The sequence below is a fragment of the Virgibacillus sp. GM2-2 genome, from assembly GCF_055329585.1.
The window spans coordinates 57672-108886 of record NZ_JBUZWC010000012.1 but is presented as its reverse complement, the minus strand read 5'-3'; the positions used below and the strand labels follow the sequence as shown (position 1 = coordinate 108886).

Below are 51215 nucleotides of genomic sequence, written 5' to 3'. Positions count from 1 at the left end.
TTGGCGTTGATAACCTTGCAGCCATTGCAGATAATACAGGCGGGCAGCCTGTCATTGTTAAGGGCAAGGTGTTGAAATCTATCAACCACCAGTACAACAAAGAAAGGGCGAAGATGATACGAATCTTACGGAACGGACTGCAGGAGAAGGAAGGACAACACATGTCCCGGAAACTGAAAAACCTTGACCGTAAACGTGCATACCGCGTTACCGATTTTATGCACAAAGCAAGCCGTGCGATTGTCAACATTGCGATGGACCGAGGAATCGACACGATTATTATCGGCAGGAACGACAAATGGAAGGTGAAGGTTAACATGCGAAAAGCTGACAAGCAGACATTCATTCAACTTCCGTTTGCGAAGCTGATCGCAATGATTACGTACAAGGCAGAATCGGTTGGCATTCAAGTTGTGACGCGAGAAGAAAGCTATACGTCGAAAGCGTGTTTCTTAAGTGTGGACCCAATTCCCGTCTATAACGGGGAGAAGAACGGAATCATCTTTTCTGGACGCCGTATTTGTCGCGCCTTTTATAGGGTGAAAGGAACGAAGGTTCAAATCAATGCGGATATCAACGCTGCGTTTAATATCCTGCGGAAGCATTGCGGCATTGAAAGACCGTTTGGAACACTAGAGCGAAGAGACTTCCTTCTGTCCCCCAAACGAGTACAAATTCAATAAGCAAAGCTGAAGGCTATATGCCTGATGTGTAAGGGGGCTTGTGGTCGCCCCTCAGTCGGACAATGCAGGATCTTACCTGTATTCCACTGAAACCCTTGGATTTATCCATGGGGAGTATCATCAAGAGTTGGATAGATAAGAACGACTAAAGATGTAAATGAACACTAACCTTGAGTCGTTTTTGTTTGAATAGAACGATTATTATTCTTTACAAATCATAATTACGCGTCTAGTATTGATAACAACTATATTTGGGGGAGTGAGCGATGTGCGACGATTTGAGCAATCAGAAACATTGAAGCGACTACCCGAGCAGTTTTTTGCAAAACTTGTGAGGAAGGTACAACAACTTCAGCAAGAAGGATACGACGTGATTAATCTTGGTCAGGGGAATCCAGATTTGCCAACACCTGAATACATAGTAGAAGCACTACAGGAAGCGGCTAAGAATCCAGTCAATCATAAATATTCACCTTTCCAAGGATTCCCCTATGCGAAACAGGCAATGGCAGATTTTTATAAACGAGAATACAGTGTGGATGTGGATCCTGAAAAGGAAGTTGCGATTCTTTTTGGGTCAAAAACAGGACTGGTTGAGCTAAGTCAATGCTTATTGAATCCTGGAGATTTAGCATTATTGCCTGACCCTGGCTATCCCGATTACATGTCGGGAATCGCATTGGCGAATGCTGATACGGCGATGATGCCGTTACTTCAGGAAAATAAATTTTTGCCTGATTATCGCCAGATTGCAGATTCCACGCTAGAACAGGCAAAATTAATGTTTTTAAACTATCCAAACAACCCGACATCTGCGACTGCTACAAAGAAATTCTTTGATGAAACGGTTGAGGTGGCTAAAAAACATAACATTTGTGTGCTGCATGATTTTGCTTATGGAGCAATTGGTTTTGATGGGGAAAAGCCACAAAGCTTTTTACAGTCTGACGGGGCAAAAGATATCGGGGTTGAGATGTACACATTATCGAAAACATACAATATGGCTGGGTGGCGTGTAGCGTTTGCGGTTGGAAATCAATCCGTTGTTGAAAGCATAAATCTAATCCAAGATCACTTGTATGTCAGTCTATTTGGCGGGATACAACAGGCGGCAGCGAGTGCATTAAATGGTAACCAAGAAGCGGTACGTAAACTAGTGGATACATATGAAAATCGCCGAAATACGTTTATCGAAAAAATAAGTGAAATTGGGTGGAAGATTGATGCGCCTAAAGGAACATTTTTTGCTTGGTTACCTGTCCCTAATGGATACACTTCTGAACAATTTGCTGATTTATTACTGGAAAAGGCACATGTAGTTACCGCACCTGGGAATGGTTTTGGCAAGGCAGGAGAAGGTTACGTACGTGTTGGTTTACTGGCCGATGAGGAGCGACTTACAGAAGCGGCACGGCGAATTGGTAGCTTGAATCTTTTTGAATCGTGTGATTGATTAGCGGGAATTAGTCCGACTTGTTGAATGCACAAATCCGGGCGACAGATCACCAAACCTGAGAGAGATGCACAAACTTTGGCGACAGGACATCAAACTCGGGAGACAAGACCACAGACTTGGTCCAAAGTACATCAAACTTGGGAGAGCACACCACAGACTCGGGCGACCTTGACAAGAACTCAGGCGACACGCACTCAAACTTGGGCGTGGGAGGCGTCAACTCAGGCAACTCCAGCTCAACCCGGACCGCAACCATCCCAACCCGGGAAACGACTCCCTCTTACAGAAAGGATCATAATCATGACAGTAGACGGAAGGTATCGAGTACAAATCTATCCAGGACTCGAGGTAGATATTGTATTGAAAAAAGACCAGCGTTCCGGACGATTAACTCGTGGCGTTGTAAAAGATTTATTAACAAAATCATCGTTTCACCCACACGGAATCAAGGTTCGTCTTGAGGATGGACAAGTTGGTAGAGTAAAATAAGAAACCCTGCTTTCATTATAGAAAAGCAGGGTTTTCGTATACTATAGCGCTTGATCATCTACGCCATCGAGCCATTCTTCAATTGTATCAACTACTGACTCAACACAGCCCTCTTTAAAAGGAGATTGCAAGTTTGCTGCCTCAACTAGACCAAGAAATGCTTTTTTACCACCTAATTGACATAGCTTGATGTAATCTTCCCATGCACTTTTATGATCTTCCTGTGCTCGTTTCCAGAACTGAAACGCACAAATTTGCGCAAGCGTATAATCAATATAATAGAATGGTACATCGTAAATGTGGCCTTGACGTTGCCAAAAGCGACCTGACTCTAGGTATTCATTTCCATCATAGTCACGGTGCGGTAAGTATGTTTCCTCCAATTTTTTCCATGCCTGATTTCGTTCCTCAGGTGTCCAATCTGGATTTTCATATACGAGATGCTGAAATTCGTCAACCGCAACACCATATGGCAGAAATTGTAGACCATCTGCTAAATGGGAATACTTATATTTGTCTGTATCGTCTTGGAAAAACAACTCCATCCACGGCCATGTGAAAAATTCCATACTCATCGAATGGATTTCGGCAGATTCGTGTGTTGGCCAAATGTATTCTGGGATGCCAATATTTCTGCTTTCGTATACCTGAAAAGCATGTCCAGCTTCATGTGTAAGAACGTCCACATCTCCTGAAGTACCGTTGAAATTTGCAAAAATAAACGGTGACTCATAATCATCAATAAAGGTACAGTAGCCACCAGCTTCTTTTCCTTTTTTCGCTTCTAAGTCCATTAAATTACGGTCTAACATAAATTGGAAAAATCCTTTTGTCTCTGGTGACAGTTCTTCGTACATTTTCTTTCCATTTTCAATAATCCATTCCGGAGTACCTTTTGGAATAGCGTTTCCTGATTTAAATTTAAATGACTCATCATAGCTCTTTAGTTTGTCAACGCCAATACGTTCGGCTTGCTTTTCGTAAAGCTTCGATACGAGCGGAACAATTGATTCGCGCACTTGTTTACGAAAAACACTGACCATTTCGGCATCATAATCGATACGAAGCATGCGAATATAGCCTAGCTCTACAAAGTTTTTATAACCAAGGGTAGTCGCAATTTCATGACGTGTTTTTACTAATTGATCATAAATGTCATCAAATTTGTGCTGATGCTCTGTGAAAAAACCTGCACTTGCTTCAACAGCTTTTTTACGAACATCACGATCTTTATTCTGTGCATATGGGCTGAGCTGAGCTAAGGTAAGTGTTTTACCCTCAAACTCTACTTCAGCTGATGCCACAAGCTTTGAGTATTCAGATGCTAGTTTATTTTCCTTTTGAAGTAGATGAATAACTTTTGAATCAAACGCCTTTATTTCGAAGTCGGCAATTTGAAATAGCTGCTTACCCCATTTGTTTTCTAGTTCATCACGGTAGGGTGACTGAATCAATTCCTTGTAAAAATCCGTATTAAGTGATTTAATTTCCGGCTCGATATCGTCAAAAAAATCACGTTCTTTTTGATAAAAATCATCATTCGTATCAATGGATGCACGAATATAAACTAAATTAAATAATGTTGAAAGGTGATTGCGAAATTTATTAATTTCGTTAATTGCATTGTTCGCCTCTTCAATTGAAGTTGCATTTTTAAAAGTGTTAAGTAAATCTTGAAACGCGCTTTTTTCTTTATCCATGTTTGGTCGTTCGTACGTATAGTTTTCGAATGTTTGCATGTAAGACCCTCCTCGTCTAAGTAATCATTCGACAAAAAGTATCCAATTCCTGCTTGCGTAATAAGTTAACTTGCAATATTAAGGCAGCCGTGTATTTTAAGAAAGAAATTTATGGATTACAGTATAAGAAAAACTTCAGCACATGCTATACTGTACAATGCATATATCGAGTAATCTAAAAAAGGAGGTCGTTGCATGAAGCCAAAATTCGAATTATCAAAGGAAAAAAAGGATGAAATGGCAAGCTCAATCAAGGGATATTTTGAAACAGAACGCGGTGAAGATATAGGGAATCTTGCTTCGTTATTAATTTTGGACTTTTTTATGGAAGAGTTGGCGCCGGTTATCTATAATATGGGAGTAGAGGATTGTCACGCATTTATGTCTGACAAATTAGACGATATCTTTGAAATTCAAAAGTAACATATTTCCTCAATCTCTACATATATAAGTAGTAATGGTTTATAAATCATCACGTCTGGGTAATTTATAAGCACAGGTCACAGACGAACGAAAGGATGATTGACATGCTACGTACAATTTTAATGATTATTGGTGCAATTGTTGTAATCGGATGGATTATTTCACTCTTATAATTAATGTTTAAACATGCAAAACCATTTCAGAGTAATTCTGAGGTGGTTTTTTATTGACATTCATAGGAGCGAATGTTTTTATAATAGGAGATAAATATTCGGAAAAATCTTTTATTTTTTAAATCCTTTAAGGGAGAATAGTCTTAATGAATAAAATAATATTAGCACCTGATTCATTCAAAGATAGTTTATCCGCATCACAAGCAGCAGAAATTATGAAACGAGCTGTCTGTGACGTACTCCCCAATTGTGAAGTGGTTAAAAAACCAATGGCAGATGGTGGGGAGGGCACACTGGAAGCGTTACTTGCATCTTCTGGTGGAAAACGTATTCCAATTCGTTGCACAGGACCATTAGGTAATCAAATTGACACGTGCTATGGAATTGTAAATAATCATACTGCTATAATAGAATATTCCAAGGTTGCGGGATTATCTCAAGTTCCCATTGAAAAACGAAATCCAGATTACACAACATCATTTGGTGTTGGGGAAATGATGCTTGATGCACTTCAAAACGGATGTACAACATTCATTCTTGGACTAGGTGGAAGTGCAACAAATGATGGTGGACTGGGTATGCTTCAAGCATTAGGAATGAAGGCATGGGATAAGGACGGAATAGAGTTAAGCGGTTTTGGTTGTGATCTTCCAAAGGTACATAAAATAAGTTTTGAAGAAATAGAGAAACGCTTACAGGAAGTTGACATTCAAGTAGCTTGTGATGTGGATAATCCGTTATGTGGTCCAAGAGGTGCTAGTTTTATTTATGGTCCGCAAAAAGGAGCTACACGTGAACAAGTGAAGCAATACGATGCAGCGATGTGTAATTATGCAGATCTAATTGAAGAGAAGCTTCATAAATCCTACAGAGATTTCGCTGGAGCAGGAGCTGCAGGTGGATTAGGATTTGCGTTATTAACAATTGGAGCACATTTATTATCAGGAGCTAAATTGATAGCGGATGCTGCGATGTTGGAAGAGTCGATTAAACATGCTGATTTGGTCATTACTGGAGAGGGACAAAGTGATGAACAAACACTTTATGGCAAAGCCCCCGGTTATATTGCAATGCTTGCTCAAAACTATGGCGTCCCAATTGTTTTGATTTCTGGAAGATTAGCGGGTGATCTGGACGTTTTACGAGCACAGTTTGTAGGGTGTTTCTCTATTATTAACGAGCCACTCTCCTTGGAAGCGTGCATTGAAAACGCAGAGAACTTATTATTTGAGCAAACTAAATCAGTCGTTCATTTCATGCTAAATGTACGGTGATACGTAGGAGGGTACGGTAATGGTTATAAAAAATGGATCCAAATTAAGTGAAGCTTATTTCAAGTCTTATTTCAAACTGCAAATGAATACGTTGAATTGTACACTTGATGAAGCACGCGCGTACACTTTAACGGAATTTTTTGCAGGAAATACAGAACGTTTCGGGCAAGAAACCTATAAAAATTTTCTTGCAGCATATGAGGAAATGCATGATAAAGAAAAACATTAGAACGGTTATCTTGAAATATATTTGCTGCCTTTAATCCAAAACCGCCAAGGATAATGTACCGCCTCACCAGAATTATGGATACCGATTCGTGGTCCTGCCATAATATGATCGTGGGCTATTTTACGACCTTCTGTAATTGTTAAAGGTGACTGTTCTAATGGGTGACCATAATCACTCATTGAAATTCCAAGTGCTTTCGTTAACTTTCCTGGACCATTTGTCCACTGGATTTCATTCTTCGCTTTCGGTCTTCTTTCATTCATCAATTCTTGACCTGTCACAGGTTCAACAGCCCGCACCAATATCGCTTCTGGACAATCTCGTTTTCCACTTACTACGTTAAACAGACAATGTGTATGCATGGAATATGTGTATGTAATTCCCGGTTCGCCAAACATGATTTCCGTTCGTTTCGTTCTTCTGTTGCCGAAGCTATGCGCAGCACGATCATCTGGTCCGATATATGCTTCTGTTTCGACAATGATTCCTGACGCTACACCGTCTGCTGTTTCCTTTGTTAACAAGCAGCCGAGAAGCGCTTGAGCAAGATCTAGTGTAGGTTGGTAATAAAACGTTCTTTCTAATGGCTTGTTCATTGGTGATGGCTCCTTTTTTGAAACATCTGATTATTTTTTGCGTATTTAACAAAAATAACATAAATAGACACGAAGTCGAAGTAAATTGCGAATTAGTGAAAATTCATACTTATGATAGTAGCATCGTTGATTTCCGCTGCGGGCAAGGCTAGTGATGTAACAGTTCGAGCGTACTGGAAAGATTGCATGCAGGGTGCCAGCTAGCGGACTCACGATCCCTTATTTGTGAAAAATAAGGGTAAATGCGGTTGTTATCGGACTCAGGATTCCTTATTTGAGTAAAAACAGTTGAAAATCATGTTTTTTAGTTTAATAAGGCATCGTGTGTCCGATAATCCTCGAAATAAAGGTAAAAAAGGTAAATAAGGCATTCTCAGTCCGATACCAAACATGCTCTTTGAGTTAGTTTACAGTTGAAGTAAATTGCGAACTTATGAAAATTTAAGTCTATGGTAACAAAAACGTTGATTTCCGCTGCGGACAGTCGCTTTCCGCGGGCACGGCTTCAGCCTCCTCGAGAAAATCACTCTGCGGGGTCTTCAGCTCGCGCTGTTCCCGCAGGAGTCGACTGCCCTCCGCTCCAATCAATTGCCAAAATAGAATGTTTTTTCCATCAAGGATTAATAATAATGTGTTATGCAGCACAAATCTAGCGGAGGAAAAACGCGGAGACTCCTGTGGGAGCAGAAGCCTAGATGAGACCCCGCAGAGCGTAAGCTCGAGGAGGCTCATCAGCTGCCCACGGAAAGCGCAGTGTTTTTCCGTAGCGGTCGATGCTGCTTGAATTTTCAGTAGTTCGCAGTTTACATATAAATGGACGCAGTGACAAGATATCCTTGTACATATCAGTATAACAAAAACGGCCGACAGTAACTGCCAGCCATTTCGTCTATTGTAGTTTATTTAAAAATTGTTTCGTACGTTCTTGTTGTGGTCGTTCAAATATGTCTGCAGGATTTCCGCGTTCGACAATGACACCATTATCCATAAATAAAACTTCGTCTGCCACTTCTTTGGCGAACTTCATTTCATGACTAACGACAACCATCGTCATACCTTCTTCTGCAAGATCTTTCATTACTTTTAAAACTTCCCCAACAAGCTCGGGATCAAGCGCAGAAGTCGGTTCGTCGAATAAAATAAGCTGTGGATCCATCGCAAGTGCACGAGCAATTCCGACACGTTGTTGTTGTCCACCAGATAATTGGTATGGATAGACATCGACTTTTTCTGCAAGTCCCACTTTTGTTAAAAGCTCATGTGCAATTTTGCGCGCATTAGTTTTTCTCATTTTTTTAACGGTTATGAGTCCCTCCATCACATTTTCTGCTGCAGTGAAATGGGGGAAGAGATTGTGTGTTTGAAACACCATCCCTGTTTGTTTACGCAATTCGCGAATTTGCTTTTTCTTTGGGTTGCTCCCGAAATCTACCTCTTGTTTATTGATTGTGATAACGCCTTTGTTCGGTGTCTCAAGTGCATTTAAGCAACGAAGAAAAGTTGTTTTTCCAGATCCGGACGGTCCGATCATTACAATTACTTTTCCTTTTTCAATGCTTAAATCAAGTCCTTTTAACACCTCAAGGTCGCCAAATTGAATGTGTAAATCGTTAACAGCTAACATGATATCCCCCTACTTCGCAATATATCGATCTAATTTTTGTTCGATTCTGCCTTGGAAGAACGAAAGAATTAAACAAATGACCCAATAAATTAGTGCTGCTTCCGAATAGACTAGCAAAAATTCATAGTTCTGCGCAGCGATTTCCTGTGCTTTTCGAAACATTTCAGCCACAATAATTGTCGATGCAAGTGATGTATCTTTTACCAGACTAATAAATGAGTTTGAAAGTGGTGGAATAGATACACGTGTTGCTTGTGGTAAAATGACACGTTTTAATGCTTGGGTATAAGTCATGCTGATAGAAAATCCTGCTTCCCATTGTCCTTTTGGAATGGAAAGAATCGCTGCACGAATAATTTCTGAGCTGTATGCTCCAACACTTAACGAAAAACCGATTATTGCAGCAGTAAAGGAATTAATCGTTATTCCAACACTAGGAAGTCCGAAAAAGATAATAAATAGCTGAACAAGTAATGGTGTCCCTCGGATAATCGAAACATAGGACCTGGCTATCCATTGTAAAGGCTTGATGCCTGACAGCCTGGCAAGTGCTGTTAATACAGCAAGAATAAGTCCAAGAACAAATGTGATCAAGGCTAACGGAATAGTATAGATTAAAGCTCCCTGGATTAATGGCCAAAGGGAGCTTATAAAAATATCAAGGTATTTCTGTTGCATTTCTGGGCTTGTAAAAATATTACTTAGATACATCTTCGCCAAACCACTTTTTCGAAATTTCTAGATAAGTGCCGTCTTCTTTCATTTCGGCAAGTGCTTCATTGACAGCCTTAATCAATTCGTCGCTACCTTCACGGAAAGCGAACGCGGTTTCGGAAGCGTTATCCTCTGTATCAACGATTTTAACTGGTGCATCTTTTTGTGTGTTTTTGAAATCTAGAACAGAAAGACGATCGTTTATCGTTGCCTTAACTCGCTTAGATGCGATTAATTGCATTGCTTCTTTAAATCCGTCAACTGATGTAACTTCAGCACCATGTTCTTTGGCGATTTGTGCATAGTTACTTGTTAACGATTGTGCTACCGGAACTCCTTCAATGTCCTCAAAGGATTTAATTTCTGTGTTGTCTTCGTGCGTGACAAGTACCGCTGATGATTTTGTATAAGGCTCTGAGAACTCATATTTTTCTTTACGTTCTGGAGTAATACCTACTTGATTTGCAATCATGTCAAAACGTTCGGAGTTTAGCCCTGCAAACATAGCATCCCATTTTGTTTCTTTAAAAACTGCTTTCACACCGAGTCGATCAGCAACTTCACGTGCAATTTCTACATCAAAACCAGTAAGTTCACCTTCTTCGTTATGGAAAGTGAATGGTGGATAAGTTCCTTCAGTACCAATGAGAATTTCTCCCTTATCCTGAATGCTTTGGTAAAGACTCTTGCTATCTGAATCGCCGTTATCTCCACCAGAAGCGTTTTCTTCGCTTGAACCACAAGCAGATAAAACAATCGCTAAACTAAGTGTGATAAGTAAGCTGAAAAGTAATTTTTTCAACGTGTTTCCTCCTTTATTTTTAATTCCTAGTATATTTATATGAATTAATGCCTTTAACATAATAGTTTATTAGAAAACAATAGTCAAGAGATGAATTTCATGTTCCGTTATTTTGCGCTACAGACGGAATGTTTATGCAAAACAGAGTTTTCTGATGTGGGTTGTAGTATATGTGAAATGGACGGATTTGTGCTGATAGAAATGTGGTTAACAAAAAACACCCACTAGCAAGTAGGTGTTTTAAAGGGATTATTCTTTTAAGAATGTTTCACCGTTTTTCTGTTCAATTTTGCCTTCTTTCATTAATTTACCTAATGCACGTTTGAAGGCAGCTTTACTGATTTGAAACGTTCCGCGTATGTCGTCTGGATCACTTTTATCACTAAATGGAATGACACCATCATTTTCTTCAAGGTGCTGCATAATTATATCCGCATCCTCAATCATGCCGTGTTGCTTTAATGGTCTAAGTGACATGTTTAAGCTGCCATCGGCTTTTACCTCGATGACACGTCCGCTTACCCATTCGCCAAGCCTTGGCTCCGTTTTTCGTTCGGTGTGATGAATGAACCCTCGATAACGTTCTTCAGTTAGAATAACGGAACCTTCTCGACTAGTACGATATACTCGACCGCTTAACGTTTGATTCAACGTTTCTTCTGGTGCATTAACAATTTCGAAATCTAGAATTCCCTCGGATGCTGGAAGTGCAAGAAGACGTCCTTTTCGATCCGCACCTAATGTAACATATAACTTATCTCCAGGAATCGGCCAGACATCCTCGTAAACAGGTAAGTCATCCGTGGATACTAGAATTTCTTTTGATGTGCCAATGTTGACAAACACACCAAGATTTTTCACCACTTCCACAACTTCTACCCATCCATACTGGTCACGCTGTATCGTTGGTAATGTCATGGTTGCGATGATTTGTCCTTTTTTGTCTGTGTACAAAAAAACATCAACTTCTTGATCTTCTTCTAACTCACCTGATGCTTCATTCCTGTGTAAAAGTACATCTTCCCTATTTTTTTGTAACACATATCCAGTGTCAATTTTTCTCAAGACCTTCATGGTTTGAATTGTACCTACGATTAACTCATTCATTTTCTAGCCTGCTTTCTTTGTTATTATTTATTGGTTATGACGTTGTTTCGTTGTGCTAATGGGCTACTTTTTATTAGATAGCGAAGGAGATAGTGACTTATTTTCTTAAGCGGACATAGGATCCGTTATTTGCATAAAAATGGCCAAATTCTTTATGCTTGCGGACATGAGATGCCTTATTTCACAAAAAAGCGTGATTTCATGGTTTATAAATGCAAATAAGGTCCTCTGTGTCCACTTAACCCTCAAGTTGTGCGTTTTTACTAGTAATAGCGGATTCTCTGTCCGTTTAAGAAATTTCCATTTCCTCCGCGCTTCCTGTTCGATGTGCAGTCGCCTCCGCTTTTCCTGATCCAGCTACGGCTCCTAGAAGCTGCCGTCATAATTAATGAACACTTCGAGTGCTCAAACCCATGCACTCTACGGTTCCTTACTTATGCGTTCGCTTCTACCCAGTCGCCTCCGCTTTACATGATCCAGCTGCGGCTCCTAGAAGCTGCCGTCATAATTAATGAACACTTCGAGTGCTCAAACCCATGCACTCTAAGGTTCCTTACTTATGCGTCCGCTTCTAACCAGTCGTCTCCGCTTTTCCTGATCCAGCTGCGGCTCCCAGCGCCTAGCAAATAGTTAGTCAGGATGAACGTAGGGAATAATCACCCTACTTTTCACCTGCCTATCTATTTGTACGCCGCTACCCAGTCGCCTTCGCTTTTCTCTATGTATTGGAAAAGGGGCACCCTCATTATAAGAGTACCCCTCCGATTCATTGTGTAACATAAAAGTTTGATTTATTTTCCATCCCTATTATAGGTAGTTCAAAAAGTCCGGTAAAAATGACACTTCGATTTTCTTCGTTAGCTTGTTTTTCCGTTTCCTCACGTATTAATAGCATACGTTCCGGTACTCAAAACTACGCTGCCTCGAAATTCTCGGTCCTTTTTATCCTCCTTTTTGAACACTTTTTTAACGGGAGAATAATTTCCATTTGAAAGTGTTCCTGCTTTCATTACCGCGGTAATAATTCCACTAACTTAAGCAACGTAAACCCTACCTGCTTTTACGTCCTTGCGACCCCTTAGTCGCGCCAGTGTGAATAAGTTTTCTAACATGCATTGCGTAGAATGCCAATTCTTACTTTTATTATTACAAAATCTAACTACTCTAGTATACAGGAATAGGATCAAATGTCAAGTTGATCTGCTTGACTGTTTGTATGACGCGCAATTTGGTATGCTAGTAATGGAGGGATAGGATGAGAGTAATTGGGGCAATAGATAATGAGACAAGGTGTAAACACTATCATTTGGAAAATGACCGGATTGCGATAAAATTTTATTGTTGTGGAGAATATTTTCCTTGTTATAAATGTCACGCCGAGCATGGATGTGAACAAACGAAGGTTTGGCCAAAGTCAATGTTTAATGAAAAGGCAGTGTTATGTGGTTCATGTGGATCAGAACTTACCATACACGAATATGTAAACAGTGAAGCTACATGTCCATCTTGTAAAAAGCCATTTAATCCAGGCTGCGCTAGGCATTATCATTTATATTTTGAAAGAAATTAAATAAATAATATAAGCAAGGAGCTTGAAATTACCAACGCTTCTATTATTTAATAAAGGAAGATTGATTTTTAGCACTAGAAATAAGTAGATGCTTTTTAGATATAGAGTGCATGCTTAGGCTTTCGTTATTTTCGTTTTATCGAATAGCCAAGCTTTCGTAATAAGGAGGGGAATGTAGTGGCATTTGTTATTTTGGACCCTTGTGGCCCAGAAAAATCAGCAGAATGTGTCAGTGTGTGTCCTGTTGATTGCATAGAGGAAGGCGAGGATCAATTTTACATAGATCCAGACATTTGTATTGATTGCGGTGCTTGTAAAGCGGTTTGCCCAGTGGATGCAATTGAAGAAGAATATGATCTTTCACCTGATCAAGAGAAATTTTTAGAAAAGGCAGAGGCATTTTTTAACAGGTAAGAAAGTAAAAATGCTTTCTTATGCATAAGTGCAACGAAGACTTTCTAGCAATAAGCCAAGTTTTCTAACCAATAAGTAGATTGGTTCTTCATCGATTTCTAATTTTTTATAAAATATGATAGAGTAATATAGGTAGTTTAAAGTAACAGTCATCCTAATTGATGGCTGTTTTTACTTTCACTGATAAGAGGATATCAGTGGGAGGATAACTATGGCTTTCGCCAGTAATGATTGGCGATAAACCAAGTTTCCTAACAGTAGACGAGGTGCCATATTTGGTCCCGTTAAGACAGCGAGGAGGAGAAAGATGACATCACAAGAAGAAGAGTTAGCGCGTACGGAAGGAAGTAAGCGGATACAAAAACTAGATTTTAGATTTGGTGCATTTGGTGCAGCGGTTCCGCTTATATTTTTTGTTGTATGGGCGATTACAACGAGTGTTCTAAAGTTATCGTCTGAAATCGGCCTTGTTATGGGCGCCCTCATTGGTATTACAATAGGATTGTTTTTTAGTAAAAGTAAATGGGGAGATTATGCACAAGGGTTATTTGATGGGCTAGCGCAGCCTGTTGGTGTAGTGGCAATTGTAGCATGGTTCTATGCTGGAATGTTTGCTCAAATTTTGCAGGTTGGTGGACTAGTTGAAGGACTTGTGTGGATTGGAAGTGTCACTGGTGTTACTGGTGGATTATTTGTAGCACTAACATTTTTATTAGCATCAACGTTCTCTACTGCAGTAGGTACTGGTTATGGTACAACGGTGGCGTTTTGTACTTTGATGTACCCAGCTGGTGTAGCGGTGGGAGCAGACCCTGTATTTATGTTCGCAGCTATCTTGGCTGGAGCGGTATTTGGGGACAACCTGGCACCGGTTTCCGATACAACGATTGTTTCTGCAACAACACAGGAAGCGGATGTACCGGGTGTAGTTAGAAGTCGTTTTAAGTATTCCATTATGGCAGCGATTCCATCTGTTATATTGTTCGCAATATTCGGTGGTGGCGGTAATGCTGTTGGTGGAGAGTCAGCGAACGCATTGCTTGAAGCGAACGAACCGACTGGATTGATTATGCTTGTCCCGTTTGCAATTGTACTTATTTTAGCTTTATCTGGACAGCATTTGGTTACATCGTTGACATGGGGAATCCTTGCTTCGATTCCGCTCATTGTGTTTATGAATCTAGGAGAATTTTCCGATATCATTAACTTTGATCCTGATTCAGATACGGTGATTACTGGAGCGCTAGTTGATGGTGTAATGGGTTATATGAACATGGCAATCTTGATTCTGCTTATTGTAGCAGCCGCTCATTTGCTGAAATTGGGTGGTACAATGGATGCGATAACTGGTACAATGATAAAATGGATAAAAAATTCTGTGCGTCGTGCGGAGGTTTCCATTTGGAGTATCGTAGCACTATTAAATAGCGCCATAACTATTAATACAGCTGCCGAGATTGCAGCAGCGCCATTTGTTAAGGAGCTTGGTGAAAAGTATAAGATTCACCGGTATCGTCGAGCGAATATGCTAGATGCTGTAACCTCTGCACTTGGTTATATTTTCCCATGGGGAGCACCAGTGTTGCTTGGTTGGTCAACCATCAAATTATCACAGCAAACGTATGAATGGTTACCGGTTGTAGCACCAACTGAAGTGTGGCCATTTGTATTTCAAGGCTGGTTCCTAGTATTTATTATGCTAATTGCGGCACTAACAGGATGGGGATTACGATTTGAAGGAAAAAATGGTGAAGAGCTTAAAGAACGTCCGCGTGACTAAATGCAGTAAACAGTCCATACAAATTAGTTGTATGGACTGTTTTATGTAAAATAGGGAGGTGTAATAATGGGGCTGTTTTTCGAGGTAGTATTACCAATTATAGCTGTGTTTAGTGTAGGGTTTATCTTGCAACGGATTCGTGTGTTGGATGTAAAATCGATTGCAACAGTATCGATTTACATATTTTTGCCGGCGCTTGTGTTCACCTCGCTTTATGAAGCCGAATATGATCAAGGGTTTACGATTATTATAGCTTTTGCATTCTTTTTATTATTTCTGATGATTGTTATTAACAAAATCCTTGCTCGTGTTTTCGAGTGGAATCAATCAGTGGAGAGCGCGACTATACTGACTACTGCATTTATGAACGGAGGGAATTACGGCGTTCCAGTTATTTTGTATAGTGTTGGGGAGACAGCGCTTCCATATGCGATTTTCTTTATGGTTTTACAATCTTTGGTGATGAATTTTTTCGGGGTATATTACGCATCTCGAAGTACAAGTGGAATTCCACGTGCTATTAAAACAATCTTTAAAATGCCAGCCACTTATGCAGCGATTCTAGCATTTATCTTTCAAGAAGTTCCGTGGGAAATTCCTAATCCAGTATATTCCACGTTAACAATGGTTGGGCAAGCAGCTATTCCAGTTATGATGGTAATGCTTGGCATGCAGCTTGCATCCATTACATCACTAAAATTTAACTGGAATATTATTACTTCAGCAGTGGTCGTTCGGATGATTATTTCACCTGCTCTTGCCTTTTTATTCATCTGGATGTTTGATGTGGACGCTCTAATCGCGTCAGTGCTCCTAATTGTAGCAGCGATGCCAAGTGCAGCTACAACTACAATGTACGCAATTGAATTTGATACAGAACCAGATCTAGTATCTAGTATTACGTTAGTTACAACGCTTGTAAGTGTAATAAGTGTAACGCTATTACTAAATATAATTTCGTAAAAGAGACCTAGTATTTTGTCACAAAATACTAGGTCTCTTCTTGACGTCATATACCATATCATATATTATTAGACTATTATGATAAAAGAAAATAAGCAACAGAAGGCGTATCGGGTTATTAAAGAACGAATTATTGAACGAATTTTTGTACCTGGGCAACGAATAGTCATTGATCAAATCGCAAAAGAACTGAAATCCAGTTCGATTCCTGTTCGCGAAGCAATTCGTCAGCTAGAATCGGAGCGACTGATTTTTTACAAGCAAAATGTCGGTCCAGTTGTTGCGGAGGTTAACGAAACGGCATATTCTGATACATTGCGTGTGTTAGCAGTTTTAGAAGGGTATGCGACTGCAATGGTAGGTACAAATTTTCCACAGGAAAAAGTTGCTCTTTTGAAAGAAAAAAATAAGTCAATGGAGGAGGCACTGGAAGAGTTTGATATTTTACGTTATGGAAAGCTGAACTTTGAATTTCATCAAGTAATTTGCGAGGAATGCACGAATCCATATCTGGTTGAAACAATAAAAGATACATGGTCAAGGCTTGATTCTATTCGAGGAATTGGCTCGACATTGTATTCAAAACGGGTAAAGGAATCGATCAAAGAGCATGAAGAATTGATTGAGATGCTTCAAAACAAAGCAGATGGTACAAAGCTTGAAAGCTTAGCACGTTTGCATAAAGTAAGAACAGCAGAGGATTTTGAACGTAGAAGACTAAAACAACTAGAAATAAGCAAGACATAATTAACTCTGCTGGGAATGGAACAATCGATTCAACTGTCCCAACAGAGTTTATTTTTTTGCGAAAAGAAAGCGGTTACAATATCGAAAAAATTTTTAAAACGCACGAAGCTACGGCGCCCAACGAATGCGAAAATTCTAGCATTTTCTACGCATTGACATCATATTTGAAATCATATACGATTTAATTGTTCAGAAAATTTTAAAGAGAGCGAAGGCGGCTGATCAGTAACGTACAAATAAATTGGCATGTGAAAGCACGGCTAAGTTTCCGTATATTCATCATGACAAACCAGTTGTTAGGGTTAAAGGCTGTAGCTTGGTTAACAGTAAATTAATTTGATCAACGGGAGGAATAGTAATAATGGCGTATGAAGAAGCGAAAAAGCGGTTCAGGGGATCAATTTCTCCAGTCATTACACCGTTTAACGAAGACGAAAGTATTGATTTTGATAAATTCAAGGAACTAATAAATTGGCATATCGAACAAGGGAGTCACGGAATTTCGGTAACGGGAACATCCGGTGAGCCGAGCTCAATGTCCGTTGAGGAACGAATTCAAGTGATGGAGGCTGCATGTAAAACGGTAAACGGTCGTGTACCGTTCATTCCTGGAACTGGTTCAACTAATCATGCTGAAACGATGCGAATGACAAAAGCTGCGCAAGAAATGGGCGCGGACGGTGCGATGGTGATTGTTCCGTATTACAATAAGCCAAACCAACATGCATTATATAAGCATTTTAAAACAGTAGCTGATTCAGTTGATATTCCAATTATTTTATATAACATTCCTGGACGTACAGCGGTAAACTTAGAGGCTGATACGATCGCACGTTTAGCTCAGGATTGTGAAAATATTATCGGTGTAAAAGAAGCGAATAAAGATTTTGAACACGTAAACAAGGTATTGCTGAAGGCAGGTCGCGATTTTAATCTTTATTCAGGTATTGAAGTGTTATGCTATCCAATGCTTGCGATTGGCGGGGCTGGTCACATTAGTGCGACTGCAAATGTTGCGCCAAAAGAAGTGGCAGAGCTTTACAACAAATGGGAAGCGGGCGATGTGAAGGGTGCACAGGATTTACATTATTCACTTATGCCGCTTAACGACGTACTATTCAGGGATACAAACCCTGCACCAGCAAAAGCTGCGCTAGGTATGCTAGGTAAAATTAAACCAGTATTACGAAAGCCGCTTGATGTGCCATCTGATGCAGTGCAAAACGAAATTCGTGAAACATTAAAATCTTACAATCTATTGTAAAAGAAGGTGAAATACGTGGAACATAGAAAAGTAGACGACGTAAAATTATACATCAATGGGGAATTTGTAGAATCAACTAGTTCTGAATACTTCGACAACATGAATCCTTTTACAAATGAATTAACTAACCGTGTAGCAAAAGGGGATAAAGCGGATATTGAAAAAGCTGTGGATGCAGCAAATGATGCTTTCCATAATGGCCCATGGGGAAGCATGAAGCAAAAGGAACGCATGATGTATATTGAGCGGATCGCTGATCTAATCGATGAACAAGTAGAAGAAATCGCGATACTAGAATCATTAGACTCTGGATTACCAATCAGCCAGACACGAAAGATGATCGGACGTGCTGCGGAAAATTTCCGTTTTTACTCTCGTATGGTTCAATCGAGAATGCATGGTGATGCATATCAGGTAGATGATGAATTTATTAACTACACTGTCTACAAACCACTTGGTGCAGTCGGCTTGATTACACCCTGGAATGCGCCATTCATGCTAACAACATGGAAGGTAGCGCCTGCACTAGCGACAGGAAACACGGTTATTTTAAAACCTGCTGAGCTTTCGCCACTATCAGCGAATAAACTAGCAGAAATTGTAGATAAAGCAGAATTGCCAAAAGGCGTATTTAATGTTGTTCACGGTTTCGGCGAAACAGCAGGTGATGCGCTTGTTAAAAGCGAAAAAGTGGAAGCGATTTCATTCACAGGTGAAACGGTGACTGGAAAGACAATTATTAAAAACAGTGCAGATTCATTGAAGAAAACGTCGATGGAGTTAGGTGGAAAATCACCACTTATCGTGTTTGACGACGCAGACTTTGAGCGTGCACTGGATGCAGCGGTATGGGGTATCTTCTCGTTTAACGGTGAAAGATGTACTGCGAATTCACGTGTATTTTTACACAAGGACATTAAAGAGCGTTTCGTTGAAAGACTGAAAGAACGCGTGGAATACGTGAAAATTGGAGATCCAATGGACGCTGGAACACAGCTTGGGCCATTGATCAATAAAGGGCATTTTGACAAAGTAACCGGTTATATTGAACTGGCAAAAGAAGAAGGCTGTGAGGTAATTCAAGGTACTGTGCCTGAAGAAGTTAAAGCAGGGAATTTTGTACCGCCAACTTTGTTACTGAATGCAAAAAACGATATGCGTGTTAGTCAGGAAGAAATTTTCGGACCGGTGATGGCGGTCATTGAATTTGAAACAGAAGAAGAAGTTGTACAGATGGCAAATGACGTTGATTACGGTTTAGCTGGATATGTTTGGACGAACGACATCAAACGGGGGCATCGCGTAGCACAAGCAGTGGAAGCAGGAATGCTTTGGATTAACGCGCAAAATGTCCGTGATCTACGTATTCCATTCGGTGGCATGAAGGCAAGTGGAATCGGACGCGAAGGTGGCCAATTTGCAATAATGGAATTTTACACCGAACCAAAAGCGATTCACGTAGCGGTGGGAGATCATCATATTCCGCAGTTTGGGAAGAAAATATAAGGAGGGCAAACTAATGCCAGCAAAAACAGGTCAAGAGTATATCGATCGATTAAAAAAAGCCAATAACAATGTGTATATTCACGGGGAACGTGTGGATGATGTAACAACACATCCAGCATTTAAAAACGTCGTGAAATCCATGGCACATTTATACGACTTACAGTATGAACAAAAGGAAAAGATGTTGTACACATCACCAACGTCTGGTGATCAGGTTGGAATGACATTTTTTCAACCAAAAACTGTCGAGGATTTAATTAAACGCCGTGAAGCGATTCAAGAATGGGCGCGTACATCAGGTGGCATGATGGGACGTTCACCGGACTACTTGAACGCTGAAGTAATGGCGATGGGCATGAACAATGGTCTTTTCGCAGAAGCAGATCCTCGCTTTGCTGAAAATGCTAGAAACTATTATGAGTATGCGCGAGAAAATGATATTAGTCTTACACATACATTAATTCATCCTCAGGTGAACCGTGCGAAAATGCAGTCAGAGATGAAGGATGGAAACGTTGCACTCCAGCTTGTTGAGGAACGCGAAGACGGGATTATTGTAAATGGAATCCGGTTACTTGCGACACAAGGTGGAATTACGGATGAAATTCTAGTATTCCCATCTACCGTTAAGAAGGCAGGGGAAGAGGATGATCCGTATTCACTAGCATTCGCAATTCCGAATAATACGGATGGATTGAAATTTATTTGTCGTGAATCATTCGATTATGGCAAAAATGAATGGGATCACCCGCTTGGAGCACGTTTTGAAGAAGGAGACGCGATTGTCTCCTTTGAAAATGTATTCGTACCGTGGGAGCGCGTATTTGTATGTGGAAACTCCTCTGTATGTAACCGTACATTCCGTGAAACAAATGCTGTTGTTCATATGTCTCACCAAGTGGTGGCAAAAAATATTGTGAAAACAGAATTTCTTCTCGGTGTCGTTTTAAATATGATGGACTCTATCGGAATCGATAAATTCCAGCACGTTCAAGATAAAGGAACAGAAATTATGCTAGCGCTAGAAACGATGAAATCACACTTGTATCGCGCAGAGCACAATGCAAAATTAGATGAATCTGGCACCATGACACCAGACTTTGATGCGTTGAACGCGGCACGTAACTGGTACCCACGTATTTATCCTAGATTAGTAGAAATCATCCGAATTCTTGGTGCATCTGGATTAATGGGTATTCCTACTCAGGCTGACTTTATGCACGAGGAGATTGGACCAATTATCAAAAGTGGATTACAGGGTAAAAACTTGGAAGGCGAAGAGCGTGTACAATTATTCCGTCTCGCATGGGATATTACCATGAGCGCATTCGGCGCAAGACAAGCGCATTACGAATACTACTTCTTCGGCGACCCAATCAAAATGGGAATGGCATATTTTGAAGGCTATGAAAAAGATTCATATAAGCAGTTTGTAAATGATTTTTTGAAAAAATCTACTAGTGTTGGTGTTTAGGTTTGATTGATCCAACGTTTCCGCATACTGCGAACTAGACATGGTGGCCTGGCACTGATTGGTAACGGACACAGAAGCCCTTATTTTTACTTTATTTACCTGTTTTAAGGGTTTAGCGGACTCAGGAGACCTTATTCAGGTGAAAACAAGTTAAAATCAGGATTTATTTACTAAATAAGGCATCCTGTGTCCGATAGCAAGCTCTTTTGACCGAATTTTAATCGAATAAGGGCTCTTGTGTCCGCTTGATTTAATTCTCGCTACCAGTCAGCTTATTTTCATTAAGAAGTTTTTCACAGTATCTGTAGACTGCGAACTAGTGAGAATTCAAGCAGCATCGACCGCTACGGAAAAACACTGCGCTTTCCGTGGGCAGCTGATGAGCCTCCTCGAGCTTACGCTCTGCGGGGTCTCATCTAGGCTTCTGCTCCCACAGGAGTCTCCGTGTTTTTCCTCCGCTAACGTGGATGTTGATTGGAGCGTAGGACAGTCGACTCCTGCGGGAAAAGCAACAGCTGAAGACCCCGGAGGAAGTGGTTTTCTTCCGAGGAGGCTGAGGCGTTGCCCGCGGAAAGCTACTGTCCGCAGCGTAAATCAACATAACAGTTATGTCGCATTTTACATCAATTGAATTGTTAACGGTTTTAATAATAGAGTCGTTAATATATGCACGAAAAACAAAGGGGGAAGAGCGATGGACTTTTCTATTATCCGTTGTGCACGGGCGATTTTACATGTAACAGATCTAGAGGCTTCACGTAAATTTTATGTAGATGCACTTGGATTCATTGAAACAGAATCAGACGAAAATCATATATACCTTCGCGGTCTAGAAGAACACACTCACCACAGTCTTGTTCTAAAAAAAGCATCGGAACCAGTTGTCGAAGCACTAGGTTATAAGGTTTCTTCTGACGATGATTTGAAAGCGTTATCAGATATGTTTGAGGAGAAAGGCTATCAAACAAAGTGGATGGATAAAGGGGAACAGCATGCCGTTGGTCGGACACTTCGGGTACAGGATTGTTCTGGCTTACCACTTGAATTTTTTGCAGAAATTGAACCTGCTGAACGCTTGCTTCAGCGATATGACTTATATAAAGGCGCCAGGATGCAGCGAATTGATCATTTCAATTGTAATGTTTCAGACGTGGAAAAAGCACAGAGCTTTTATCAGGATGCACTAGGTTTTGCTTGCTCTGAGTATACGGATACGGAGGACGGCGATGTATGGGCAACTTGGCTACATCGAAAGCAAACCGTACATGATCAAGCATTTATGAATGGACTAGGACCACGTTTACATCATATTGGTTTTTGGTTGCCGGATCCATTAGCGCTCATTCATGCGTGTGATGTGCTTGCGTCAATGGGATATGGTGAAAATATTGAACGTGGACCAGGCCGTCATGGATTGTCAAATGCATTCTTCCTATATGTACGGGATCCAGATGGGCACCGTATCGAATTGTACAATGGTGATTATTTAACAAGTGATGCTGACTTCAAGCCAATTCGTTGGGATATCAATGATCCAATGCGTCAAACATTCTGGGGTCACGAAGCGCCAGACAGTTGGTTTAATGAAGCGTCAGCCGTCCTTGATGTGATAACTGGGAAAAAAGTTGAACAAAAACCAGCGAAACTGAAGCAACATAAACCAACTTTTGTTATTTAAATCTAGTCAGTGCAAGTTACTAGTTAAATAGAGAGGAGTGGAAGATGATGGATGATCGTACGTTTCGAACAGCAATGGGTAAATTTGCGACTGGGGTTACTGTCATTACAACGGAGCTTAACGACGAAGTAAAAGGAATGACAGCCAATGCGTTTATGTCTGTGTCATTGGATCCTGCCCTTGTGCTTATTTCAATTGGTGAAAAAGCCCATATGAACAAATATGTACGAGATTCGGGTAAATTTGCTGTTAGTATTTTAAATAGTGAACAACAGGAAATGTCTGCATATTTTGCTGGACAAATTAAGGAACAACGAGATATAGACTTTAACTGGTTTAATGGCATGCCGACAATCAAAGGTTCACTCGTTAACTTAACGTGTGATGTGCACAGCTCAGTCGTTGCAGGAGATCATACCTTGTATATTGGTGAGGTTACCGATGTTTGCATCACTGAAGGTGAGCCATTAGCGTTCTTTGGAGGAAAATATAACGACTTAATTAAATGTCAAGAAGTATAAATTGAAATTCATTAATTTAGTTGCAATTTTGAAGATGGATTATACTGCCCGTTAAGGCGGGATAAAAAAAGTATCAGCTACCACCCGAATAGGGTGGTTACTGGTGTATTTGGAGGTAAGTATGATGAAGCAACAGCTTGAAAAATCAACAATGAATCCAGATATGTTTCAAAAAATCGCAGGACATGAGCAGGTAGTTTTTTGTAACGATCCTGCATCTGGTCTACAAGCAATTATCGCAATCCATAATACGACACTCGGGCCAGCATTGGGCGGAACAAGAATGCGACCATATGATTCAGTAGATGAAGCACTTGAGGATGTACTCCGCTTGTCAGAAGGTATGACCTACAAATGTGCAGCTGCAGACCTTGATTTTGGTGGTGGTAAGGCTGTCATCATTGGAGACCCGAAGTCTGATAAGTCATCAGCGTTGTTCCGTGCTTTTGGTCAATACGTCGATTCCTTAAACGGACGTTTTTATACAGGTACTGACATGGGGACGACAATGGATGATTTTGTCCATGCCATGAAGGAAACGAATTTTATAAATGGCATTCCTGAAGCTTTTGGTGGCAGTGGCGATTCATCCATTCCAACTGCACAGGGTGTTATTTACGGTTTAAAGGCAACGAGTAACTTTTTAACAGGCAGTGATCATTTAGCTGATAAAACGTATTCGATCCAAGGTCTGGGAAAAGTTGGATTTAAAGTTGCGGAGCATTTATTGCAGGCTGGAGCAACGGTTTATGTAACAGATATTAACAAAGATGTTCTAGGGTTAATAGAAGAAAAGGCTGCGCAAACAGATGGCACAGTTAACGTTGTCGAAAGTGCAGAAATCTACCAGATGAAAGCTGATGTGTTCATTCCATGCGCCCTTGGCGGAATATTGAACGACCACACAATTGAACAGCTTCAAGTGAAGGCTGTTGTTGGTTCAGCAAACAATCAATTGCTAGAAGCAAAACATGGAAAAATGCTGCATGACAAAGGGATTTTGTATGCACCGGATTATATTGTAAATGCTGGCGGGTTAATCCAAGTTGCCGATGAGCTTTACGGTCCAAATAAGGATCGCGTTTTGGCAAAAACAAAGGCGATTTATACTTCTTTACTAGAAATTTATAAGGAAGCAGAGCTAGATTCCATTACAACGGAAGAAGCTGCAAATAGAAAATGTGAAAAACGTCTAGAAGAACAGCGTAGACGTAGCCATTTCTTTGCTCGTGATCGTCGTCCAAAATGGAATATTCGTGAATAGTAACAGTAGGTTCAAATCGCGCAATAAAAGAAATAATCGCGCGACACAGAATGAGAATCGTGCAATAAAGAATGGAAATCGCGCAGTATTAATGCTATCGCGCGATTTCCGCATGATGACACGCGATTTTAAGATAATGTTGTGCGATCTCAACACTTTACCGCGCGATTCAATTTTTCTAAGAGCAAAAAAAGTATAAACGAAAAGTTGTCTAGCTCCAGCACCCAGTGCCTATCAAATAGTTAGTCAGTATGAAAGTAGGGGAAAACCACCCTACATATCACCTGCCTATCTATTTGTACGCCACTAAACGGGCGCTTGCGCTTTTCTTGTAAACAACCACCAAAAAATAACTATACAAAAGGTGTGAATCAGATGGAAACAAATTATCCGCTTTTTCAAATAATCGATAAAAACGGCGACGTATCGTCCGAGGAACATCGAAAGCTCTTGACGGAAGAGCAAGCAAAATCGTATTACTACCACATGATGCGAATTCGAACCTTTGACCAGAAGGGAATTGCACTTCAGCGTCAAGGAAGAATTGGTACATACGTCCCGTTTGAAGGGCAAGAAGCATCACAGGTTGGTAGTGCATTAGCACTTGAGGCTAACGATTTTCTTTTTCCAACGTACCGTGATCACGGTGCGACATTAACGTTTGGTGCTGATATGGATCGCCAACTCCTCTACTGGAATGGGCGAGTTGAAGGAAGTGTTCCTTCATTAACGAAGAAAATTTTCCCTGCATCTGTTCCAATCGCAACGCATCTTCCTCACGCGGCTGGTGCTGCGATGGCAGAAACATATAAGGGAACGAAAAATGCATCGATCGCTTATTTTGGCGATGGCGCTACATCGGAAGGGGATTTTCATGAGGGGTTAAATATCGCGAGTGTTTTTAAGGCACCGGTTGTATTTTTTAACCAAAACAACGGATTTGCGATTTCACTTCCGATTAACAAACAAATGAACTCAGAAACAATTGCACAAAAGGCTGAAGCATATGGAATTCCGGGTGTTCGGGTTGATGGAATGGATGTGTTTGCAGTTAATTTTGTCGTGAGGGAAGCACTTGAACGGGCGCGTAATGGAGAAGGTCCGACATTAATTGAAGCAGTGACATGGCGTTTTGGCGCCCATACGACGGCAGATGATCCGTCAAAATATCGTGATCAGGCAGCAAGTGACGCGACACGTGAAGAGAAGGATCCTGTTCTTCGTCTGGAAAAGTTCATGAAGAATGAAAGCATGTGGGATGAAAAATGGGTGGAGTCAACGAAACAAGAAATCCAAGAAGAGTTAGACAAAGCTATTGCTAGTATGGAATCCTATGAAAAAGCAAACCCGGATGTCATGTTCGATTACGTTTTTGAAAAGCCAACATGGACGATTGAAGAACAAAAGAAAAGCTTCAACGCGGTGAAAGGGGGCATCTCCTGATGACAATAGTAGCACAAAAAACAAAGTCGTTCACTTTAATCCAAGCAGTTAATGATGGATTAAAGGTGATGCTAGAAGAAGATAAAAATACATTAATTTTAGGTGAAGATATCGGAAAAAACGGTGGTGTATTCCGTGCGACGGTTGATCTACAAGAGCAATTTGGTGAAAATCGTGTAATCGACACACCACTTAGTGAGGCTGGGTTCACAGGTGCTGCCATTGGAATGGCACTTAATGGCTTACGACCGATTGTGGAGATCCAATTTCTAGGATTTATCTACCCTGCATTCGAACAAATTGCTACACATATTACTAGAACGCGTACTCGAACGTTAGGACACTACAGTTTACCAATGGTCATTCGTGCTCCGTATGGTGCTGGTGTGCGTTCACCAGAAATTCATTCGGATAGCGTCGAGGCACTTTTCACCCATTTACCAGGAATCAAAGTGGTATGCCCGTCAAATGCGTATGACGCAAAAGGGTTAATGATTGCAGCGATTGAAGATCCTGATCCTGTTCTATTTTTAGAGCCAATGCGTTTGTATCGCGGGGAAAGAAAAGAAGTTCCGGAAGAAAAATATACGGTTGAGCTTGGCAAAGGAGCACGTCTCAAAGAAGGAGAGGATGTGTCCATTTTCGCATGGGGAGCAATGGTTCCCGTTGCATTAAAAGCAGCCGAAGCAATGGAAAAAGAAAATGTATCCTGTGACGTGATTGACCTCAGGACGCTTTATCCACTTGATCGAGATATGATTGCTGAGTCTGTACAAAAGACAGGTCGTGCGGTGATTGTCCATGAGGCACATGCGACAGGTGGAGTTGGCGCTGAAATCACCCAGGTAATTAATGACACATCGTTCCTGTATTTACGTTCGCCAATTGAGCGTGTAACGGGCTATGATGTGCCAGTACCGTTATTTGCAGTAGAAAATGATTACTTACCAACACCAGAGCGTGTAGTTCATTCCATTAAAAAGGTCGTTGAATTTTAGGAGGTGAGACGATGGTCGAAGTGAAATTCCATGATATTGGAGAAGGCATGACAGAAGGCGAAATCATTCATTTTTTTGTGAAAGTGGGTGATGAAGTAAAGGTGGATCAGCCACTTGTAGAGCTACAAACCGATAAAATGGTTGCAGAAATTCCATCACCTGCCGCTGGAAAAATTCGTAGCATTAACTTTGAAACAGGTGAAGTTGTTACGGTTGGAACAGCAATCATAGAAATTGACGATGGGAAAGAAGCTGCTCAAAGTAAGCCAAAACAGGAACAAACAGAAGAGGTGAAGGAACCTGTCGCATCAACGGTTGGCACAGCTGAACAAACGTTTACTAAATCACACAAACGAATTTTAGCTGCACCTTTTACCCGGAAAATTGCTCGTGATTATGACGTCGATATTGAGCAAATAAAAGGCACCGGCCCTGCTGGGCGTGTATCAGATGAAGATGTGTATCGGTTTATTGATGGCGGCAATGAAACGGTATCAACTGAAACGGCTTCCACACAGGTTCAACATACGGAACCAGAAGCGGATACGATTCCATATACAGGAATGCGCAAGAAAATTGGCGATAACTTAACAAAAGCGATTACGACGATTCCGCATGTAACACATTTTGATGAAGTGGATTTGACAAATGTGTTAGCTTTTCGGAACGAGTTAAAGCAACAAGGCGAATCCATATCGGTCGTGGCGTTTTTCCTAAAAGCAATTACCTTTGCACTTAAGGAGCATCGAATTTTCAATGCGTACCTTGATGAGGAAAACGGCGTCATTCGTCTCGCTAAAAACTACCATATTGGACTTGCGACAAATACGGATAAAGGGCTAGTTGTCCCCGTTTTACGCGATGTCGATAAAAAGACGATTCGTCAAATTCATACAGAAATGAAGGCACTTACGAAAAAAGCCCAAGACGGGAAGCTAACGGCAAACGACATGAAGCACGGTACATTTACCATTAGTAATGTTGGTCCTCTCGGCGGTATGGGGGCAACGCCAATTATTAATGGTTCCCAATCAGCAATTATTGCTTTCCATAAAACGAAAAAGACACCAGTTGTCATGGACAATGATGAAATTGCGATTCGTCAGGTCATGACGATGTCGTTATCGTTTGATCACCGGGTTGCAGATGGTGTGAAGTCGGTTGAATTTACGAATCGCTTTATCGAATTGATGGAAGAGCCGAAAAAGCTGTTATTGGAGATGGTGTAAATGGTCGTAGGAGAATTTGCAGAAAAGCGAGACGTAATCATTATTGGCGGTGGTCCGGGTGGATATAACGCAGCCATTCGTGCGGCACAGCTTGGTAAATCCGTAACACTAATCGAAAAAGCTGAATTTGGTGGTATTTGTTTAAATCAAGGCTGTGTTCCTTCCAAAATTTTTACCCATGCGGCGAAGCAGGTTCATGCTGTACCGTTAATGAACAACATGGGAATTAAAACAGGGCAGCCAACCATTAATTACGAGGAGCTAACTGCGTATCGAGATAAAACAGTGTCGCAATTGCGCGGAGGTGTCGAAGCGCTCTGCAAAGCGAACAAAATCGAACTATTACAAGGGGAAGCAAATTTTACGGGAGAAAATAAAATTGGTGTCGCACATGGCCATCAATTCGACGTGTACGAATTTGAAACGGCTATTATTGCGACGGGAGCTTCGTCTGTGATTCCAGAAGGTGTAGCTGCTTCACACGAACGGGTTCTGCTTCCTGAAACGGTCTATCAGGTTACTGAACTACCGGAATCACTCGTAGTTTATGGTAGCGATTATATTTCGCTAGAGGTAGCATGTAGCTTCAAACAGTTAGGCAGTGACGTAACAATCGTTCTTGACGGTCAAGAGGATTATGGATTCGATGCATCAATTAACCGTGAACTAAAGCGTACGTTAAAAAAGGCAAAAATAAAGGTGGTACGCGGACATCAACTAGATAAGGTAAATGCAAGTAATGAAGGAATTTCCGCGACTTTTTCAAAAGCAGGTGAAACGAAAACGATTGATGCCTCCTATCTTTACGTGACAACGGAAAAAAGAGCAAACATACATGACCTTGGGATCGATCGTATTGGTGTCAAGTTATCGGAAACTGGGTTTATACAAACGGATAAGACAATGAAAACATCCATCGATACAATTTTTGCTGTTGGTGATGTTACTGATGGGTCTAAAAGTGCAGTGCGCGCGATTAAACAAGGGAAGGTTGCTGCAGAAACGATTGGAGGAATAAAAAGTGAGGTAGATCTCACGTTTATTCCAACAGTTGTTCATAGTATCCCGCCAATTGCGACGGTCGGTTTAACGGAACAGGAAGCCAATGATCAAGGTTATCATGTAAAAACAAGTCAAACACCGTTAAGTGGAAATAGTTATGCAATGATTTCTGGAGAAAAATCTGGTATAGTATCTGTCATTAAAGAAGCAGAAACGGATTTACTATTAGGTATTCATATCTTTGGTGCGGGAGCGGTTGAGTTAATTAGTACAGGCGTAACGGCATTGGAAATGGTCGCACGTGAGGAAGATTTACGTTTTCCGTCGTATCCACATCCGAGTATGAATGAAGGGTTACTCGAGACAATGGATGGTTTGTCTGATTTGGCAATCCATACCCCTCCGAAGAAAGTAACAAATAAGTAAATGACTCGCTGCAGAAATTCTAACAGATCAAGGGGTTTTTCATATGTACCGAATTAAAGCAGTTCAAAAACCATCGATAGCAGAAGCGGTAATCATGACATTTGCCGTTTTGATAGTAATTAGCACTGGGATAATTTATTTTGACGCAGCACCACACATCCCGCTAGTTTTGGCTATGTTTCTATTAGTCTTGTACGGACTTATTAAGGGCATCTCCTACCAGACATTGGAGGAAGGGATTACCGAAGGAGCAAAAGCAGGAATGGGGGCAGTATTTCTCTTTTTCTTCATTGGGATCCTAATTGCCGCATGGATGATAGGTGGAACCATTCCTTCCTTAATTTATGGAGGATTTGAGCTGGTAACAGCGAACTTTTTTCTAGCAATTGTATTTATCGTAACATCGGTTGTCGGGCTTTGTGTCGGGAGTTCATTGACAACAGTTGCGACAGCAGGACTTGCTTTTATTGGAATTTCCACTGCTGCAGGTATTTCGCTTCCAGTCACAGCTGGAGCGATTGTGTCAGGAGCTTTCTTTGGAGATAAAATGTCTCCATTATCCGACACCACAAATATGGCATCGTCGATTTTGAAGGTCGATTTGTTTGAGCATATTCGCAATATGTCATGGACGACGATACCTGCATTTTTTATCACTTTGCTTATTTTCGGATTAATTTCACCAGAGATTTCATCCGCAAGTTTTTCGAAAATGGAGGGCTTTCAACAAGGATTACTCGACACTGGACTCGTTACATGGTACAACGCTTTAATTCCAGTGGTTGTATTAGTCGTCTTCTCCATTATGAAGGTCCCAGCATTATTAACACTGGCTAGTGGTGCAGCAAGTGCAATCGTCATGGCATATATTCATGCATACATCCCATTTAAAGAATTACTGGGAGTTTTATTTGGTGGGTATGTTTCGGAGACTGGTGTAGAAGAAATTGATGCACTACTAACGCGCGGTGGACTAAATAGTATGATGTTTACAATTGGAATTGTCTTGCTTGCATTAAGTATTGGAGGATTGTTATTCAAGCTTGGAATTGTTCCACGCTTACTAGAATCGATTGAAGGATTATTGAAGAAAGTTGGCTCTGTTATCGCATCAGCAGCACTCACCGCAATCGGAATTAACGTTTTGATTGGGGAGCAGTATTTATCGATTCTATTGACTGGTGAATCCTATCAATCTCGTTTTGCACGCGTTGGACTAGCTAATAAAAATCTATCACGCGTAGCAGAAGATGCGGGTACAGTGGTGAATCCACTTGTACCATGGAGTGTTTGTGGTGTTTTCATCACGACTACGCTCGGTGTTGCGACGGTAGACTACTTACCATTTGCATTCTTTTGCTTGCTTTCACCAATCTTGACGATACTATTTGGATTTACTGGTAAGACACTGACGTATATTGAAAAAACGGAGTAAAACTTCTGTAAGGAGGGATAGTGTGCACAAAGCAAACGTTAAATTTGCAGGTTCTACAAGTTTAGATGAAATAGAAATCGACTTTTCAGATGAAGTCAAATGGAATGATAAGGCGTACAATCACCGTGACGTTGCTTGGCATTCCCCGGTGAAAGGTACTATATATGGTACATTACTAAACTTTCAAGGTCAGCTAGATATAATGGCCGATGCATTGCACGAAAAACCATATAATGAACCACCAAAAAAACCGATTATGTATATTAAACCAGCGAACACGGTAACTAGTCATAATCAGGCTGTTGCAATTCCGGAAGGTGAGGACACGCTTCAGGTAGGAGCAGCACTCGGCGTAGTTTTTGGAAAAACAGCAACAAATGTGTCAGCAGAAGATGTGATGGATTATATTGAAGGTTATACGGTTGTTAATGATGTGAGTATTCCACACGAAAGCTTTTATCGACCTGATATCAAAAATAAAGTACGTGATGGCTTTTGCCCAGTCGGTCCGTGGATTATCAGTCGTGATGAGGTGGAAAATCCAGACGATTTAATCATTCGAGTACATGTGAATGGTGAACTCGTTCAGGAAAATAATACAAAAAATTTGGTTCGGTCTGTTACCGAATTAGTATCCGAAATAACCGACTTCATGACATTTTACGAAGGGGATATGCTGTTAGTGGGTGTACCAGAAAATGCTCCACTAGTTAAAGCAGGTGACTCCGTTCGAATTGAAATTTCTCATGTAGGATTTTTAGAAAATACATTCGTCAAGGAAGCGGATCTAGTTCCAGGAGGTGGTCACCGATGAAGCACGCACGTGTTGCATGTTTTGGCGGAATTCATGATGCAGAAATAATCGATGACAACGTGAAGCTAGCAGATGGTCGTGTAGTTCGGCAATCAGAAGTCGTATGGATGACCCCGGTCCAGCCTCGAACGACATTTGTTCTTGGTTTAAACTATGCTGATCATGCTAGTGAAATTAGCTTCAAGGCACCAGAAGAACCGCTAGTCTTTTTAAAAGGACCAAATGCATTCGTTGGTCACAATGGACAAACACGTCGGGCTAAAGATGCTACACACATGCATTACGAGTGTGAGCTTGCTGTAATTGTCGGAAAAACTGCGCGGAATGTCTCGAAGGAGGATGCGTATTCGTATGTCAAAGGCTATACGATTGCCAATGATTATGTCATTCGAGATTATCTCGAAAACTATTATCGTCCAAATTTACGTGCGAAAAATAGAGACGGTCTAACACCGCTTGGTCCGTGGTATGTTGACCGCGATGATATCCAAGATCCGATGAACTTGGGGCTGCGTACGTATGTGAATGGTGAACTTAAACAAGACGGCTCGACCAAAGATATGGTTTTTGACATCCCAAGTTTAATTGAATATTTAAGTAGCTTTATGACGTTAAGCGAAAATGATATTATTTTGACAGGCACGCCAAAAGGCACTGTACACGTGTATGAGGGCGATGTCGTTGAAACGGAGATTGAAGGAATTGGTTCACTGAAAAACACGATTGTTGGAGATGACGTTTTTAACCGTTAATTATTTTTCAAATGCATTTGATGCAAAATAGGTAAACTGCTCTTAGTGATAATTCATGCTTAAGTACTAGCAACGTTGATTTCCGCTGCGGGCAAGGCTAGTGAAGGAACATTTTCAAGCGTACTGGAAAGATTGCATGCAGGATGTCGGCTAGCGGACACATGATCCCTTATTTGGGAAAAATAAGGGTAAATGCGGTTGTTATCGGACTCAGGATTCCTTATTTGGGAAAAAACAGATGAAAATCATGTTTTTTAGCTGAATAAGACATCGTGTGTCCGTTAACCCTCAAAATAAAGACAAAAAAGGTAAATAAGGCATCCTCAGTCCGATACCAGCAGTGTCCTTGAAGTAAATGTTTAGTTTACAGTTGATGTTAACTGTGAACTAGTGAAAATATATTGATCTAGTAACTGCTATGTCGACTGCCAAGTTAAAGGGGCGGTAATAGTAAGGCGGCTTTTACCTATGTTCACTCTTATTATTTTTTTACTAGACACTAGAAAGTGAAAAGGAGGATATGACATGCCACACATTACGATAGAATACACAGACAACATTGAAAATGAGGCAAATATCAAAGGATTTTTGCAAAAAATCAATGAAACGTTAATTGCAGAAGGGGAATCGTTCAAACCAGGTGCAATTCGTTCACGCGCTATCAAATTAACCGAATATTTCATTGCAGATGGAACTGGGAAAGATGATGCGTTTGTCCACGTAACGATGAAAATTGCGCCAGGCCGAACATCGGAAGTGAAAAAATCTGCGTGTGATCATTTGTTTGAGATGATGCAGAAGCACTTTGGTGAACTTTTCGAAAATAGGTATCTAGCATTATCACTGGAACTGTTTGAATTTGGTGAAGGTGGGACCTACAAGCAGAATAATATTCATTCGCGGTACAATTAAATTAGGGAGCTGGTCCTTTGGGGCTGGCTTTTTTTGACTTATTAACTCCGATACAAATAGCCAGTTCGCCGAACAATACTGGTAAATAGCCGATGAATCATCTTAAATCGCCGTATAAAAATGAAATATCGCCGATGACTTCTTATGTCATACTAGAGTAAAGTGCGGAATTTATAGTAAAAGGCTATCCCACATACAACAAGATAGCCCTCTTCTAATTTACATACTCTTTTCCAAATTAACATCCTCAACCTGATCTTGCTTGCCTTTCGTCATTAAACTGACGACCACAAATGCGATTGCGGATAGTGGAAAGGCATAAAATAATGGATCGACAACTGTCCATGGGAAATCGAGTAACGTTTCTTTTCCAAAGAGAGCTTTTGAAATTCCAAATGCGGCTGCTTCCTTTGCATGGAAAAAGAGAAACCCGACAATGCTGACCAAAAAGCCTGTAATCGTACTGACGATGGCACCCTGTTTCGTTGCGTTTTTCCAGAACAGTGCTCCAACCAATGCAGGCAAAAATCCTGCAGCACAAATGCCGAACCAAAATGCGGTTGCTTGTGCAATGACTCCCGGGGGCAATATGTAAGCTAATACAACTGCTGCTAATACTCCGATAAGTACCCCAATTCGATTGGTGTTCATTCCAAAGAGTTTTTTTACACCGACATTCTTTAAAATATCCTCACCAAATGAAGTTCCTTGTAAGTGGATAAGTGAGCTAATGGTAGAAATGGTTGCTGACAATAGTGTTAGTGTAAATAGGTAGATAAACCATTCTGGCATAATTTCATTAATAAACGTTGGAATGACTAAGTCGACATTTCCGCCTGCTGCTTGAATGGCTATAGTTCCACCTTCCTGATAGAAATATAGGTTTGACAATGGCCCTATCATAAATGCAGCACCTGTCATGAAAAAGATGAACACACCACCGATTAAAACGGATCGATATAATGATTTATCACTGCTAACTGTCATGGCCCGCATTGCGAGTTGAGGCTGAGCAAGCACACCGATTCCAACCCCCATAATGATTGTACTAACAACGGTCCACCATAACTGTGAGCCAAATTCAGGCATGGCTGTCCAGCCTTGATGTCCTTGTTCCACCAAGCCAGCGGGAACCATATCCTTCATCGCACGTAACCCTTCGTGGGCCGCTTCGACGCCACCTAAAATTGAATAGGTCGTGATGAGAAAAATGGCCATTCCCACGAACATGATTACTGCACCGAATGCATCTGTGTACATAACTGCTCGAATTCCACCACTGATGACATAAACGCCAACTATAATTGCTAAGATGAACAGTGCTAGGTCGTAATTGATGGCTAGCGATTCTTGTAAAAATCGACCACCACCGACTAACACGATACTCGTATAAGCAGGCATAAACAGAAAAATCATCGAAGCGGAAAAAATGGTGATAAACTTGGATTTGTATTTTTTACCTAGTAGATCTGGGAATGTATAAGCATCTAAGGTTACCGAAAGCTTTCGAATTCTTGTTCCAAATACAGCGAAGGCAACTAACACGCCGAGCCCAATGTTTAGTAAAGCAAGCCACAATAAACTCATACCGAATAACGACGAAACACCGCCGAAACCAATTAAAGCTGATGTGCTAATGAAAGTTGCCCCGTAAGATAGAGCCATTACAAATGGACTGATCGTTCGTCCACCAACTAAATAATCCGCTTGTGTTACCGTTTTTTTGTATCCATAATAAGCTAGTCCAGACATAATAGCGATAAAGATAAGACAAACAATAACAAGAACCATATAATTCATATAGCTATACTCCCCCTACGATAAGTTAATTTTTTCTAAGAATCCCCTTTATTCCACGTGAAAATACCAAAAATAACACAAGCTACGGCAGATAGTATCGTTCCAAGCCAAGCAATAATGATCATTGGGTCCGTTAATCCAAACATGTTTTTCCTCCTTTATCCCGCCTTAACGAGCAGTATATCCCCTCTTCAGGATTACAAAAAAATTAGGGTAAGATATGAGGGGCTCAACTGTCCGTAAAGGTCCGATTCTGTTCAACTACCATTCAGTGGGAAAAACCCCTCACTGAATGAAGGTTCACTTTATGATGAATTTTAAGTAAGCGTTTACATTGTGTTATAGTAAATAGTAGCTGATAATGAAATAAATTTCAATATAATATGAAAATTTAAAAAGAAAAGAGGTTTTCAAATTGGAAATGTACTTGAAAAATAAATCTGTCATTGTTACCGCTGCAAGTAAGGGACTTGGTCGTGCGATCGCAACAGAATTTGCTCGAGAAGGGGCACATGTACTTATAGCTAGTCGAAATGAGGATGCATTACAACAAACGGTTACGGAAATAAAAGACGAAACGAAAAATGATCAAGTCGATTTCACCGTTTGTGATATGAAGGATCCAGAGGCTATCAAAAAGATGGTCGATAAAGCAGTTAAATGGAACGGAACAGTAGACGTACTGGTTAACAATGCTGGCGGGCCCCCAGCAGGTAGGTTTTTAGAGATGCGAGATGAGGATTGGTACCATGCATTTGAATTAAATTTGTTAAGCTTTATTCGTACTACTCGGGAAGTTGTACCGTATATGCAGCAACAAAAAAGAGGCTATATTGTGAATATAGCCTCGTCATCCATTAAGCAAAGTCTCGATAATTTAGTTCTATCAAACACCATGCGACCTGGCATTGTTGGGCTGGCAAAAACGTTGTCTCAAGAGCTGGGGCAAGATAATATCCTCATTAATACGGTTGGTCCAGGAACAATTGAAACAGATCGAATCAGTCAATTAAACGAACGGAGAGCTTCTGATAATGAAATAACAGTAGATGAAATAAAAGCTCAAGCTGAACAACAGGTACCAATGAATCGATACGGTCAGCCAGATGAATTTGCACGTGCCATTGTTTTCCTAGCTTCCGGAGCAAATACATACATTACCGGCCAGTCGCTCATTGTTGATGGTGGTTTAGTAAAAGCATTATAAAATATTGAATATGCCGAGTGCAATTAGTAAGAGAGGTGGCAGAAGTGTCACCTTTTTCGTTGCATTATTTTTTGTCAACCAAATTCCCGTATGAATCCCGCTATAAACGAAAATTCCACTCATAACCCCGATTAATGAAGCTGTTAAAATAGGAGGATAGCCCAGCATAGCCGCTCCAATTCCTGCCCCAAATGCATCAAAGGCAAGTGCAGTTCCTAATAAAATCGCCTCTGTTAAAGAGATGGCACCGGAATGGTCCATATCAGCAAGCTGTGGTTTAACGAGTACTTTTCGATACCTTACTAGGCGTGGTGATTGACGTAATTCATTTTTTTCTTTGGTGAAATTTTGATCAATAATTTTTGTACGGAAAATAGTTACTAAACAAAAAAATCCTACAGCTATTAAAATAATTCCACCTGTAGATTCCTCAATCATCGGGGATAAGGACATGGCGATAAAATTACCTACAGTCATGGAGAGTAAAACAATAATACCAGAACATAACATGATAATTAATAAAGCAAATGGCGATACTCGTATTTTTCGCATTCCATACGTTACCCCAACTCCAAAACCGTCTAAACTAACCGCAATAACTAAAAGGAATAAACCTAGATAAAATAACATGCTGTATCAATCCTTTATTAGGCTCTTCTCGTAAAATTGTTGCTAATTACTCTTCATAGTTGAAGTAAACTGCGAACTAATTATCTGCTCTGGACAGTCGCTTTCCGTTGGCAACGCTTCAGCCTCCTCGGAAGAAAAACACATTCTAAACGAATAGTACGCCAAGGACACTGCTTGGTATCGGACTGAGGATGCCTTATTTACCTTTTTTACCTTTATTTTTGAGGATTAACGGACACACGATCCCTTATTTAGCTAAAAAACTTGATTTTCAACTGTTTATACCCAAATAAGGAACCCTGAGTCCGATAACAACCGCATCAGACCTTATTTTTCACAAATAAGGAATCGTGTGTCCGCTAGCTGACCATCCTACATGCAATCTTTCCAGTACCCTCCAAAATGTTCATTCACTAGCCTTGCCCGCAGCGGGAATCAACGTTGTTGTTAGATAAGATTCGCAGTTTCCCAGTTTTGTGTCATTGCAACGATTTTAAAAAAATAGCCTTGTTTTTAAGATAGTGTATGACCGAGCGGTTATGATGTGTGAAGTATTTGCTTCTATTTGTAAGGTGTGACATTTGTCACATCTTTCTTTTTTTATACGTTCTACAATGAATATAACTTATTAACCATGGGGGTGTCAGAAGTAATGACGAACGAACAAAACGACAAAGCATTACGATTACACAGCATGCTTGAGCAGGTAATTTTACCACTTCATGAAAAAATCGAAGCAATGGAAAGTGAAATGAAAAAAGTCCAAGAAAATCAACAAAAGCTAATGGAAATGATGAAGGAGCAAAACAAGAAAGGGGAGTAATTATGTCAGGTCCAGCGTTAAAACATGTGGATAGCCACTCTGCGATTCATGAAGCTGCATTAACGGAGGCGCAGGAGCTTACCGATCTCTTAGTCCAATTGTTAGCTGAAAATGAGCAGGAAAAAGCATTAGAAGTTGCCTTCATTATCGTTGAGCACTGGGAAACACGAACACTTCAACATGCGCAATCTGAGGAAGAAGGTTTATATAAAGAAATTTTACGTGAATCACCGGAATTGCAACCCTCCATTATCAAGCTAACACGCGATCACGATATGTTACGGAAATTAGTAGAGGAGATCAAGGAGCGTCTTGATCGTGATGGTGTTACAGCTACTATCGTACAACGCTTTCAAGCTTTAATTATTGTAGACGAATTGCACAATCAGGAAGAAATGCGTGTGTTACCAGGGCACGGAGAGGAGGATCATGCGTGAGCGAAGAATCGAACAGTCAAGCTGAGTTGGTAAATTCGCTTAGGGCAGTTCTGCCGGATTTATATCAATATATTATTGATGAATTGGCGTTATCGCATATCCATGCTTATGACATTCAGGCGAATGTCATCGAAGAGGCGGATGGTTATTGCCTAAAGGTTCATTATGGTGATCGTTTTAATCATACCATTTCACAACACTTGACTGCCTGCGAGATTGCCAACCTTGATCGGAAAATAACGGAATTCATCACTCGAGTTGTTGATGTGTGTAAGCAAACGATGGTTCAAGAATATTACAAAATGATGAAAATGTAGAAAGGGGTGTTACGTGTGTTTTCATTTGAGAATGATGCAAATCTTGTTCAAGACAGAGAGGACTTAGTCGCGGTACTTCGTATGCGGTTTGGCTCCGTTCCAACAGAGCTCACGGAATCCATTTACAAGATTGACGAATTGTCTACATTAGAAAGGTTAATTTTAGTCGCTGCAAATGCACCAACGTTCGATGTTTTCGTAGAAGAAATGGATGAGGACGCGTCAAGTTTTCGTATTGTTGGTGACCGATTCAATCCGATCGCATCATTATCTGAAAGAGGTGCAACAAATGGGGAAAAACGAAAATAAATTTTTTCAAAAACTAAGGTACCTAAAAGAGGGTAACCGGATTAATCAAGGATGGACGGAAGAAAGTCCGCGTTCCCGTGAATCAGAGGATATTTATCGTAAACGGTGGCAACATGATAAAATTGTTCGTTCGACACATGGTGTCAATTGTACTGGGTCATGTAGCTGGAAGATATATGTGAAGGACGGCATTATCACATCGGAAACACAACAGACTGACTATCCATCTACAGGTGATGACTTTCCAGAGTATGAACCACGTGGCTGTCCAAGAGGAGCAAGTTTTTCCTGGTATACATACAGCCCGATTCGTGTGAAGTATCCATATATTCGTGGTGATTTATATGAGCTTTGGAAAGCAGAGCGTGAGCAAGGTTTTGATCCTGTTGAAGCATGGGAGAACATTGCCAGTGACCCGGTTAAGCGTGAAAAGTATGTACGTGCACGTGGTAAGGGTGGATTTGTTCGAGCAACGTGGCAAGAGACGTGTGAAATCATAGCGAGTGCATCGATTTATACAATAAAAAAATATGGACCAGATCGTGTCGTTGGATTTAGTCCAATTCCTGCTATGTCGATGATCAGCTATGCTGCAGGCTCACGTTTTCTTTCGCTAATTGGAGGAACAATTTTAAGCTTTTATGACTGGTATGCTGACCTACCACCAGCTTCTCCGCAAGTATGGGGTGAGCAGACGGATGTTCCAGAAAGTGCGGATTGGTACAATGCCAAATATTTTATTATCTGGGGAACGAACTTGCCACAAACACGTACACCTGACGCTCACTTTATGGTAGAAGCGCGGTATAACGGAACGAAAGTTATCGGGGTAAGCCCAGATTATGCGGAATACGAAAAGTTTGCGGATTTGTGGTTACCGGCACGAGCAGGAACTGACGGAGCGTTAGCGATGGCAATGACACACGTGATTTTAAAGGAATTTTATGTGGATAATGAAACGCCTTACTTCATTGATTATGCGAAGCGTTTTACTGATTTACCATTTTTAGTAACGCTTCGAAAAACGGATAGTGGCTATCGATCTGATCGGTTTTTACGTTCTAATGATGTGGATGATGACCAAATGTTAGGTGAATGGAAAACGCTTGTTTGGGACGAAACAACGGGTCAGCTAGAGTCACCAAATGGGTCGCAGGGACATCGCTGGGATAACGATAATAAGTGGAACCTAGTGTTAACGAAAGAAGACGGGAGCATAATAAACCCTCAGTTAAGTTTTATCCATGATTCCGATGCAGTCGAAATGGTTGAATTCCCAAATTTTGCCGAGGAAAAAGGAAATAGTGTAACCCGTGGTGTGCCGGTAAAACAGCTGACGGATAAGGATGGAAATACGGTAACCGTTACAACGGTCTACGATTTGATGATGGCGCATACGGGCGTTAACCGTAATCTGCCAGGCGATTATCCAACAGATTATCATGATCCAAAGCCATTTACACCAGCATGGCAAGAAAGTATTACGGGCGTACACAAAAATCATGTAATTCAAGTGGCACGAGAGTTCGCGGACAATGCTGCGAGAACAAAAGGAAAGTCCATGATCGCAATGGGTGGCGGAACAAATCACTGGTATCACAGTGATCAAATTTATCGCTGTATTCTCAATCTCGTATTGTTGACTGGATCACAAGGTGTAAACGGTGGAGGCTGGGCGCACTATGTTGGTCAGGAAAAAGTACGGCCATTAGAAGGCTGGCAACAGGTTGCATTTGCGAACGATTGGCAGAAGCCACAACGCCTCCAAAACGGGACATCGTTTTTCTACTTTGCAACGGAGCAATTTCGCTATGAAGCAGAAGTTAACGAAGAGCAGTCAAGCTGGGGTGGTAAGTACAATGCGATGCACCCGGCAGATGTCAACGCACTCGCAGTTCGTCTCGGATGGTTACCGTCATTCCCGCAATTTTCACAAAACTCGATTGATATGGTGCGGGAAGCAAGAGAACGCGGCGCAGATACCGATGAAAAGGTTGTTGCGGATGTTGTGGAGCAAATCAAACAGGAAAAATTGGAATGGGCAATTGAAAACCCAGATGATCCACGAAATTTCCCGCGGGTATTTTTTAATTGGCGTTCGAACCTGCTTGGTGACAGTGGGAAGGGGCACGAATATTTTGCCAAGCATTTAATTGGTGGGGAAGATCAAGTTTTAGGCGATATCGAAAATTCGTGGCAACCAAAGACAGTTAAAGTCGAGGAAGAAGCGCCTTCTGGAAAAGTAGATTTATTGGTCAGTATTGATTTTCGAATGACTAGTTCTGGGTTATTTTCCGATATCGTTTTGCCAGCTGCAACGTGGTATGAAAAATTTGATATCAGTAGTACCGATATGCATCCATTCGTTCATCCATTTAATGCAGCGATTTCGCCACCATGGCAGGCAAAAAGTGATTGGAATACGTTCCGCGAAATAAGCAAGGTGTTTGCTGAGCTTGCAGAAAAGCACCTCCCAGCTACTGAGGAATTAATGATGACACCACTTGCTCATGATTCCGTTGGGGAGATTGCGCAAGCTCACGGAAAAATTAAAGACTGGCGCACAGGTGAAGTAGAAGCTATTCCAGGAAAAACGATGCCGAACTTCCAAATCGTGAAACGGGATTATCCAAACGTGTATCAAAAAATGACAACGCTTGGACCGGAGATTAAAAAGGGATACGGCGGAAAAGGTGTCACGATTCCAGGTGAACCAGTTTACAAGGATCTCGAAAAACGTCTTGGTAAATCGAAGCGAGAAGGGATTGGTATGGGACTCCCAGATATCTATTCGGATCGCCAAGCAATCGATGCCATTTTAATGATGTCTGGTGCAACAAACGGAAAACGTGCGGTTGCTGGCTGGAAATCGCTCGAGGCAAAAACGGGACAAAAATTAACCGACATCGCTGCAGCTCGTGAGGAAGAAGATTTTACGTTAAATGACTTAACCGTACAACCAAGACATGCGATTTCAACACCTGTTTGGAGTGGCTTGGAAAAAGATAACCGACGTTATTCACCGTTTACCGTTAACACCGAATACAACATTCCTTGGAGGACGTTAACGGGAAGGCAAAGTTTTTATTTAGATCATGAAATGATGCTAGATTTCGGTGAAGGGCTGCCATTGTATTTGCCGCCACTTGCACATGGGCCGTTTTTGAAAAACGAAAAAGAAGTGGAAAACACCGGAAAGTCGATTACTGTTCGCTATTTAACACCACACCAAAAGTGGGGCATTCATACGATGTTCACCGACACAACGAACATGTCTACCTTGTTCCGTGGCTGGCAAACCGTATGGATGAATGAAGAAGATGGTGCATCCATTGGCATTAAGGATAACGATTGGATTGAAATTTATAATCGAAATGGGGCAATCGCTGCTCGGGTAGTACTGACGTATCGCATTCCAAAAGGGATGGCATATATGTACCATGCACAGGATCGGACGCTTGGTGTACCAGCTACCTCGATAAACAAAAAACGCGGAGGCACGCACAATAGTGTGACGCGAATTTCGCTAAAACCAACACATATGATTGGTGGTTATTCTCAATTAAGCTATGGTTTTAACTACTATGGTCCAACAGGACATCAACGCGATACGATTGCAGTAATTAGACCACTGAAGGAGGTTGATTGGCTTGAGGATTAAAGCTCAGGTCGCAATGGTCATGCATTTAGACAAATGTATTGGCTGTCATACTTGCTCGGTAACGTGTAAAAATACATGGACGAATCGACCAGGAACGGAATATATGTGGTTCAATAACGTAGAGACCCGTCCTGGCCCAGGTTATCCAAAAGCTTGGGAGGATCGTGATCGTTATAAAGGGGGCTGGGAGCTTCGAAATGGTAAGTTGCGTTTAAAAGCTGGTGGCCCGATTTCCAAGCTAGCGAATATTTTCTACAACCCGGATATGGCAAGCATGGACGATTACTACGAGCCATGGACGTACGATTATGAACATCTAATCGAAAGTCCGAAAAAGAAAAATCTTCCGGTTGCACGACCAATGTCTAAAATCACTGGGAAATACATCGATAAACCGGAGTGGGGCCCGAACTGGGATGATGATTTAGCTGGCGGGAGCGAAATCGTTCCACAGGATCCAAACGTTCAAAAATTACAGGAACATATTTCAATGGAATATGAAAAAACATTCATGATGTATTTGCCACGAATTTGTGAGCATTGTTTAAACCCGTCATGTGTAGCATCATGTCCATCTGGTGCATTATACAAGCGGGATGAAGATGGCATCGTGCTCGTTGACCAGGAAGCATGTCGTGGCTGGCGCTTTTGTATGAGTGGCTGTCCATATCATAAAGTTTATTATAACTGGAACACACATAAAGCTGAAAAGTGTAATTTTTGCTATCCACGGACAGAAGCGGGATTGCCGACGATTTGTTCTGAAACGTGTGTTGGGCGTATTCGATATATCGGGGTTGTTTTGTACGATGCCGATAAAGTGAAGGAAGCAGCATCTGTCGAGGACCCACAAGATTTGTACGAAGCACAGCTTGGATGTTTTCTTGATCCATTTGATCCAGAAGTAATCGAAGAAGCGCGGAAGCAGGGAATTAATGATTCATGGATTGAGGGTGCACAACAATCACCTGTTTATAAAATGGCAATGAAGTGGAAGATTGCGTTACCGCTTCACCCGGAATATCGTACATTACCAATGGTTTGGTATGTGCCACCGCTAAGTCCAATTATGAATCATATAACAAATGAAAATGAACTATCTACGGATGGCTATATTCCAGCAGTCGACCAAATGCGAATCCCGATGGAATATTTAGCTTCCCTGTTGTCTGCAGGTGATACATCTGTGATTCGAAAAGTACTACTGAAACTAACCGCTATGCGTGTACATATGCGCGGAAAAACAGTTGGTGGACTGGATGAATTTAGAACGAGTGAACTAGTAAAAGAAGCGGGCACGTCACCTGAAGAAGTAGAAGAAATGGCCCGACTACTTGGTGTTGCTAAATATAACGAACGTTTCGTGATTCCAACCGGACGTAGAGAAACCGACGATGATCTCTATTACAAGCAAGGTGCATGTAGCCTTGAGGATATTGCACCACCTGAGGGTATCACATTTGGAAAGGGGAGATAAATGATGATCCAACAAAATCGAGCATTACTCGCAATTACTTCCCGATTGTTAAGTTATCCCAATGAAAATTTTTTGGAAGAACAAGTAGAGATTACGCAGTGTGCAGCGAAGAACATTTCATCAAGTGCGATTCGTAAGCAGATTGAAAATGCAGTTATTCCGTTAGCAAGCTTGTCCATTCAAGCATTGCAGGAACTGTATGTGCATACATTTGACCTAAAATCAAAACTCGGACTCTATCTATCTGCACACGAGCTTGGGGACAGCAATAAACGTGGTGCGGCATTAATAAAAATGCAAAAGGTTGTGAACGAAGCGGGTTATGAACGGGTAGAAGGGGAGTTGGCCGATTATATTCCAATGTTACTGGAATTTCTTGCTATATCTGAAGAAAACGCAAACCATGAACGATTACAGCAACGATTAGCGGTTGTGCTCCAACGTATGGTAAACCATATGCCTGATGACAATCCATATAGCGCAACGTTGTATTTATTAAATGACCATGTTTTCCCTTCGCCATCACAAGCGGATATCGACAAACTAGAATTCGAACGTGAGGAAGCGGACTTAGAAGAACTACCTTTTCCAATCATGTATTCCTAATAATCTAGTAGATCAAATCAGAAAGGGGAAAAGATGATGGCAGATATATTTTGGTGGGTTATCTTTCCATATATTACGTTAACCATCATGGTCGTTGGTGTAGTTTACCGTTATGCGTTCCGCCAGTTAACCTGGGCAGCACCATCAACCGAATTTTTTGAGAAAAAATGGCTACGGCTCGGTTCACCACTTTTTCATTGGGGAATCGTCTTTGCCTTTATCGGACACATCATGGGGATGGTCATTCCAATGGAGTTCTATGCATTCATTGGCGTGTCCGATCACTTTTATCATATGGGTGCAGTATATGGTGGAGGATTAGCTGGAATTATGGTTGTAGTAGGGTTAGTTATTCTATTAATTCGAAAAATAGTTATTGATCCAATTCGAATCCATGCAACGTTTGCCGATTTTTATTCCGTGGTAGCATTGCTTATCGTGTCGGGAATTGGAGTTTATCTAACGCTTTTTACGAATACAACAATGGAAGAGTTTGACTATCGTTCTACCATTGGCCCATGGTTTCGAAGCTTGTTTATTTTACAACCAAACTATCAATTAATGGACACGGTACCACTATTGTTTAAAGTTCATATTATTGCAGCGTTCGGCTTGTTTGGTTCGATACCTTTTACTAGGCTGATTCATTTTTATAGTTTACCAATTCAATATCCGACACGAGCGCCACAGCAGTACCGTTCGAGGAATGGGTATAAGAAGGCGTGAGTAGTGTTGCTGAAAGGGTTTACGATCCGATTGCACAAAAATACGATCCGAATACTAAATTTACGATCGGCATTTGAAAAACACGATCCACATCGCATAATTTACGATCCGAATTTAATTTTTATGATCCACTTAGAAAATTACAAGCCATTTCGCACAAAATGCTCCAACAACAAAAAAAGCAGGTAGCCATGTTGGTTACCTGCTTGCTAATTATAATGCTTTTTCCAATCGTGGAAATAGAATATTATTCTCAAGATGAACATGCTGGAATGTATCCGATTCTAGTTCCTCTAACTTGCAATACGTTAATTGGAAGGTTCGGCAAGCATCCTTAGGAATTTTATAATCATCCGTTGCTTTTCTCAATCTTTTTAGTAAACTGCCGACGTGTTCATGTTCCGTTTCCAGTCGGTTGATCATTCGAACAGCCGCTTCAAGAAGTTCTTGGGAATTTTCAAGATCGTATGCCTTAATTTTAGGGAAAATATTATCTTCCTCATTCCTGTTATGTTGTTCGATTTCTTGTTTTAATTCGTGGAATACAGAAAAAACTTCAAGTAGTTCCGGATACTTTTTTCCATGTACGTGACAAACCTTTGTCACAAGCGTACTAATTTCTGGCAAAACTTGATTTAGATAGGCGTGGTGGTTTGTAACAATGAAATCTACCAACTTGGTATAGCTTGCTGTTGACCAATCGGATTTTCGTTTGATGTTTGATGATGTAAATAGGTCGTTGAGCTTTTCAAGAATCTGATCAGTTGCCAATTCCTTTTCTGCTAAAACTTCGCCAATTGGACGATCTCCACCACAACAGAAGTCAATTTGGTATTGTTTAAACACTTGGCTGGCCATTGGAAATTGTACTACGATGTCACCGGTCTTGGATGCTTCTGTAAAAACGTTTGACATTTGTTATCCCTCCTGCATATTTTTTTCAGGATAAGTATAGCGCTTTCTTTAGAATATGGCTGTGATACGCATCACAGTAATTGAAAAAAATTACGATTAAAATAAGAAGGAGAGGCGGTGGTGCAAATGGTAAATTTAGCGGGATTTTGTCTAGCGCTAGGGTTGTGTTATTTCGTTCGAGAAGCTTTTTTTAAAAAAGAAGATACGCCGACAGCGGCCGGTGCGATTGTTATGGCAATTGGTATCTTTTTATATAGCGCAATGCAGGAATTTAAAATCTATGCATACGGGGAAGTGTTTGGCTTCTTTTTAGCTGCTATTTGGTTTTTAATTGTCCTGGCTATCATCCAAACGATACGCGATCGTTCCTTTAAACAAAAGCATTTGCAAAATCCTATACAGTTATTTGCGATCGGAACGTGGGTTGCGGGTACTTCTGTACTCGGTAACGTCATCCACCAATTTTCACTTAATCTAGGAATCTTTCCGTATGTTATGGGATGTTTGAATATTTTCCTGTATATCTGGTATATGACGTATGTTTTGCCCGCCTATCGAAAAATTATTGGATCCGAATTGCGCCACCATGTTCATGGGGTACTTTTGCTTTCAACGGTTAGCACTCAGTCCATTGTTCTACTTTTATCTAATATTTTTGAGCAAATCCTACCGCTGTGGGCAAATAGAGGGCTCATTATACTTGGAGTGGGATTGTATGTAATTGGTTTTATTTTAATTGTGTTCCGTTATCTATTCAAAAAGAAATGGGATCTTGCGAATGAATGGAAAAATACGAACTGCATCATTCATGGGGCTGTTTCAATTACGGGGCTTGCGACTGCTACTACCGGGGCTTTTGGCTTTACCGTACAGTACTGGTTATGGATATGGGTAATTTTTTTCTTTATTGTAATTGAAACAATCGAGCTTATCCGGGCTATTATCCGTGTGAAGATCTATGGATGGATTAAGGGTATTGGAGCGTATGACGTTTCACAATGGTCAAGGAACTTTACATTTGGTATGTTGTTTGCATTTACGGCAAAATTCCAGCTGTCAGAGACATCGGTGTTTTTTCCAACCCACCAATTGATTTTAGTTGCTGGCCCATGGCTCGTACTTTTCTTTTTACTTGCAGAAATTTTGTTATTTTTCAAGGCAAAGATCAGATGGAATGAATCACTAGGATAACCCCATCAATTTTTTCAACTGGCCTTCATTACGAATTAAATCTTTAACGGTATACATATCAAGTACAGATAGGAATGCTTGAATTGCTTCATTCAATACGTGCTTTAAATTACATGCAGGTGAAATGACACAATGGTTTTTGGAACGGTCAAAGCATTCCAAAATGACAAAGTCGTTTTCAAATTGGCGAACAATTGTCCCAACGTTTATATCTTCTGGAGGTTTTGCGAGGCGTATCCCGCCATTTCGGCCACGAATCGTCTCAATGTAACCACTTTTGTTTAGTTCAAAAACAATTTTCCCTAAGTGGTTCGGTGAAATATTAAATGTATCTGAAATCTCTTTGATACTTGCTAACTCATCTTCACCTTTTGTTCCAGTAAAAATTAATACGCGCAATGCATAATCAGTATATTTTTTTAATTGCATCGTTCATTTCTCCCTTAGAATCGTTAACAAAATTGTAACAGCAGATGCCGTTTATTCCTATTAAAACGTGCTATCATAACTGTATAGAAAACATGTATTATAAATACATGTTTAATACAAATAGGGAGTGTTTTATTGTGACTACAGACGTAAAAACAGGGTTGGATCAACAAACGATTGACATTATTAAAGCAACGGTACCTATTTTAGAGAAGCATGGGAATGACATTACATCGGTTTTTTACAAGCGTATGTTTGAAAATCATCCAGAACTAAAAAATATTTTTAATCAAACGAATCAACGTAAAGGTGATCAGTCAAAGGCATTAGCAGGAACCGTTTATGCAGCTGCTTATCATATTGATCAATTAGAAACGATTTTGCCGACAGTGAAGCAAATTAGTCAAAAACATAAAAGTTTAAACATAAAATCTGAACATTATCCAATAGTTGGAGAGTACTTATTGAAAGCAATGAAGGAAGTACTAGGTGATGCCGCTTCAGATGAAGTGATTGAGGCGTGGGAAAAGGCATATGGTGTCATTGCATCGGTATTTATTGAGACGGAAAAAACAATGTATAAAGAAACTACTGATACAGTTGGTGGTTGGACCGATTTCCGTAATTTCAACGTGATCAAAAAGGTAAAAGAAAGTGATGTGATAACTTCATTTTACTTAGAACCAGCAGATGGAAATCCGTTCCCTGCATACAATCCAGGTCAATACATTACCGTGAAAGCTCAGATCGAAGGAGAAGCGCATGATCATCTCCGTCAGTATAGTTTATCCTGCGCACCTGGCGCGGGCCATTACCGAATTAGTGTTAAACGAGAAGATGCAGTTGGTCAGTTACCAGCTGGTATTGTATCGAACTATCTTCACAAACAGGTCGAAGTTGGTAGTGTCATTCCAATTAGCGCACCAGCAGGAGATTTTGTATTGGATGAAACAACGGAGAAACCGCTTGTATTAATGAGTGGAGGGGTTGGACTAACACCAATGATGAGTATGCTTGAGCATGTTGTGAAAAAACAATCAAATCGCCCGGTTACCTTTATTCATGCAGCACAATCTGGACGTGTTCATGCGATGCGTGAGGCAGTTCAAGCACTAGCAGAAAAATATGAAAATGTGTCGACATACGTGATTTATGACTCACCAAGTAGTGAGGATCGCTTGTCAAAAAATCATGATAAAGAAGGCTATATTGATCAAGAGTGGTTAGCGTCTACATTGCCAACATTTGATGCATCCTTTTATTTCTGTGGTCCAGCACCGTTTATGCGAGCTATGTATCGAATTTTGAAAGAGAATAATGTGGATGACAGTGAAATTAACTTCGAATTTTTCGGTCCAGCAGCAAGCATTACAGGATAAAAAATGCTATAGAAGTTTTTTGATAAGTAGTATATAGTGAAATTAGATATAACTGAGATCACACAAATCACGTATATGGAGGGGATAAAAGGTGATAAATCCTGTTCAAGAGCTACCAGTTGAATCAAATACTGCCCACTTATCAAACAGTTGTATGCGAAAACTGCAAAGCCTAATGACGGTGGAAAAGTTTCGTGCGGACGATAAATTGTTTTGGGAAGGTGATCCAAACGAAAAACTTTATTTCCTTTTTGAAGGTACGGTAAAGCTTACGAAGCTTAGTGCAGATGGAAAAGATTTAACACTCTATTATTTTTTTCCAGGCGATTTATTTGGTGAATTTGATCCAAGACAAAAACAATCAAGTGTATTGACCGCTGTTGCCAACGATGATTGTGTCGTTGGAATTATGGAACAAACGGACTTGGAGCAAATTCTATTGCAAGATGGTGACCTGGCTATTGAATTTACGCAATGGCAAAGCCACATGCAACACTATACCCAACTAAAGCTACGTGATTTGTTGTTTCATGGAAAAAATGGTGCGCTTGCTGCGATGCTAGTGCGCACTGCCAATACGTACGGAATAAAAGAAGCTGATCGCATTGTTATTTCACGACGTTTTACCGATAGTGAGCTAGCGAATTTAATTGGCTCTAGTCGCGAAACTGTAAACCGAATGCTTGCAACGTTTAGACGGGAAGGGTATATACGTCATGAACAGGGATTGATTGAAATTCTAAATTTATCTGGACTTCGAGGTATATGCCATTGTGAAGAATGTTCGTTAGGAATATGTCGATTATAAATTCTAGTAAAAAACATCCTACTATAGGGTGTTTTTTTGACGTATCAGACAGTTTTATTTTTGGTTGACGCAAAAGATATAAACTGCGAAGTAAACATGGTGGACGAATAGCACGCCAAGGACACTGCTTGGTATCGGACTGAGGATGCCCTATTTACCTTTTTTGACTTTATTTTGAGGGTTAACGGACACACGATGCCTTATTCAGCTAAAAAACATGATTTTCAACTGTTTTTACCCAAATAAGGAATCCTGAGTCCGATAACAACCGCATTTACCCTTATTTTACCCAAATAAGGGATCGTGTGTCCGCAAACTGACATCCTGCACGCAATCTTTCCAGTACCTTCAAAAATGTTACTTCACTAGCCTTGCCCGCAGCGGAAATCAGCGCTGCTGTTACCGCAGTTTACTTCAACTTTGAGAGTAAAATAGTAACAAAGCCTACCAGTAGCATCTTCTTAAAATCTGCTGTTGGTTAACAATTAATCTTTAGGTGTGGCTGGTGAAAACCAAGTTACTTAATTATGATAAAATGATAGAAGAGCTTTAAGTATAGAGAGGATTTTTCGATGAGTAAAACAGTAGTATTAGCAGAGAAACCGTCTGTTGGACGTGACATAGCACGTGTCTTAAATTGTACGAAAAAAGGAAACGGCTTTATGGAAGGGTCGTCCTATATTGTTACATGGGCACTTGGTCATCTAGTTACGCTAGCAGATCCGGAGATATATGATGATAAATATAAAACATGGAAGCTGGATGATTTGCCGATGCTTCCAGACCATTTGAAATTAGTTGTGATGAAAAAAACAGGGAAACAATTTAATACGGTAAAAACACAACTGAACCGCAATGACGTTAAGGAAATTGTCATTGCAACAGACGCTGGACGAGAGGGAGAGCTTGTAGCGCGATGGATTTTAGAAAAAGCTCGAGTGAAAAAGCCAGTAAAACGGTTATGGATTTCGTCGGTAACGGATAAGGCAATTAAAGACG

General features: G+C 40.7%; 50 protein-coding genes (1 of these 50 only partly in view). 38 read left to right on the top strand and 12 right to left on the bottom strand.

The window, feature by feature from the left end:
* From ACY9Z2_RS14060 to ACY9Z2_RS14050, 3 genes are all read left to right on the top strand, one after another.
* Window positions 1-683: IS200/IS605 family accessory protein TnpB-related protein (locus tag ACY9Z2_RS14060; RefSeq protein ID WP_463610282.1), on the top strand; the 683-nt coding region annotated here is incomplete at its 5' end.
* 268 nt (window positions 684-951) lie between these two features.
* Window positions 952-2136 carry a pyridoxal phosphate-dependent aminotransferase gene (locus ACY9Z2_RS14055; RefSeq protein WP_463610281.1) on the top strand — a complete coding sequence of 395 codons (1185 nt, stop codon included), beginning with the start codon at window positions 952-954 and terminating at the stop codon, window positions 2134-2136.
* Window positions 2137-2439: 303 nt separating this feature from the next.
* Window positions 2440-2628, top strand: a complete 189-nt coding sequence (locus ACY9Z2_RS14050) for a YwbE family protein (RefSeq protein ID WP_463610280.1) — start codon at window positions 2440-2442, stop codon at window positions 2626-2628.
* A 41-nt stretch (window positions 2629-2669) separates the two neighbouring features.
* On the opposite strand, the gene ACY9Z2_RS14045 is transcribed toward ACY9Z2_RS14050, so the two are convergent.
* Window positions 2670-4367 (bottom strand): M3 family oligoendopeptidase, encoded by a 1698-nt coding sequence (locus tag ACY9Z2_RS14045; RefSeq protein ID WP_463610279.1) that lies wholly within the window; start codon window positions 4365-4367, stop codon window positions 2670-2672.
* 195 nt (window positions 4368-4562) lie between these two features.
* Between ACY9Z2_RS14045 and ACY9Z2_RS14040 the strand changes: the two genes are divergently transcribed.
* From ACY9Z2_RS14040 to ACY9Z2_RS14030, 3 genes are all read left to right on the top strand, one after another.
* A complete protein-coding gene (locus tag ACY9Z2_RS14040; RefSeq protein WP_463610278.1) occupies window positions 4563-4790 on the top strand; it encodes a DUF2164 domain-containing protein in 228 nt (75 codons plus the stop codon).
* Window positions 4791-5109: 319 nt separating this feature from the next.
* The gene (locus tag ACY9Z2_RS14035) at window positions 5110-6237 is read left to right on the top strand and encodes a glycerate kinase (protein ID WP_463610277.1); all 1128 of its coding nucleotides are present in this window, start codon (window positions 5110-5112) and stop codon (window positions 6235-6237) included.
* 19 nt (window positions 6238-6256) lie between these two features.
* Window positions 6257-6466: a hypothetical protein gene (locus ACY9Z2_RS14030; RefSeq protein WP_463610276.1), complete on the top strand. Its 210-nt coding sequence runs from the start codon at window positions 6257-6259 to the stop codon at window positions 6464-6466.
* 5 nt (window positions 6467-6471) lie between these two features.
* Here ACY9Z2_RS14030 and ACY9Z2_RS14025 read toward each other — a convergent pair whose 3' ends face one another.
* From ACY9Z2_RS14025 to ACY9Z2_RS14000, 6 genes are all read right to left on the bottom strand, one after another.
* Window positions 6472-7062, bottom strand: a complete 591-nt coding sequence (locus ACY9Z2_RS14025; protein WP_463610275.1) for a DNA-3-methyladenine glycosylase — start codon at window positions 7060-7062, stop codon at window positions 6472-6474.
* 889 nt (window positions 7063-7951) lie between these two features.
* On the bottom strand, window positions 7952-8686 hold the full coding sequence (locus tag ACY9Z2_RS14020) for an amino acid ABC transporter ATP-binding protein (RefSeq protein WP_463610274.1): 735 nt from the start codon (window positions 8684-8686) through the stop codon (window positions 7952-7954).
* 9 nt (window positions 8687-8695) lie between these two features.
* Window positions 8696-9397 (bottom strand): amino acid ABC transporter permease, encoded by a 702-nt coding sequence (locus tag ACY9Z2_RS14015; RefSeq protein WP_463610286.1) that lies wholly within the window; start codon window positions 9395-9397, stop codon window positions 8696-8698.
* Window positions 9384-10202 (bottom strand): amino acid ABC transporter substrate-binding protein, encoded by an 819-nt coding sequence (locus ACY9Z2_RS14010; RefSeq protein WP_463610273.1) that lies wholly within the window; start codon window positions 10200-10202, stop codon window positions 9384-9386. Before ACY9Z2_RS14010 ends, ACY9Z2_RS14015 begins: the two co-directional genes overlap by 14 nt.
* Window positions 10203-10451: 249 nt before the next feature.
* A complete protein-coding gene (locus tag ACY9Z2_RS14005; RefSeq protein ID WP_463610272.1) occupies window positions 10452-11309 on the bottom strand; it encodes a CvfB family protein in 858 nt (285 codons plus the stop codon).
* Window positions 11310-12075: 766 nt separating this feature from the next.
* A complete protein-coding gene (locus ACY9Z2_RS14000; protein ID WP_463610271.1) occupies window positions 12076-12204 on the bottom strand; it encodes a hypothetical protein in 129 nt (42 codons plus the stop codon).
* Window positions 12205-12564: 360 nt separating this feature from the next.
* Between ACY9Z2_RS14000 and ACY9Z2_RS13995 the strand changes: the two genes are divergently transcribed.
* The 19 genes from ACY9Z2_RS13995 to ACY9Z2_RS13905 all read left to right on the top strand — a co-directional run bounded on the left by ACY9Z2_RS13995 (window position 12565) and on the right by ACY9Z2_RS13905 (window position 33501).
* The gene (locus tag ACY9Z2_RS13995; protein ID WP_463610270.1) at window positions 12565-12879 is read left to right on the top strand and encodes a CHY zinc finger protein; all 315 of its coding nucleotides are present in this window, start codon (window positions 12565-12567) and stop codon (window positions 12877-12879) included.
* A gap of 177 nt (window positions 12880-13056) precedes the next feature.
* Window positions 13057-13293, top strand: coding sequence for a ferredoxin family protein (locus ACY9Z2_RS13990; RefSeq protein ID WP_463610269.1), 237 nt, complete (start codon window positions 13057-13059; stop codon window positions 13291-13293).
* A 307-nt stretch (window positions 13294-13600) separates the two neighbouring features.
* A complete protein-coding gene (locus ACY9Z2_RS13985; protein ID WP_463610268.1) occupies window positions 13601-15073 on the top strand; it encodes a Na+/H+ antiporter NhaC family protein in 1473 nt (490 codons plus the stop codon).
* A 66-nt stretch (window positions 15074-15139) separates the two neighbouring features.
* Entirely contained in the window at window positions 15140-16036 is an 897-nt protein-coding gene (locus ACY9Z2_RS13980; protein ID WP_463610267.1) for an AEC family transporter, read from the top strand.
* Window positions 16037-16114: 78 nt separating this feature from the next.
* Complete coding sequence (locus ACY9Z2_RS13975) at window positions 16115-16783, top strand: GntR family transcriptional regulator (protein ID WP_463610266.1); 669 nt, start codon at window positions 16115-16117, stop codon at window positions 16781-16783.
* 361 nt (window positions 16784-17144) lie between these two features.
* Window positions 17145-18047, top strand: a complete 903-nt coding sequence (hpaI, locus tag ACY9Z2_RS13970; protein ID WP_463610265.1) for a 2,4-dihydroxyhept-2-ene-1,7-dioic acid aldolase — start codon at window positions 17145-17147, stop codon at window positions 18045-18047.
* 15 nt (window positions 18048-18062) lie between these two features.
* On the top strand, window positions 18063-19553 hold the full coding sequence (gene hpaE / locus ACY9Z2_RS13965; protein ID WP_463610264.1) for a 5-carboxymethyl-2-hydroxymuconate semialdehyde dehydrogenase: 1491 nt from the start codon (window positions 18063-18065) through the stop codon (window positions 19551-19553).
* Between the two features lie 13 nt (window positions 19554-19566).
* A complete protein-coding gene (gene hpaB / locus ACY9Z2_RS13960; protein ID WP_463610263.1) occupies window positions 19567-21027 on the top strand; it encodes a 4-hydroxyphenylacetate 3-monooxygenase, oxygenase component in 1461 nt (486 codons plus the stop codon).
* Window positions 21028-21721: 694 nt separating this feature from the next.
* A complete protein-coding gene (hpaD, locus tag ACY9Z2_RS13955) occupies window positions 21722-22705 on the top strand; it encodes a 3,4-dihydroxyphenylacetate 2,3-dioxygenase (RefSeq protein WP_463610262.1) in 984 nt (327 codons plus the stop codon).
* A gap of 47 nt (window positions 22706-22752) precedes the next feature.
* Window positions 22753-23226, top strand: a complete 474-nt coding sequence (locus ACY9Z2_RS13950) for a flavin reductase family protein (RefSeq protein ID WP_463610261.1) — start codon at window positions 22753-22755, stop codon at window positions 23224-23226.
* A gap of 124 nt (window positions 23227-23350) precedes the next feature.
* On the top strand, window positions 23351-24490 hold the full coding sequence (locus ACY9Z2_RS13945) for a Leu/Phe/Val dehydrogenase (RefSeq protein WP_463610260.1): 1140 nt from the start codon (window positions 23351-23353) through the stop codon (window positions 24488-24490).
* Window positions 24491-24865: 375 nt separating this feature from the next.
* The gene (gene pdhA, locus ACY9Z2_RS13940) at window positions 24866-25933 is read left to right on the top strand and encodes a pyruvate dehydrogenase (acetyl-transferring) E1 component subunit alpha (RefSeq protein WP_463610259.1); all 1068 of its coding nucleotides are present in this window, start codon (window positions 24866-24868) and stop codon (window positions 25931-25933) included.
* Entirely contained in the window at window positions 25933-26931 is a 999-nt protein-coding gene (locus ACY9Z2_RS13935; protein WP_463610258.1) for an alpha-ketoacid dehydrogenase subunit beta, read from the top strand. The genes pdhA and ACY9Z2_RS13935 overlap by 1 nt, the downstream gene beginning before the upstream one ends.
* 11 nt (window positions 26932-26942) lie before the next feature.
* On the top strand, window positions 26943-28160 hold the full coding sequence (locus ACY9Z2_RS13930; protein ID WP_463610257.1) for a dihydrolipoamide acetyltransferase family protein: 1218 nt from the start codon (window positions 26943-26945) through the stop codon (window positions 28158-28160).
* Window positions 28161-29588, top strand: a complete 1428-nt coding sequence (locus tag ACY9Z2_RS13925; protein ID WP_463610256.1) for a dihydrolipoyl dehydrogenase family protein — start codon at window positions 28161-28163, stop codon at window positions 29586-29588. It begins immediately after the preceding gene.
* Between the two features lie 43 nt (window positions 29589-29631).
* Entirely contained in the window at window positions 29632-31023 is a 1392-nt protein-coding gene (gene nhaC, locus ACY9Z2_RS13920) for a Na+/H+ antiporter NhaC (RefSeq protein ID WP_463610255.1), read from the top strand.
* Window positions 31024-31045: 22 nt separating this feature from the next.
* Window positions 31046-31837, top strand: coding sequence for a fumarylacetoacetate hydrolase family protein (locus tag ACY9Z2_RS13915; protein WP_463610254.1), 792 nt, complete (start codon window positions 31046-31048; stop codon window positions 31835-31837).
* On the top strand, window positions 31834-32589 hold the full coding sequence (locus tag ACY9Z2_RS13910) for a fumarylacetoacetate hydrolase family protein (RefSeq protein WP_463610253.1): 756 nt from the start codon (window positions 31834-31836) through the stop codon (window positions 32587-32589). The genes ACY9Z2_RS13915 and ACY9Z2_RS13910 overlap by 4 nt, the downstream gene beginning before the upstream one ends.
* A gap of 525 nt (window positions 32590-33114) precedes the next feature.
* The gene (locus ACY9Z2_RS13905; RefSeq protein WP_463610252.1) at window positions 33115-33501 is read left to right on the top strand and encodes a 5-carboxymethyl-2-hydroxymuconate Delta-isomerase; all 387 of its coding nucleotides are present in this window, start codon (window positions 33115-33117) and stop codon (window positions 33499-33501) included.
* Between the two features lie 219 nt (window positions 33502-33720).
* Here ACY9Z2_RS13905 and ACY9Z2_RS13900 read toward each other — a convergent pair whose 3' ends face one another.
* Window positions 33721-35301 (bottom strand): sodium:solute symporter family protein, encoded by a 1581-nt coding sequence (locus ACY9Z2_RS13900; RefSeq protein WP_463610251.1) that lies wholly within the window; start codon window positions 35299-35301, stop codon window positions 33721-33723.
* Window positions 35302-35336: 35 nt separating this feature from the next.
* Window positions 35337-35447, bottom strand: coding sequence for a symporter small accessory protein (locus ACY9Z2_RS13895; RefSeq protein WP_463610250.1), 111 nt, complete (start codon window positions 35445-35447; stop codon window positions 35337-35339).
* Between the two features lie 269 nt (window positions 35448-35716).
* Here ACY9Z2_RS13895 and ACY9Z2_RS13890 point away from each other — a divergent pair, with 269 nt between their 5' ends.
* Window positions 35717-36508, top strand: a complete 792-nt coding sequence (locus ACY9Z2_RS13890) for an SDR family oxidoreductase (protein WP_463610249.1) — start codon at window positions 35717-35719, stop codon at window positions 36506-36508.
* Here the strand turns inward: ACY9Z2_RS13890 and ytaF are convergent.
* Window positions 36503-37138, bottom strand: a complete 636-nt coding sequence (ytaF, locus tag ACY9Z2_RS13885) for a sporulation membrane protein YtaF (protein WP_463610248.1) — start codon at window positions 37136-37138, stop codon at window positions 36503-36505. The genes ACY9Z2_RS13890 and ytaF overlap by 6 nt on opposite strands.
* A 652-nt stretch (window positions 37139-37790) precedes the next feature.
* On the opposite strand from ytaF, the gene ACY9Z2_RS13880 reads away from it, so the two are divergent.
* The 8 genes from ACY9Z2_RS13880 to narI are packed head-to-tail and all read left to right on the top strand — an operon-like array spanning window position 37791 to window position 45494.
* A complete protein-coding gene (locus ACY9Z2_RS13880) occupies window positions 37791-37961 on the top strand; it encodes a hypothetical protein (RefSeq protein ID WP_463610247.1) in 171 nt (56 codons plus the stop codon).
* 2 nt (window positions 37962-37963) lie between these two features.
* Entirely contained in the window at window positions 37964-38398 is a 435-nt protein-coding gene (locus tag ACY9Z2_RS13875; protein ID WP_463610246.1) for a hypothetical protein, read from the top strand.
* A complete protein-coding gene (locus ACY9Z2_RS13870) occupies window positions 38395-38715 on the top strand; it encodes a hypothetical protein (RefSeq protein ID WP_463610245.1) in 321 nt (106 codons plus the stop codon). Before ACY9Z2_RS13875 ends, ACY9Z2_RS13870 begins: the two co-directional genes overlap by 4 nt.
* 15 nt (window positions 38716-38730) lie before the next feature.
* Complete coding sequence (locus ACY9Z2_RS13865; RefSeq protein ID WP_463610244.1) at window positions 38731-39024, top strand: hypothetical protein; 294 nt, start codon at window positions 38731-38733, stop codon at window positions 39022-39024.
* Window positions 39005-42685: a nitrate reductase subunit alpha gene (locus ACY9Z2_RS13860; protein WP_463610243.1), complete on the top strand. Its 3681-nt coding sequence runs from the start codon at window positions 39005-39007 to the stop codon at window positions 42683-42685. The genes ACY9Z2_RS13865 and ACY9Z2_RS13860 overlap by 20 nt, the downstream gene beginning before the upstream one ends.
* The gene (narH, locus tag ACY9Z2_RS13855) at window positions 42675-44162 is read left to right on the top strand and encodes a nitrate reductase subunit beta (protein WP_463610242.1); all 1488 of its coding nucleotides are present in this window, start codon (window positions 42675-42677) and stop codon (window positions 44160-44162) included. The genes ACY9Z2_RS13860 and narH overlap by 11 nt, the downstream gene beginning before the upstream one ends.
* Before the next feature lie 3 nt (window positions 44163-44165).
* A complete protein-coding gene (narJ, locus tag ACY9Z2_RS13850) occupies window positions 44166-44768 on the top strand; it encodes a nitrate reductase molybdenum cofactor assembly chaperone (RefSeq protein WP_463610241.1) in 603 nt (200 codons plus the stop codon).
* Window positions 44769-44804: 36 nt separating this feature from the next.
* Window positions 44805-45494, top strand: a complete 690-nt coding sequence (narI, locus tag ACY9Z2_RS13845; protein ID WP_463610240.1) for a respiratory nitrate reductase subunit gamma — start codon at window positions 44805-44807, stop codon at window positions 45492-45494.
* Window positions 45495-45707: 213 nt separating this feature from the next.
* Here the strand turns inward: narI and ric are convergent, their stop codons facing one another.
* Window positions 45708-46409 carry an iron-sulfur cluster repair di-iron protein gene (gene ric, locus ACY9Z2_RS13840; RefSeq protein WP_463610239.1) on the bottom strand — a complete coding sequence of 234 codons (702 nt, stop codon included), beginning with the start codon at window positions 46407-46409 and terminating at the stop codon, window positions 45708-45710.
* 126 nt (window positions 46410-46535) lie between these two features.
* Between ric and ACY9Z2_RS13835 the strand changes: the two genes are divergently transcribed.
* Entirely contained in the window at window positions 46536-47600 is a 1065-nt protein-coding gene (locus ACY9Z2_RS13835; RefSeq protein ID WP_463610285.1) for an SLAC1 family transporter, read from the top strand.
* Here the strand turns inward: ACY9Z2_RS13835 and ACY9Z2_RS13830 are convergent.
* Window positions 47592-48029 (bottom strand): Rrf2 family transcriptional regulator, encoded by a 438-nt coding sequence (locus ACY9Z2_RS13830; protein WP_463610238.1) that lies wholly within the window; start codon window positions 48027-48029, stop codon window positions 47592-47594. The genes ACY9Z2_RS13835 and ACY9Z2_RS13830 overlap by 9 nt on opposite strands.
* Before the next feature lie 137 nt (window positions 48030-48166).
* Between ACY9Z2_RS13830 and hmpA the strand changes: the two genes are divergently transcribed.
* The 3 genes from hmpA to ACY9Z2_RS13815 all read left to right on the top strand — a co-directional run.
* On the top strand, window positions 48167-49408 hold the full coding sequence (gene hmpA, locus ACY9Z2_RS13825; RefSeq protein ID WP_463610237.1) for an NO-inducible flavohemoprotein: 1242 nt from the start codon (window positions 48167-48169) through the stop codon (window positions 49406-49408).
* Between the two features lie 91 nt (window positions 49409-49499).
* On the top strand, window positions 49500-50216 hold the full coding sequence (locus ACY9Z2_RS13820; protein WP_463610236.1) for a Crp/Fnr family transcriptional regulator: 717 nt from the start codon (window positions 49500-49502) through the stop codon (window positions 50214-50216).
* Between the two features lie 572 nt (window positions 50217-50788).
* On the top strand, window positions 50789-51215 hold the 5' end (the start) of the coding sequence (locus tag ACY9Z2_RS13815) for a DNA topoisomerase III (protein ID WP_463610235.1). 1745 nt of this gene lie beyond the right edge of the window; only the first 427 of its 2172 coding nucleotides appear in the window; its start codon is at window positions 50789-50791; the stop codon falls past the right edge of the window.

Coding starts and splice junctions, on each gene's coding strand:
- ACY9Z2_RS13910 (WP_463610253.1), top strand. CDS start 31,834: ATGAAGCACGCACGTGTTGCATGTTTTGGCGGAATTCATGATGCAGAA.
- ACY9Z2_RS14050 (WP_463610280.1), top strand. CDS start 2,440: ATGACAGTAGACGGAAGGTATCGAGTACAAATCTATCCAGGACTCGAG.
- narJ (WP_463610241.1), top strand. CDS start 44,166: ATGATCCAACAAAATCGAGCATTACTCGCAATTACTTCCCGATTGTTA.
- ACY9Z2_RS14045 (WP_463610279.1), bottom strand. CDS start 4,367: ATGCAAACATTCGAAAACTATACGTACGAACGACCAAACATGGATAAA.
- ACY9Z2_RS13905 (WP_463610252.1), top strand. CDS start 33,115: ATGCCACACATTACGATAGAATACACAGACAACATTGAAAATGAGGCA.
- ACY9Z2_RS13880 (WP_463610247.1), top strand. CDS start 37,791: ATGACGAACGAACAAAACGACAAAGCATTACGATTACACAGCATGCTT.
- hpaB (WP_463610263.1), top strand. CDS start 19,567: ATGCCAGCAAAAACAGGTCAAGAGTATATCGATCGATTAAAAAAAGCC.
- ACY9Z2_RS13985 (WP_463610268.1), top strand. CDS start 13,601: ATGACATCACAAGAAGAAGAGTTAGCGCGTACGGAAGGAAGTAAGCGG.
- ACY9Z2_RS14030 (WP_463610276.1), top strand. CDS start 6,257: ATGGTTATAAAAAATGGATCCAAATTAAGTGAAGCTTATTTCAAGTCT.
- ACY9Z2_RS13945 (WP_463610260.1), top strand. CDS start 23,351: ATGAAGCAACAGCTTGAAAAATCAACAATGAATCCAGATATGTTTCAA.
- ACY9Z2_RS13900 (WP_463610251.1), bottom strand. CDS start 35,301: ATGAATTATATGGTTCTTGTTATTGTTTGTCTTATCTTTATCGCTATT.
- ACY9Z2_RS14035 (WP_463610277.1), top strand. CDS start 5,110: ATGAATAAAATAATATTAGCACCTGATTCATTCAAAGATAGTTTATCC.
- ACY9Z2_RS13995 (WP_463610270.1), top strand. CDS start 12,565: ATGAGAGTAATTGGGGCAATAGATAATGAGACAAGGTGTAAACACTAT.
- ACY9Z2_RS13895 (WP_463610250.1), bottom strand. CDS start 35,447: ATGTTTGGATTAACGGACCCAATGATCATTATTGCTTGGCTTGGAACG.
- ytaF (WP_463610248.1), bottom strand. CDS start 37,138: ATGTTATTTTATCTAGGTTTATTCCTTTTAGTTATTGCGGTTAGTTTA.
- pdhA (WP_463610259.1), top strand. CDS start 24,866: ATGGAAACAAATTATCCGCTTTTTCAAATAATCGATAAAAACGGCGAC.
- ACY9Z2_RS14005 (WP_463610272.1), bottom strand. CDS start 11,309: ATGAATGAGTTAATCGTAGGTACAATTCAAACCATGAAGGTCTTGAGA.
- ACY9Z2_RS13930 (WP_463610257.1), top strand. CDS start 26,943: ATGGTCGAAGTGAAATTCCATGATATTGGAGAAGGCATGACAGAAGGC.
- ACY9Z2_RS13835 (WP_463610285.1), top strand. CDS start 46,536: ATGGTAAATTTAGCGGGATTTTGTCTAGCGCTAGGGTTGTGTTATTTC.
- hpaI (WP_463610265.1), top strand. CDS start 17,145: ATGGCGTATGAAGAAGCGAAAAAGCGGTTCAGGGGATCAATTTCTCCA.
- ACY9Z2_RS14040 (WP_463610278.1), top strand. CDS start 4,563: ATGAAGCCAAAATTCGAATTATCAAAGGAAAAAAAGGATGAAATGGCA.
- ACY9Z2_RS14020 (WP_463610274.1), bottom strand. CDS start 8,686: ATGTTAGCTGTTAACGATTTACACATTCAATTTGGCGACCTTGAGGTG.
- ACY9Z2_RS13860 (WP_463610243.1), top strand. CDS start 39,005: ATGGGGAAAAACGAAAATAAATTTTTTCAAAAACTAAGGTACCTAAAA.
- ACY9Z2_RS14015 (WP_463610286.1), bottom strand. CDS start 9,397: ATGTATCTAAGTAATATTTTTACAAGCCCAGAAATGCAACAGAAATAC.
- ACY9Z2_RS13925 (WP_463610256.1), top strand. CDS start 28,161: ATGGTCGTAGGAGAATTTGCAGAAAAGCGAGACGTAATCATTATTGGC.
- ACY9Z2_RS13950 (WP_463610261.1), top strand. CDS start 22,753: ATGGATGATCGTACGTTTCGAACAGCAATGGGTAAATTTGCGACTGGG.
- narI (WP_463610240.1), top strand. CDS start 44,805: ATGGCAGATATATTTTGGTGGGTTATCTTTCCATATATTACGTTAACC.
- ACY9Z2_RS13980 (WP_463610267.1), top strand. CDS start 15,140: ATGGGGCTGTTTTTCGAGGTAGTATTACCAATTATAGCTGTGTTTAGT.
- ric (WP_463610239.1), bottom strand. CDS start 46,409: ATGTCAAACGTTTTTACAGAAGCATCCAAGACCGGTGACATCGTAGTA.
- nhaC (WP_463610255.1), top strand. CDS start 29,632: ATGTACCGAATTAAAGCAGTTCAAAAACCATCGATAGCAGAAGCGGTA.
- ACY9Z2_RS14025 (WP_463610275.1), bottom strand. CDS start 7,062: ATGAACAAGCCATTAGAAAGAACGTTTTATTACCAACCTACACTAGAT.
- ACY9Z2_RS13830 (WP_463610238.1), bottom strand. CDS start 48,029: ATGCAATTAAAAAAATATACTGATTATGCATTGCGCGTATTAATTTTT.
- ACY9Z2_RS13875 (WP_463610246.1), top strand. CDS start 37,964: ATGTCAGGTCCAGCGTTAAAACATGTGGATAGCCACTCTGCGATTCAT.
- hpaD (WP_463610262.1), top strand. CDS start 21,722: ATGGACTTTTCTATTATCCGTTGTGCACGGGCGATTTTACATGTAACA.
- ACY9Z2_RS13975 (WP_463610266.1), top strand. CDS start 16,115: ATGATAAAAGAAAATAAGCAACAGAAGGCGTATCGGGTTATTAAAGAA.
- ACY9Z2_RS13935 (WP_463610258.1), top strand. CDS start 25,933: ATGACAATAGTAGCACAAAAAACAAAGTCGTTCACTTTAATCCAAGCA.
- ACY9Z2_RS14000 (WP_463610271.1), bottom strand. CDS start 12,204: ATGCTATTAATACGTGAGGAAACGGAAAAACAAGCTAACGAAGAAAAT.